Origin of the sequence: Myxococcus sp. CA056, from assembly GCF_013336715.1 — a bacterium.
GTDB lineage: Bacteria > Myxococcota > Myxococcia > Myxococcales > Myxococcaceae > Myxococcus > Myxococcus llanfairpwllgwyngyllgogerychwyrndrobwllllantysiliogogogochensis.
In genome coordinates, this window is the sequence record NZ_JABUMT010000004.1 from 230,175 (window position 1) to 287,845 (window position 57,671).

Annotated in this window: 41 protein-coding genes (1 of these 41 only partly in view); 14 read left to right on the plus strand and 27 right to left on the minus strand. The window is 69.3% G+C overall.

Features of this window, described 5'->3' with window-relative positions; all coding sequences use genetic code 11:
- The 5 genes from HUA76_RS19340 to HUA76_RS19360 all read right to left on the minus strand — a co-directional run.
- Positions 1–2,174, minus strand: partial view of an RCC1 repeat-containing protein gene (locus HUA76_RS19340; RefSeq protein WP_174461733.1) — the 5' portion only. It extends 64 nt beyond the left edge of the window; the window shows 2,174 of its 2,238 coding nt (coding positions 1–2,174); the start codon lies at positions 2,172–2,174; its stop codon lies off the left edge, out of view.
- Between the two features lie 23 nt (positions 2,175–2,197).
- Positions 2,198–3,346 carry a hypothetical protein gene (locus HUA76_RS19345; protein ID WP_141648791.1) on the minus strand — a complete coding sequence of 383 codons (1,149 nt, stop codon included), beginning with the start codon at positions 3,344–3,346 and terminating at the stop codon, positions 2,198–2,200.
- Positions 3,343–3,675, minus strand: a complete 333-nt coding sequence (locus HUA76_RS19350; RefSeq protein ID WP_141648792.1) for a hypothetical protein — start codon at positions 3,673–3,675, stop codon at positions 3,343–3,345. The genes HUA76_RS19345 and HUA76_RS19350 overlap by 4 nt, the downstream gene beginning before the upstream one ends.
- A gap of 96 nt (positions 3,676–3,771) precedes the next feature.
- Positions 3,772–4,467, minus strand: coding sequence for a hypothetical protein (locus HUA76_RS19355; protein WP_254614343.1), 696 nt, complete (start codon positions 4,465–4,467; stop codon positions 3,772–3,774).
- Between the two features lie 219 nt (positions 4,468–4,686).
- A complete protein-coding gene (locus HUA76_RS19360) occupies positions 4,687–5,946 on the minus strand; it encodes a hypothetical protein (protein ID WP_141648794.1) in 1,260 nt (419 codons plus the stop codon).
- Positions 5,947–6,802: 856 nt separating this feature from the next.
- Here HUA76_RS19360 and HUA76_RS19365 point away from each other — a divergent pair.
- From HUA76_RS19365 to purL, 5 genes are all read left to right on the plus strand, one after another.
- Complete coding sequence (locus HUA76_RS19365) at positions 6,803–8,314, plus strand: hypothetical protein (protein WP_254614344.1); 1,512 nt, start codon at positions 6,803–6,805, stop codon at positions 8,312–8,314.
- A gap of 37 nt (positions 8,315–8,351) precedes the next feature.
- On the plus strand, positions 8,352–9,194 hold the full coding sequence (locus HUA76_RS19370; RefSeq protein ID WP_174461734.1) for a metal-dependent hydrolase: 843 nt from the start codon (positions 8,352–8,354) through the stop codon (positions 9,192–9,194).
- A gap of 71 nt (positions 9,195–9,265) precedes the next feature.
- Complete coding sequence (locus tag HUA76_RS19375; protein WP_174457281.1) at positions 9,266–10,567, plus strand: hypothetical protein; 1,302 nt, start codon at positions 9,266–9,268, stop codon at positions 10,565–10,567.
- Between the two features lie 89 nt (positions 10,568–10,656).
- On the plus strand, positions 10,657–11,835 hold the full coding sequence (locus HUA76_RS19380; protein ID WP_174457280.1) for an NAD-dependent epimerase/dehydratase family protein: 1,179 nt from the start codon (positions 10,657–10,659) through the stop codon (positions 11,833–11,835).
- A gap of 282 nt (positions 11,836–12,117) precedes the next feature.
- Entirely contained in the window at positions 12,118–16,029 is a 3,912-nt protein-coding gene (gene purL, locus HUA76_RS19385; protein WP_174461735.1) for a phosphoribosylformylglycinamidine synthase, read from the plus strand.
- 60 nt (positions 16,030–16,089) lie between these two features.
- Here the strand turns inward: purL and msrB are convergent, their stop codons facing one another.
- Positions 16,090–16,515: a peptide-methionine (R)-S-oxide reductase MsrB gene (msrB, locus tag HUA76_RS19390; protein ID WP_141648294.1), complete on the minus strand. Its 426-nt coding sequence runs from the start codon at positions 16,513–16,515 to the stop codon at positions 16,090–16,092.
- Between the two features lie 212 nt (positions 16,516–16,727).
- On the opposite strand from msrB, the gene HUA76_RS19395 reads away from it, so the two are divergent.
- Positions 16,728–17,144 carry a CBS domain-containing protein gene (locus tag HUA76_RS19395; RefSeq protein WP_141648295.1) on the plus strand — a complete coding sequence of 139 codons (417 nt, stop codon included), beginning with the start codon at positions 16,728–16,730 and terminating at the stop codon, positions 17,142–17,144.
- A gap of 53 nt (positions 17,145–17,197) precedes the next feature.
- Here the strand turns inward: HUA76_RS19395 and thrS are convergent, their stop codons facing one another.
- From thrS to HUA76_RS19420, 5 genes are all read right to left on the minus strand, one after another.
- Positions 17,198–18,400 carry a threonine--tRNA ligase gene (thrS, locus tag HUA76_RS19400; protein ID WP_174461736.1) on the minus strand — a complete coding sequence of 401 codons (1,203 nt, stop codon included), beginning with the start codon at positions 18,398–18,400 and terminating at the stop codon, positions 17,198–17,200.
- A gap of 268 nt (positions 18,401–18,668) precedes the next feature.
- On the minus strand, positions 18,669–19,043 hold the full coding sequence (locus HUA76_RS19405; RefSeq protein WP_174461737.1) for a hypothetical protein: 375 nt from the start codon (positions 19,041–19,043) through the stop codon (positions 18,669–18,671).
- Between the two features lie 124 nt (positions 19,044–19,167).
- Positions 19,168–19,434 (minus strand): hypothetical protein, encoded by a 267-nt coding sequence (locus tag HUA76_RS19410; RefSeq protein ID WP_174461738.1) that lies wholly within the window; start codon positions 19,432–19,434, stop codon positions 19,168–19,170.
- A 116-nt stretch (positions 19,435–19,550) separates the two neighbouring features.
- Positions 19,551–21,413, minus strand: coding sequence for an OPT/YSL family transporter (locus tag HUA76_RS19415; RefSeq protein ID WP_174461739.1), 1,863 nt, complete (start codon positions 21,411–21,413; stop codon positions 19,551–19,553).
- A gap of 54 nt (positions 21,414–21,467) precedes the next feature.
- Positions 21,468–22,493: a hypothetical protein gene (locus tag HUA76_RS19420; protein ID WP_174461740.1), complete on the minus strand. Its 1,026-nt coding sequence runs from the start codon at positions 22,491–22,493 to the stop codon at positions 21,468–21,470.
- Between the two features lie 83 nt (positions 22,494–22,576).
- Here HUA76_RS19420 and HUA76_RS19425 point away from each other — a divergent pair, with 83 nt between their 5' ends.
- Together HUA76_RS19425 and HUA76_RS19430 are read left to right on the plus strand one after the other, a co-directional pair.
- On the plus strand, positions 22,577–23,395 hold the full coding sequence (locus HUA76_RS19425) for a methylase (RefSeq protein ID WP_174461741.1): 819 nt from the start codon (positions 22,577–22,579) through the stop codon (positions 23,393–23,395).
- Between the two features lie 202 nt (positions 23,396–23,597).
- On the plus strand, positions 23,598–25,082 hold the full coding sequence (locus HUA76_RS19430) for a carbamoyl-phosphate synthase (protein ID WP_246137714.1): 1,485 nt from the start codon (positions 23,598–23,600) through the stop codon (positions 25,080–25,082).
- A gap of 41 nt (positions 25,083–25,123) precedes the next feature.
- Here the strand turns inward: HUA76_RS19430 and HUA76_RS19435 are convergent, their stop codons facing one another.
- The 3 genes from HUA76_RS19435 to HUA76_RS19445 all read right to left on the minus strand — a co-directional run bounded on the left by HUA76_RS19435 (position 25,124) and on the right by HUA76_RS19445 (position 27,860).
- On the minus strand, positions 25,124–26,581 hold the full coding sequence (locus HUA76_RS19435; RefSeq protein WP_174461742.1) for a pyridoxal-dependent decarboxylase: 1,458 nt from the start codon (positions 26,579–26,581) through the stop codon (positions 25,124–25,126).
- Positions 26,578–27,429, minus strand: a complete 852-nt coding sequence (locus tag HUA76_RS19440) for a glycosyltransferase family 2 protein (protein WP_141647875.1) — start codon at positions 27,427–27,429, stop codon at positions 26,578–26,580. The genes HUA76_RS19435 and HUA76_RS19440 overlap by 4 nt, the downstream gene beginning before the upstream one ends.
- 182 nt (positions 27,430–27,611) lie before the next feature.
- A complete protein-coding gene (locus HUA76_RS19445; RefSeq protein WP_174461743.1) occupies positions 27,612–27,860 on the minus strand; it encodes a hypothetical protein in 249 nt (82 codons plus the stop codon).
- Between the two features lie 188 nt (positions 27,861–28,048).
- On the opposite strand from HUA76_RS19445, the gene HUA76_RS19450 reads away from it, so the two are divergent.
- Complete coding sequence (locus tag HUA76_RS19450) at positions 28,049–28,828, plus strand: arginyltransferase (protein ID WP_174461744.1); 780 nt, start codon at positions 28,049–28,051, stop codon at positions 28,826–28,828.
- An 8-nt stretch (positions 28,829–28,836) separates the two neighbouring features.
- On the opposite strand, the gene HUA76_RS19455 is transcribed toward HUA76_RS19450, so the two are convergent.
- Positions 28,837–29,736 (minus strand): alpha/beta hydrolase, encoded by a 900-nt coding sequence (locus HUA76_RS19455; protein ID WP_371745611.1) that lies wholly within the window; start codon positions 29,734–29,736, stop codon positions 28,837–28,839.
- A 165-nt stretch (positions 29,737–29,901) separates the two neighbouring features.
- Here HUA76_RS19455 and HUA76_RS19460 point away from each other — a divergent pair, with 165 nt between their 5' ends.
- Both HUA76_RS19460 and HUA76_RS19465 read left to right on the plus strand, forming a co-directional pair.
- Complete coding sequence (locus HUA76_RS19460) at positions 29,902–31,056, plus strand: glycosyltransferase (RefSeq protein ID WP_174461745.1); 1,155 nt, start codon at positions 29,902–29,904, stop codon at positions 31,054–31,056.
- Positions 31,057–31,212: 156 nt separating this feature from the next.
- Positions 31,213–32,901, plus strand: coding sequence for a glutamine--tRNA ligase/YqeY domain fusion protein (locus tag HUA76_RS19465; RefSeq protein ID WP_141647870.1), 1,689 nt, complete (start codon positions 31,213–31,215; stop codon positions 32,899–32,901).
- 12 nt (positions 32,902–32,913) lie between these two features.
- On the opposite strand, the gene HUA76_RS19470 is transcribed toward HUA76_RS19465, so the two are convergent.
- A complete protein-coding gene (locus tag HUA76_RS19470; RefSeq protein ID WP_174457270.1) occupies positions 32,914–33,066 on the minus strand; it encodes a hypothetical protein in 153 nt (50 codons plus the stop codon).
- Between the two features lie 24 nt (positions 33,067–33,090).
- The gene (locus HUA76_RS19475; RefSeq protein ID WP_141647878.1) at positions 33,091–33,309 is read right to left on the minus strand and encodes a hypothetical protein; all 219 of its coding nucleotides are present in this window, start codon (positions 33,307–33,309) and stop codon (positions 33,091–33,093) included.
- A 157-nt stretch (positions 33,310–33,466) separates the two neighbouring features.
- On the opposite strand from HUA76_RS19475, the gene HUA76_RS19480 reads away from it, so the two are divergent.
- Complete coding sequence (locus tag HUA76_RS19480; RefSeq protein ID WP_174461746.1) at positions 33,467–34,636, plus strand: hypothetical protein; 1,170 nt, start codon at positions 33,467–33,469, stop codon at positions 34,634–34,636.
- A gap of 9 nt (positions 34,637–34,645) precedes the next feature.
- Here HUA76_RS19480 and HUA76_RS19485 read toward each other — a convergent pair whose 3' ends face one another.
- From HUA76_RS19485 to HUA76_RS19500, 4 genes are all read right to left on the minus strand, one after another.
- Positions 34,646–40,633, minus strand: coding sequence for an ATP-binding protein (locus HUA76_RS19485; RefSeq protein ID WP_174461747.1), 5,988 nt, complete (start codon positions 40,631–40,633; stop codon positions 34,646–34,648).
- A 430-nt stretch (positions 40,634–41,063) separates the two neighbouring features.
- Positions 41,064–42,938, minus strand: coding sequence for a M4 family metallopeptidase (locus HUA76_RS19490; protein WP_174461748.1), 1,875 nt, complete (start codon positions 42,936–42,938; stop codon positions 41,064–41,066).
- Positions 42,939–43,077: 139 nt separating this feature from the next.
- Positions 43,078–45,294: a M4 family metallopeptidase gene (locus tag HUA76_RS19495; RefSeq protein ID WP_174461749.1), complete on the minus strand. Its 2,217-nt coding sequence runs from the start codon at positions 45,292–45,294 to the stop codon at positions 43,078–43,080.
- Between the two features lie 316 nt (positions 45,295–45,610).
- On the minus strand, positions 45,611–47,827 hold the full coding sequence (locus HUA76_RS19500; protein WP_174461750.1) for a M4 family metallopeptidase: 2,217 nt from the start codon (positions 47,825–47,827) through the stop codon (positions 45,611–45,613).
- A 262-nt stretch (positions 47,828–48,089) separates the two neighbouring features.
- Here HUA76_RS19500 and HUA76_RS19505 point away from each other — a divergent pair, with 262 nt between their 5' ends.
- Positions 48,090–48,680 carry a DUF4291 domain-containing protein gene (locus HUA76_RS19505; RefSeq protein WP_174461751.1) on the plus strand — a complete coding sequence of 197 codons (591 nt, stop codon included), beginning with the start codon at positions 48,090–48,092 and terminating at the stop codon, positions 48,678–48,680.
- A gap of 61 nt (positions 48,681–48,741) precedes the next feature.
- On the opposite strand, the gene HUA76_RS19510 is transcribed toward HUA76_RS19505, so the two are convergent.
- Positions 48,742–51,552: a hypothetical protein gene (locus HUA76_RS19510; protein WP_174461752.1), complete on the minus strand. Its 2,811-nt coding sequence runs from the start codon at positions 51,550–51,552 to the stop codon at positions 48,742–48,744.
- Between the two features lie 555 nt (positions 51,553–52,107).
- Between HUA76_RS19510 and HUA76_RS19515 the strand changes: the two genes are divergently transcribed.
- Complete coding sequence (locus tag HUA76_RS19515) at positions 52,108–52,851, plus strand: class I SAM-dependent methyltransferase (protein WP_254614346.1); 744 nt, start codon at positions 52,108–52,110, stop codon at positions 52,849–52,851.
- A gap of 59 nt (positions 52,852–52,910) precedes the next feature.
- On the opposite strand, the gene HUA76_RS19520 is transcribed toward HUA76_RS19515, so the two are convergent.
- The 5 genes from HUA76_RS19520 to HUA76_RS19540 form a co-directional block, all read right to left on the minus strand.
- Entirely contained in the window at positions 52,911–53,069 is a 159-nt protein-coding gene (locus HUA76_RS19520; RefSeq protein ID WP_141648147.1) for a XapX domain-containing protein, read from the minus strand.
- Positions 53,066–53,293 carry a DUF1427 family protein gene (locus tag HUA76_RS19525; RefSeq protein WP_141648148.1) on the minus strand — a complete coding sequence of 76 codons (228 nt, stop codon included), beginning with the start codon at positions 53,291–53,293 and terminating at the stop codon, positions 53,066–53,068. The genes HUA76_RS19520 and HUA76_RS19525 overlap by 4 nt, the downstream gene beginning before the upstream one ends.
- A complete protein-coding gene (locus HUA76_RS19530; RefSeq protein ID WP_174461753.1) occupies positions 53,290–54,945 on the minus strand; it encodes an MFS transporter in 1,656 nt (551 codons plus the stop codon). The genes HUA76_RS19525 and HUA76_RS19530 overlap by 4 nt, the downstream gene beginning before the upstream one ends.
- Positions 54,935–56,791, minus strand: a complete 1,857-nt coding sequence (locus tag HUA76_RS19535) for an amidohydrolase (protein ID WP_174461754.1) — start codon at positions 56,789–56,791, stop codon at positions 54,935–54,937. The genes HUA76_RS19530 and HUA76_RS19535 overlap by 11 nt, the downstream gene beginning before the upstream one ends.
- A gap of 109 nt (positions 56,792–56,900) precedes the next feature.
- Positions 56,901–57,560 (minus strand): hydrolase, encoded by a 660-nt coding sequence (locus HUA76_RS19540; protein ID WP_174461755.1) that lies wholly within the window; start codon positions 57,558–57,560, stop codon positions 56,901–56,903.
- Positions 57,561–57,671: the final 111 nt, after the last annotated feature.

The window sequence follows — 57,671 nt, forward strand, 5'->3', positions numbered from 1 at the left end:
TCCGCGTTGGCCCCCCAGGCCCACGTCGTGCCGTCCGAGCGCAAGGCCATGGAGTGGTGGTCTCCGGCGATGACGGCCACGACGCCCGTCATCCCCGCCACCATCACCGGGACATGGCGGTTCTCCAGGAAGCCGTCCCCAATCTGGCCGTCGAAGTTGAAGCCCCACGCGCGCACCGTGCCGTCCGAGCGCAGCGCCAGCGAGTGATAGTCCCCCGCGGTGATGGAGACGATGCCGCTCAGGTTCGCCACGGACACCGGCGCGTTCTGGCTCAGCGTGGAGTTGTTGCCCAGTTGTCCCGAGCCGTTGTAGCCCCAGGACCACACCGAGCCGTCCGAGCGCAGCGCCATGGAGTGGTAGCCCCCGGCGGTGATGGCCGTCATCGCCGACAGCCCCACCACCTGCACCGGCACGATGTGCCAGGCGTTGTTCCCGCTGCCAATCTGGCCATCGAAGTTGTAGCCCCACGCCCACACCGTGCCGTCGGAGCGCAGCGCCAGCGAGTGGCTGTGGCCGGCCGCGATGGCTGTCACACCCGCCAGGCCCGTCACCTGCACGGGCTGGTTGCGGTCCACCGTCGTCCCGTCTCCCAACTGTCCGTAGCGGTTGAAGCCCCAGCCCCACACCGTGCCGTCGTGGTGCAGCGCGAGCGAGTGGTACGCCCCCGCGGAGATGGCGGAGATGCCAGACAGGCCCGACACCGGCACGGGCTGGGAGCGGTTGGTGTTGGAGCCATCGCCCACCTCGCCCCGCGTGTTGACGCCCCAGGACCACACGGTGGTGTCGCCCTTGAGGACCACGGTGTGGCGGTGTCCGGCGGCCACGGCCACGCTGGCCGTCAGCCCCATGCGCGCGGGCAACAGCCGGTCCGCGCCCAGGCCGTTGCCCAACTGCCCCTCCTCGTTGTCGCCCCAGCTCCAGAGGTTGCCCGCCGCGTCCAGGTAGACGGAGTGCAGCTGGCCCGACGTCACCCCGGGGTTGCCCAGCGTGGTGTTGCCCACGCGCACCGGAGACATGCGGGGCAGGAAGGTGCCGTCACCCAGCTGGCCGAAGGCGTTGTCACCCCAGGACCACACGGTGCCATCCGCGCGCAGCGTCAGCGAGTGCTTGAAGCCCGCCACCAGCGTGACGCCGCCACTGAGGCCCGCTTGAATCGGCAGCGTGCTGCTCGTCAGCGTGCCGTTGCCCAACTGGCGATAGCGGTTGTCACCCCAGGCCCACACCGCGCCGTCCACGCGGACCGCCAGCGAGTGGTAGTTGCCGGCGACCGCCGCCAGCACGTCCGTCAGCACCACCTGCACGGGGTAGGAGCGGTTGATTTTCGTCCCGTCGCCGAGCTGGCCCGTCGAGTTGAGTCCCCACGTCCACGCCGTGCCATTCGAACGCAGCGCCACGCAGTGGGACGCACCCGCGGAGATGGTCACCACGCCGGCGAGCGACTGCACCTGCGCGGGCGTGCCCCGCGTCGTCACCGTGCCATCGCCCAGCTGGCCACTGCGGTTGTCGCCCCAGGCCCACACGGTGCCGTCCGAGCGCAGCGCCAGCGACGTGTTGCCACCGGCCGCCACCGCGATGACGCCGCTCAGGCCCGCCACCTGCACGGGCAGCGTGCTGCTGGTCGCCGCGAGTGCGCCGAGCTGCTTGTAGCGGTTGTCGCCCCAGGCCCACACGGTGCCGTCCGAGCGCAGCGCCACCGAGTGCGAGAAGCCCGAGCCCACCGAGAGCACGCCGAACAGGCCCTGGGCGCGCACGGGCTCGTTGCTGGCGAGGACGGTGCCGTTGCCCAGCTGCCCCGAATAGTTGTCACCCCAGGACCACACGGTGCCATCCGAGCGCAGCGCCGCAGAGTGGTAGTCCCCCGAGGCCACCGCCACCGCGTCCTCCAGGTTCTTCACCTTCACCGGCGTGGGGCTGTCGGTGAACAGGCCATTGCCCAGCTGTCCCTGCCGGTTGTAGCCCCAGGCCCACACCGAGCCGTCCGAGTGGACGCCCACCGAGTGGTACTGGCCCAGCGACAGCCGGGTGGCGGAGGCGCGGCCCGCGAGCGCCTGGCGCAGGGCCTGCTCGTGGGTGGAGGGGTCCTCGCCGCCGCATCCCGTCCAAAGCCAGAGGCCGACGAAGAGCGCCCACGTCCAGCCAATCCTCGACGACAGGTGCGACTCGTTCAGGCTCATGGCCATCCCTTCGGTGTGCGCCGTCAGCGACGGCACCAGGTCTTGCCTTCGGTATCCTTGCAGCCGTCCACCACCCACCGGGCGATGAGCCGTCGCAGCTCCACGGGCAGCTCCATGCCGGCCATGGGCATGCCGGGCTTCGCGGCGACCAGGCCGTGCTCGGCCTCCAGCGCGCGCGTCTCCAGCCTGCGCCAGTACTCCTCGCCCGACTTCTTCTTGAGGTACGTCTTCAGGCCCTCCGCGTCCGCCGTGAAGGCGCTGGCCGCGCGAGGGCTCGTCGCGTGGCAATGCACGCAGGTGGCGTCCCGGAAGAAGGGGCCCCAGAGATAGGCGAGCATCGTGGGAGGCACCGCCCCGGGCATGGCGGCGTCCTTCATCGCCAGCCGCGTCACGCGCGCGTCCAGCTCGCGCTCCTTCTCCACCCGCATCTCGTCGAACAGGCGGTGCAGGAGCCGGGCCTCGTCCAGCGAGAGCGGCACCTCCGGCATTTGCCGGTCCGCGCGCGCGTAGGGCGGCTGCTCGCGGCAGTACTCATACGTCCACTCGGGCGTGTAGAGCCCCAGCGACACCCCATCCCGTCCTGAGAGAGGCTTGTCTCCGGCGTGACAGCTGGCGCAGCGCGCCTTCCAGAGGGTGTCCGCGTCCTTGCGTTCGGAGGCCGTCAGCTTCGCGGCGGGGGCCTCCCTCGCCGGCAGCCGCACCGACAGGAGCGCTGCGACGTCCTTCACGTCACCCGACTGGAGGCTGGGGTAGGCCATCATCCGGGGCGCGCGGCTGCCCTCCTTCTGGGAGAGGGTGCTGGGGCGCTTGAGGAAGGCGGCGAGCCCTCGCGAGGAGATGCGGGGCACCTTCTGTCCCGGATGCTCGAGGAGCTCCGGGGCATTCATGTAGGCCAGCGGCGTCTTGGCCAGATGCGCCAGCTTGTCCTCGCGCACGGGGATGGCGAAGTAGCGCGGGTCCGGCTCGCGCTTCTGGCGCTTCACGGCGACGTCGTTGATTTCGGCGTGGCAGCCAAAGCACTGGCTGTCCGTCCACCGGCCCAGGCCGTTGGCGAAGCGCGTCTGGGGCTCGGTGCGCTTGGACGTGTGGCAGCCGGTGCACTCCTGGGCCACGACGCCCTTGGCGGAGGCCAGACTTCCCAGCACGAGGACGAGGAGGGCGAGCCGTCTCACGGCGCGCTCCCGGTGGGCTGGGTGAGCTTCACGCGCGAGGGGTCCTCCTCTGGCTCGGCGAGGCCCCGAAGCACGTCGCGGAAGTCCTCCGACGTCGCGTCCCCTGGTTTCGCCTGACAGCTCCGGTAGGCGCTCACCAGGGCATACCCGGACACCGACCACCGCGCTTCGGTGGAGCCGGCGGGTGGGGGCACCCGGGTGACGATGCACTGCTGGACCTGCTGCCTGCGCTGCTCCGGCGTCTGGCCGGGCTCGTCGGGGTCATCTCCCGAGCACGCGCACGCCGTCCATCCCATGAGTCCCGCCAGGACCCAGACCCATCGTGTCATCTCGAAAGCTCCCGAGCCGGGAGCGTCATGGCCGTCGCCATGGCCGCCCCCGGCTGCTGATGTGAGGGTTTGTCTTCGCGCGGGGCGCCTTGCCGGCTAGCCGAAGTTGATGACCAGCGGCGTGGGCGTGCAGATGGCGGCGGAGTTGCTCGCCGCGGCCGGGGACATCGTCGCGGTCTGCGCCGTCAGGTTGAGCGTGAAGGACTTGATGTACGTCTCCCAGCCGACCTGCGGGTCGGACGTGACGAACAGGGAGGGGCTGAGCTGGGCGAGCTTGGCGGACTCGAAGAGCACGTTCCAGCTGTTGCCGCCCACGCCCAGGTTGGGCGTCGTCTGGAGCACGCCGTCCGTCACCAGTCGCTGGTTGATGGCGGGGACGTTCAGCAGGGGGCTGTTCGTCGCGCACAGCGGCACCGAGGCGCGCAGGGTGATGACCGGGTTGGCGGCGATATGGGCGCGCACCATCGCCTCGTCGGCGGGGAAGAAGTGGACGCTGAGTCCGCAGACGAGCGGATAGTTGCCGCCGACCACCGCCGGCCGGTAGTTGGTCGGCATGCCCTTGAGCAGGTCCGCGATTCCCGCCGAGGGCTGGCACGAGCCGGCCGAGGGCAGCGGGAGCAGCCGCGCGTCGGTGATGCCATGGCGGGTGATGAAGCCGTTGTACAGGTCCTGCGTGTGGGCGGTGGGGTGGAGGTTGACGAAGAGCCGCCTCATGCCAGCCACGGTGGCGACGGAGTCGGTCGGAATCTGCACGTACTGTGTATAGAAGACAGGGCCGCGATCCATCCCCATGTAGGGAACGAATACCATCTCAGACTCGCGGATGGTGCGCGCATAGTCGAGTGGCGGCGTGTCTGTCTGGGCCTGGGCGGACGTGACGGAAAGACACAACACGGCTGCGAGAGAAAGCTGAAGCAAGCGCATGGAGAAAGGGCCTGGTTGAAGGAAGGAAAGGAGGGGCGGAAGCCACCCCGAAGATGGCCTCCGCCCCGAAGTCATGGCGGTGCGGAATTACTGACCGATCAGCGCCCTGCAGCCCGCGTCTTCCATGTTCCAGCGGACGCGGCCCAGCTCGAAGCCGTCCAGGAGGCAGGTGACGTTCATGTTGGTCTTGACGGTGAAGTCCGTGGGACCCGGGTTGTACTGGATGTAGGTGACCTCGTTGCGCTCCAGGATGAGCTTCTCGTAGTTGGCGCGCATGGTGAAGATGGAGTTGGTCTGGTTGGAGACCTGGCCGTTGACCGGCGTCGTGTAGCGGCGGACCTCGTTGAACAGCTCGTCCTGGAGGCGGGCCTGGACGGCGTTCACGACGTTGATGAAGTTGGAGTCATTGGGCGCGGTGGGGCCCCAGACGCCGTTGTTGAGGTACTCGATGCGGATGCCGCAGGCGTTCTCGGACGAACACGTGACCAGGCGCTCGAAGAAGGCGCGAACTTCGATGTCCACGCAGGAGCTCAGGTGGAACGCCGCGAAGGCGCTGGCCTGCTCGAACAGCGAGCGCCAGTTCACCGTGAAGCGCGCCTGACGGGTCACGTTGTGGGTCTTGATGTCCCAGTCAATCTGGGCCGTCATGATGTTGTCCCACTGGGCGCCCGTGGCCATCAGGGCGCGCAGCTGGTTGGTCCAACCCGGCAGGGTGGTGGCCTGGAAGGAGATGTCCTGCGCGACGACGCTGCCGCCGAGCGCGGGCAGGGTGTTGAACTTGTACATCACGTTGGTGTTGATGTCGTACGGCTGGGTCGGGTCCAGGTGGGTGAAGCAGTTGGGCACCGGGACGTCGCGGCCGTTGACGACGATGATCTCCATCTCGCAGTCGATCTCCACGCGGCCGTTGACCGGCGCGTACCCGGAGAGGACGAACTGGGTGGTGGAGCGGTTGGCCGGAGCCGGGGCAATCTGGAAGCCCTTCGCCGCGGCCTCCGTCGACAGGCGGTTGAGTGCGCCCAGGTCGCTGGTGGTCGAGAACGAGCCGCCCAGGTTCGCCAGCTCCATGCCCGCGAAGAAGCCGAACACGGGGATGAAGGAGGTGATCTGGAAGCGGGGGACGGGGTTGGTCGTCGTGGGCGACTGGACGGCGATGCCGCCGCGGCGCGGGACGTAATAGACGAGGTTGAGGTTGTCCGTGTCGCCCAGGAGCGTGAACGCGTCCTGCACAATCGGAGAGAAGTGCTGCGACATCGGCCTGGCGGCGGGGGACATCGGCGCGGCGAGGGCTTGCGTCGCAGAAAGCGACAGCGCGGCTACGGCGGTAGCGGAGAGGAACTTCTTCATGAGAGACATTCCTTTGCGTGGCGTGAGGACTGGAGGGCGCACCCTTCCCGTGCCTGCGAGCCCAGGGCTCGCAAACCGCGTGTTGGCGTCTTCGGTTCCCCGCCATGCGAGCGTGGGTACCGAGGCCGTTCCGAGTGCTGTGTTTGGACTCCCCCCCATTTGTCCAAGGGCGATGATTGGACTTGGACGATGGCATCCTACCGATTGCGGGCCAGACTGCCAGTGCGGGTTAGGCTAAATCGACTTTGTCTTGAAAGGTTATTTTGTCGGTGAAATCTGGTTTGCTTTTGTTTGTGGTTTCCCGAGGGGTCCGACGGATTCACCGCCCCTTCCATGGCGGATGCGTGTCAATGACGGGGCCTCACGGCAGGAGCACGAAAGGGTGTGTGGCTTCACTGGGAGGCGATCTGCGTGAAAACCGCACGTCCGCCCGCGTCGTGGCTTGAGCACGTGAGGCCAAGGCCGGTGGGGGCCGGGCGCGGAGATCGGAACCGTGAGGGCACGGTGCCTGCGCGCCAACGGCGGCCCGAGGTGTCCCGGTGGTGCACCGTGCCTTGTCGCCGGCCAGGCGAGCGCGTCGCACCAGGTAGGGCCGCTGGGAGCGGAAGTCTTCTGTCCCGCTGCTCGCGCCGAGCTGGAGTGCGCGGGTGACACTCGCTCCGCGTGCGTCATGCCGCGACTCGCGTGAGGAAGGTGGGTGTGAGTGAGCGCGTGAGTCGTTCACCACCCGTACGAGTGCGTGAGACATGGATGATGAAGGGGCACGACATCGTCACCGCGCGGAGGAAGTGTCCGCTACACTGCACGGCCAATGCTGTGGGTCACCTCACCGGTGGGCTTGCGCGGGACACGTGCCATGGACGGCTCTGGTTCCATCCCTTCCTTCGCCGTGCGCCGTGGCGAGGACGCGCTGGCTCGCGTGCGGGACTCGATGGCGCACAAGTTTCCCCACTTCCTCCCCGTGGCGCGTCGGTCGCTGTCCGCGCTGGTGGGCTTCTGTGATGGCTGGCAGCGGACGTTTCCGGCGCGCCAGGCCTCGGGCGTGGTGCCGGAGCTGACGAGCTGGGAGCGCTTCCTCTCCACGGAGCCTCGCACGCGGCGCATCATGTTGACGGTGCAGCCCCTGGGGGTGGACACCTCGACGGGCACCTGGGCCCCGGTGCTGCTCGCCCAGGTGGCGCGCTGGCATCGGGACACGCGAGGGCGCCGCTACAACCAGCCCACGGATGTGTGGCTCGCGGGGCTGGGGCGTGAGGGGCTGGACGCCCGGCAGCGTGTCTCCGACGACAGCGTGCTCACGGTGGCCGTCACCAGCGAGGGCGGAGGCTTTCGGATGGCCCGGCTGCCGTTGGATGACGCGCAGCTGACTCCGGAGGCGGTGGCCGGGCGGCTTGCGGACTGCGCGCCGTGTACGCTCGCCGAGGCGCGTCGGGCCGGGTGGCATCCCCAGGTGGTGGTGGACGTCGCGGGCCGGGGGCGCAGCGCGTGGACGTCGCATCTGCTGACGACGAGCACCTGGCTGGGCGCCCGGGTGGAGCCTGGAACCGGCTCGCTGGAGCTGGCGTTCGACCATCTGGTGATGGATGGCAGCGCGATGATGGAGGTGTCGCGGGCCATCGCCTCGGCGCTGCCCCGGAAGGGACGCGCGGCCGCTGATGAATGGCTCACGGGGGCCGAGGACCCCTCGCCGCTCTTGCGCGTGGAACTCCCGGAGCGGCTGGACTTCCGCAACCTCGCCTGTGCCTCGCTGGTGGCGCTGGGGCGCTCCAGCGGGGGACTGCTGCGCTCCGACAACCCCACCATGCTGGTGCCGGTGTTGCCGGATGCGCCGTCGTCCGTGGCGCGGCCCTGGCGGCGCATCCGCATCGCGGTGATTCCCACCAGGACGAGCCAGGGGCCGGTGACGCCCGAGCAGGTGTCCTTGCTGCTGGAGCGCACGCGCGGGGAGGGCGGGGTGTTGGAGGATATCTTCTCCACCTTGTATTCGCCGGCGCTGCCCTGGTGGATGCCGTCGCTGACCACGCATGGCTTCGCCTTCACGCCGGGACTGCGACAGGTGGCCACCGCGCTGTGTGGCAACGCCCTCTTGTCGAAAATCACCATCGAGGTGGAGGACGAGGCCGCCCTGGAGCGGCACCTCCCCATCTACTTCAACACCATGCGGCCGCTGCCCGCCGTGGGGGGCGGTGTGGCCCTCTGCGTGACGGAAGTGTTGTGCGCGACGCGCAAGGGCGTGCGCAAGCGCTTCTTCGGCGCTATCGCTGGCAGCGGCCCCTTCACCGCCCGAGAGCGGCTCACTGCTTTTCGGACGGAGCTCGAGCGCGAGGTGCTGCTTCGTGCCCGTCCCCCGATATCCCCTTCCCCCTGACCCGCCGTCCCCTCCGGCGCAGAGAGTCCCCCCACTCATGGTCAATCCCCCCGACCCTGGCCGCATCGTCCCGCGACTGAATCTGAAGTTTCACTTCGACGCCACGTTCCCCCGCATGTGGCATCACAACGGTCTGGGTTCCACGCAGCTGTGGAACGGGCTCAACATGCTCTTCCCCGAGGGAGAGCGGTTCATCGTGCGCAGCGTCAATCACTACCTTCATGCGCTGGATGACGCGCCGGAGCTGCGCGCGCAGGTGAAGGCGTTCTTCGCCCAGGAGGGCAAGCACGCGCGGGAGCACCAGGACTACATCGAGCTGCTGGAGTCCCAGGGCTACGTCATCTCCGGCTTCATGCGGGCGTATCACCGCATCGTCTGGAGCTTCATCTTCAAGTACTTCCCGCCGGTCCTGCGGCTGTCCATCGCCGCCGCGCTGGAGCACTACACGGCCATCATGGGCGAGAACACGCTGACGCTTGGCGTGTTCGCGGATGGCCACCCGGCCATGCGCGCGCTCATCGAGTGGCACGCCGCCGAGGAGATTGAACACAAGTCCGTGGCCTTCGACGTGCTGCGCAAGGTGGCGCCCGGCTATGCGCTGCGGGTGACGGGGATGTTCGCGGCCGTCATCGCGCTGTTTGGCCTGTGGTTCGCGGCCACCGTGACGCTGCTGCGGCAGGAGCCCGGGCTGGGGTGGACAGGAGTGTGGCGCGAGCTGCGGCGCGCCCACGAGAAGGACCCGGTCCTGGTGCGGGTGGTGTGGCGCGGCCTCAAGGAATACCTGCGGCCCTCCTTCCATCCGTTGGACAACGACAACCTGCACATCGCCCGGGCCCACCTGGCGACGCTTGAAGAGCCCTCCCGCGCGGAGGCCGCCTGAGCCGTTCCGCCGAGCCCACCACGAGGACTTCCGGAAGCACGAGGCGTCCTCGCGGGCGGAGGCTGCTCACGATGTTGACCTCGCCGCGCCTGGCCGTCGCCGCCCTCCTGTCCGTGGCCGTTCCGTCGGGCGCGGAGGCCTTCTGGGTAAAGGACCACCACGCGTTGACCGAGGCCGCCATTGAACGGGCCCTGGCGGCGGGGGGCCCCCGCTCCCTGGCCGCGCACCGGGACGCGGTGCTGCACGGCGCCACCGCCGAGGACCTCAACCTCCACGTGAAGTGGACGGGCTGGCACCACTTCTACCGGCCGGAGGGCGCGCTGGACTCCTCCTTGCGCGCGGGCTCCGACGCGCGCGTGCGGATGCTCTGGGAAGAGGCCCTGGATGCCGCGCGAGGGGGAGATTGGGCGCGGGCGTGGGACAGGGCCGGGCACCTGTCGCATCACATCCAGGACGTGGCCTCGCCGCCGCATGTGGTGCCGGTGAATCATGGCTTCGCGGATGGCTTCGAGGGCTGGGGGCTGCGCGACGTGCTGACGCGGCTGCCTTCCCGCGAAGTCGAGCCGCTGCCGGGGCCCGAGGCGCAGCACGCGCTCGCGAGCGAGACGCTGGAGGCGGTGCGCACCCAGTTCCTGCGCGCGGAGGACGGCGTCGAGCTTCCCTGGAGCACGTTCTGGGTGGAGCCGGATGCCCGGCGTCCGGGCTCCTTCGGTGTCTACGGGAGCGTGGGCAATGCCTTCGGTCAGGCCGAGCCTCGCTGGAAGGATGGCGCGCACCGCGTGGCGCCCGCGACGTACGACGCCTTCATGGCGGACCGGGCCGCCGCGGCGGTGGCGTATACCCAGGCATTCCTGACGTGGGCGGGTGCTCGCTTCGAGGAGGTCGCCGCACCGGACGCACCTGCCTTCACGGCGCGAGGCTTCATCCCGTCGCCGGAGCTGTCGCTGCAGGCGCTGGGCGGCATGACTCAAGATTCGCGAGGCGGCACACCCGTCGCGGGACTGCGCGCGGGGCTGCCGTTGCCGCATGCGCTGCGGCTGTCCGTGGAGTGGACGCGGGGCCTGGGGCTGGGGAGCCGTCCGCCGCCAGCGGGTGGGTGGAGTCTGTCGGTGTTGTCTCCGCCGCTGTGGGCCTGGCGACCGGCCTATTCCGTGGGCGTGGACGTGCGGGCTTCTCTGGGCGTGGGGTTGTTCTCCCAGGAAGGGGGGACTCGCTTCGGCGTGCCGGTGGGACTGCGCGCGAGTGCGCTGCTCGGCGGGCCGTTCCTCGCGAGCACGGAGCTGCGCTACCAGGGGCTGCGTCCGCTCTCCAGCGAGTGGACCCATGGGTTCGCGTGGACACTCGGCTTCGGTGTCGCACTGGGTGACCGCTGACGCGTGAGATGTCTCGGGAATGAAACGCGAATCGCCGCGTTGTCGCGCGCGTCCCCCCGAGTGCATCACGGCCCCTTGGAGCCGTTGTCATGAAGACTTCGCGAAGGAAGTTCCTGCAGTACTCCGCCGCGGGCGCGTCGCTGCTCGCGCTCGGACCCGAGGCGATGGCCGCGTCGAAGAAGGGCGCGAAGAAGCGCATCCTCATCCTGGGCGGCACGGGGTTTCTGGGCCCCGCCGTGGTGGAGGCCGCGAAAGCGCGGGGCCATTCGCTGACGCTCTTCAACCGCGGCAAGACGCGCCCCGAGCTCTTCCCCGACGTGGAGAAGCTGCGCGGCGACAGAGACCCGGACAAGGACGAGGGACTCAAGGCGCTGAAGGGGCGCAAGTGGGACGCGGTGGTGGACACGTCCGGTTACTACCCGCGCATGGTCCGCGCCTCGGCCGGGCTGCTGGCGCCGAACGTGAAACAGTATGTCTTCATCTCCAGCGTGTCCGCCTACGCCAGCGACAAGACGCCGCGCGAGGACGAGAGCGGTCCCACGGCGACGCTGGCGGACCCCACTGTCGAAAGCATGGGCAAGGACTACGAGTTCTACGGAGGACTCAAGCGCGCCTGCGAGGAGGCCGCCGAGGCCGCGTTCCCGGGACGCGTGGCCAACATCCGTCCCGGTTACATCGTCGGGCCGGATGACCGCTCGGACCGCTTCACGTACTGGCCGGTGCGTTTCGACAAGGGCGGGGAGATGCTCGCGCCCGGGACGCCGAAGGACCCGCTGCAAATCATCGACGTGCGAGACCTGGCCGAGTGGCTGGTGTTGCTCATCGAAGGCCAGGTCAATGGCGTCTTCAACGCGGTGGGCCCCGCGGAGCCGTGGTCCATGGGCGCGATGCTGGACACGTGCCGGCAGGTGACGGGGCGGGACACGAAGGTGACGTGGGTGCCCGCGGAGTTCCTGGAGAAGCAAGGCGAGACGGGCGATGTCCGCCTCCCCATCTACATGCCGCCCGCCGGCACCAGCCTGGGCACGCACCTTCGCAGCAACGCGAAGGCGGTGAAGGCGGGGCTGAAGTTCCGTCCGGTGGACGTCACCGTCCGCGACACGCTGGCGTACTTCAAGGGGCTGCCCGAGGAGCGCCGGAACAAGCCGCGCGCGGGGCTGCCCGCGGAGCGCGAGGCGGAACTGCTGGCGCTGTGGCGCAAGGCCCGGGCTCCAGAAGAAAAGCCGGCCGCGACTCCGGCCCCCGCGGCTTCTGGCAAGGGCGGGTAGCGCCCTTCGTCGAGTGTCCGCACGGGCACTGACTCCCGCACGCTGGACGCACCCCGGGCCGTCGCTCCCGGGGGCGCTAGCGCTTCGTGCGGCCCCTGCTTCATGGTTGCCGAGTTTCCCTACCTGTCACGAGCGCCGCGCAAGCTCCGACGTGTGAGGGGCTCCCACCGTGGCCCCTGTCCGCCTGGACAGCGAGCGGGCCGGGGCGAACTCTGTCCTCGCCCGCGCGACGCACGGTGATAAGGACGGCCCGGCTGTTACCCAGGGCCACACCCAATCCCCATGTCCAGCATGCACTCCCTGCGCGGCGCTCCCGTCCTCTCTGAATTCCGGCTCGCCAAGCTGCTCGCGCAGTGCCGCGAGCAGGTGCCCTCCGTGTCGTCCGTCTACGCGGAGCACGTGCACTTCCTCGACGCCCCGAAGGCCCTCTCCGAGGACGAGCAGGCGATGCTCGGCCGCCTCCTGGAGTACGGCCCGAAGGTGCCCTCGGGCGAGCGTGCGGGCAGCCTGTTGTTGGTGGTGCCCCGCCCGGGGACCATCTCTCCCTGGTCCTCGAAGGCGACGGACATCGTCCAGAACTGCGGGCTGGGCTCCAAGATTCGACGCCTGGAGCGCGGCCTCGCCTACTTCGTGGCCGGCCCCGAAGGCCGCGCGCTGGAGCCCGCGCAGGTGGAGCGCCTGAAGCCGGTGCTGCATGACCGGATGACGCAGGCGGTGCTGGAGCGCCTGGAGGACGCGGCGGTCCTCTTCTCCGAGCACGAGCCCCGGCCCCTGACCACGGTGGACATCCTGGGCGGAGGCCGCGCGGCGCTGGTGACGGCGAACCGCCAGCTGGGCCTGGCGCTAGCGGAGGACGAAATCGACTACCTGGTGGCGCGCTTCCAGGAGCTGAAGCGCAACCCCACCGACGTCGAGCTGATGATGTTCGCGCAGGCCAACAGCGAGCACTGCCGACACAAAATCTTCAACGCGAGCTGGACGCTGGACGGCAAGCCGCAGGAGCGCTCGCTCTTCCAGGCCATCAAGAACACCTACGCCCAGCACAAGGAGGGCGTGCTCTCCGCCTACAAGGACAACGCGGCCGTCATCGCGGGGTTCGAGGTGGACCGCTTCTTCCCGGACGCGGACACCGGCGAGTGGGGGACGGTGCGCGAGCCGGCCCACATCATGGTGAAGGTGGAGACGCACAATCACCCGACGGCGATTTCGCCGTACCCGGGCGCGGCCACGGGCGCGGGCGGAGAGATTCGCGACGAGGGCGCCACCGGACGCGGCGCGAAGCCCAAGGCGGGTCTGACGGGCTTCACCGTCAGCCACCTGCGCATCCCCGGCTACGAGCAGCCCTGGGAGCAGCCCTACGGCAAGCCCGACCGCATCGTCTCCGCGCTGGACATCATGATTGACGGTCCGCTGGGCGGGGCCGCCTTCAACAACGAGTTCGGCCGCCCCAACCTGTGCGGCTACTTCCGCAGCTACGAGGCGCAGGTCGCCACGCCCGAGGGCGTGGAGGTGCGCGGCTACCACAAGCCCATCATGATCGCCGGCGGGTTCGGCAACATCCGCGCGCCGCACGTGCAGAAGGGCAAGCTGCAGCCGGGCGACAAGCTCATCGTCCTGGGCGGCCCCTCCATGCTCATTGGCCTGGGCGGGGGCGCGGCGTCCTCCATGGCGCAGGGCGCGAGCGCGGCGGACCTCGACTTCGCCTCCGTGCAGCGCGACAACGCGGAGATGGAGCGACGCTGCCAGCAGGTCATCGACCAGTGCTGCGCGCTCGGCGAAAAGAACCCCATCCGCTCCATCCACGACGTGGGCGCGGGCGGCTTGTCCAACGCGCTGCCGGAGCTGGCGCACGACAACGAGTTGGGCGGCCGGCTGGAATTGCGCGCGGTGCCCAACGCGGAGCCGGGCATGTCCCCGGTGGAAATCTGGTGCAACGAGGCGCAGGAGCGCTACGTGCTGGGCGTGGCGCCCGAGGACCTGGCGCGCTTCACCGCCTTCTGCGAGCGCGAGCGCGCGCCCTTCTCCGTGCTGGGCGAGGCGACGGAGGCCCAGGTGCTCAAGCTGTCCGACTCGCGGCTGGGCACGCCGCCCATCGACCTGCCGATGGACGTGCTGTTCGGCAAGGCCCCGCGCATGCACCGCGACGCGACGTCGCGGCCCCTGGCGCACGCTCCGCTGGCGTTGCCGGGTGACCTCAAGGCGCTGGCCGAGCGCGTGCTGAGCCACCCCACGGTGGCGGACAAGTCCTTCCTCATCACCATTGGTGACCGCTCGGTGTCGGGCCTGGTGGCCAGGGACCAGATGGTGGGCCCGTGGCAGGTGGCGGTGGCCGACTGCGCGGTGACGCTGTCCACGGTGACGAGCACCACGGGCGAGGCCATGTCCATGGGCGAGCGCACGCCGCTGGCGGTGGTGGACGCGGCGGCCTCCGCGCGGATGGCGGTGGGCGAGGCGCTCACCAACATCGCCGCGGCGCGCATCGACAAGCTCTCCGACGTGAAGCTGTCCGCCAACTGGATGGCGGCGGCGGGCAGCCCCGGCGAGGACGCGCAGTTGTACGCCGCCGTGCACGCGGTGGGCATGGAGCTGTGCCCGGCGCTGGGCCTCACCATCCCCGTGGGCAAGGACTCCATGTCCATGCGCACCGTCTGGGAGGAGGCTGGCGCGCGCAAGGTCGTGACGTCGCCGGTGTCGCTCATCATCTCCGCCTTCGCGCCGGTGCTGGACGTGCGTCAGTCGCTCACGCCGCAGCTGGTGGAGCCAGGCGAGGACACGCGGCTGCTCTTCATCGACCTGGCCAAGGGGCGGCAGCGGCTGGGCGGCTCCATCGCCGCGCAGACGCACGCGCAGGTGGGCCCCGAGGTGCCCGACGTGGAGGACGCCGCGCTCTTGAGCGGCTTCTTCGCGGCGGTGCAGGCGCTCAACGCGGAGGGCCGGTTCCTGGCCTACCACGACCGCTCCGACGGCGGCCTGTGGGCCACGCTGTGCGAGATGGCCTTCGCGGGCCACTGCGGCGTGGACGTGGACGTGGCGGCGCTGGGCGCCGACGCGACGGCGGCCCTCTTCAACGAGGAGCTGGGCGCGGTGGTGCAGGTGCGCTCGGCCGACGTGGCCCGGGTGCGCGAGGTGCTGGGGCAGCACGGCCTCGCGGCGTCCTGCCATGAGCTGGGCCGGCCGACGTCCGCGCTGGAGGTCCGCGTGCGCCACGGCGCCCGGGTGCTGCTGTCCGAGGGCACCATGGACCTGCGCCGCGTGTGGTCTCGCGTCAGCCACGAGCTGCAGACGCGCCGCGACAACCCCGTGTGCGCGGAGCAGGAGTACGCGGCCAAGTGCGACGCGACGGACCCGGGCCTCACGCCGAAGCTGACGTTCGACGTGGGGTTGGATGTCGCCGCGCCGTTCGTGGCGAAGGGCGCCCGTCCCCGCGTGGCGGTGCTGCGTGAGCAGGGCGTCAACAGCCAGCAGGAGATGGCGGCGGCGTTCACCCGCGCGGGCTTCCTGGCGGTGGACGTGCACATGAGCGACATCCTCGCCGGGCGCGTGTCGCTGAAGGACTTCCACGGCGTGCTGGCCTGCGGCGGCTTCTCCTACGGAGACGTGCTGGGCGCGGGCGGTGGCTGGGCGAAGTCCATCCTCTTCAACCCGCGCGCGCGCGACGAGTTCGCGGGCTTCTTCGCGCGCTCCGACAGCTTCGGCCTGGGCATCTGCAACGGCTGCCAGATGATGTCCGGCTTGAAGGACATCATCCCGGGCGCCGAGCACTTCCCTCGCTTCGTGCGCAACGCCTCCGAGCAGTACGAGGCGCGCCTGGGGACGGTGGAAATCGCTCGCACGCCGTCACTCTTCTACCAGGGCATGGAGGGCAGCCGGATGCTCATCGCCGTGGCGCACGGCGAGGGGCGCGCGGAGTTCTCCGACGCCGCCGAGGCCGCGCGCATCAACGGGCTGGGCTACATCACCACGCGCTGGGTGGACAACCGGGGCCAGGTGGCGGCGACGTATCCCGCCAACCCCAACGGCTCGCCCCATGGCATCGCGGGCGTCACGACGCGGGATGGGCGCTTCACCGTGACGATGCCGCATCCCGAGCGCGTCCACCGCACGTTGCAGCACTCGTGGCGGCCCCGGGAGTGGACGGGCGACGACGGCCCGTGGATGCGGATGTTCCGCAACGCTCGCGCCTGGCTGGGCTGAGGCGAGCGGACAGCGCCCCGACCTCGAAGATGCTGTCGAGGCCGGGGCGACACGCGCCGCCTACGCGCGGACCAGCTCCAGCGGCTGGCCTTCTTCCACGTGCTTCATCGCCACGGAGTTCATGCAGTAGCGCTGCCCGGTGGGCGGCGGTCCATCCGGGAAGACGTGTCCCAGGTGGCCGTCACAGCGGGCGCAGCGCACCTCGGTGCGAACCATGCCGTGCGAGCGGTCGCTGATCTCCGTCACCGAGTCCGCGCCACTCAACGGCTGGGTGAACGAGGGCCACCCCGTGCCGGACTCGAACTTGGTCCCCGCCTTGAAGAGGGGATTGCCACAGCCGGCGCACACGTAGGTGCCCGGCGTCTTGGTCCCCAGGAAACACCCCGAGCCCGGGCGCTCCGTGCCATGCCTGCGCAGGACGTCGTACTCCTCGGGAGTCAGGCGCTCGCGCCACTGCGCATCGCTGAGGGTGAGCTTGTCGACCATGCCGTCACGCTCCTTTTCCCGGGTCCACGCCCGGGGTTTCTCTTGGATGCCCATCCTGCCCAATCGTCGCGCCCGCTGGCCAACCTGGAATGAGGCCCCCTGTCCGCCCGTCCGCCCTTCCTCCAGGCCCAGGGGCAGGGCGGGCACGACGCCTCCACTGACGCCACGTTAGGGCGTAGCCCATCGTTCACACCCCCATCAGCGGAGGCGCCATGCGGATTTTCGAGCTGATGACGAAGAATGTGGAGACCATCGAGGCCGACGAGTCGCTGCGCGTCGCGGCCCTGCGGATGCGCACGTGCAACATCGGCTCGCTCCCTGTCACCGACGGCGGGCAGTTGGTGGGCATGTTGACGGACCGGGACATCACCGTCCGTTCGACGGCCCTGGGACAGGACCCCAACGAGACGCGGGTGCGCGAGGTCATGACGACCGCGCTCATCACCTGCGAACCGGACGCCACGCTGAGCACCGCCGAGCAGCTCATGGAGGACAAGATGGTGCGGCGGCTCGTCGTCGTGGATGAGGCCCGCCGGCCCCTGGGCATCCTCAGCCTGGATGACCTGGCCACCGTGCCCGCGGAGTTGATGCGCGCGGGCGCGGTGCTGGAGCACCTGCGTCACGCGTAGGAACCCCGAGGGGCGGAAAGCCGGGAGCTCCGGCCCCGCCCCTCGGTTCTTCATCAGGCCTCCGCCGCCGGCCCACACTCGGCCGCGAGCTCCGCCAGCCCCGCGTCCCAGGACACGTCCCGCTGCGAGCCGTCCCGCTTTCGCAGCCTGACGCCGTTCGCCTGCACTTCGCGCCCGCCCACCACCACGAGCCACGGGACGCCCGCCTGGTGCGAGTCCAACACCTTGCGCGACAGCGACTCGCCGCGCGCGTCCACTCGTGCGCGGCAGCCCGCGCGTCGCAGGCTGGCGGCGAAGCGCTCCGCGTAGTCCACCGCCGCCTCACCCACGGGCGCCACCACCACCTGCTCCGGAGCGAGCCACGCGGGCAGCGCGCCCCCGTGGTGCTCCAGCAACACGCCGATGAAGCGCTCCAGGCTGCCCAGCAGCGCGCGGTGAAGCATCACCGGACGGACCTTCGCGCCCGAGGACTCCTGGTAGCGCAGGTCGAAGCGCTCGGGCAGCACGAGGTCGAGTTGAATCGTCCCGCACTGCCACTCGCGTCCCAGCCTGTCCTTCAGCACGAACTCCAGCTTGGGCCCGTAGAAGGCGCCCTGACCCGGCTGGAGCTTGCAGTCCAGTCCGGCCTGCTTCGCGGCGGCGGCCAGCCACTCCTCGGCCTGGTCCCATACCTCGTCGCTTCCTACGCGGGACGCGGGCCGGCCGGAGAAGGCGACCTGTACCTCGTCGAAGCCGAAGCTCGCGTAGAACTCCTTCAGGGAGCGCGCGAAGGCCACGACTTCATCCACCACCTGCTCCGGGGCACAGAAGATGTGCCCGTCGTCCTGCGTGAACTGGCGCAGCCGGAACAGGCCATGCAACGCGCCTCCCGGCTCGCTGCGGTGCACCAGCCCGAACTCGCACAGCCGCAGGGGCAAATCCCTGTAGCTGGGCGCCATGCGCTGCACGAGCTCGATGTGGCCCGGGCAGCTCACCGGCTTCAAGGCGAGGTGGCGGTCCCCGTCCTGGAGCAGGAACATGTTCTCGCGGAAGTTCTCCCAGTGGCCGCTGCGCTCCCACAGGGGCTGCGCGTAGACTTGCGGCGTACGGACCTCGAGGTAGCCCTCGCGTTTCATTCGCTGGCGGACGCGCTCCTCCAGCAGTTGGTATAGCTTCCAGCCGCGCGGGTGCCAGAAGACCATTCCCGGTGCCTCTTCCTGCAGGTGGAAGAGGTCCAGGCGATGGCCCAGGGAGCGGTGGTCTTGTTCGTCGAGCATTGCTTCGTCTCCGGATACGGAAGGGTTGAATGCCTTGCCGGACGGAGCACTGAGCGAGTGCACGGCTGCCCCGGCCGAAAAGGCGGGGCGGAAAGCCGTGCGGTCGTCAGCTCACTTCGCGACGCGCACCGCTCCACACCCGCCGTAGCGAGTCGTGGTGCGGGTGGTCGTGGTGACGATGACGAAGCTCACGAAGAGTAAAATGCAGGCGGGCCCGGGAATTGTCAACCGGACCCGCCGGACAACCCCTTGCAAGGGTGTACGCGGCTCAGCAGCTCAGCTTGCCGTTGTAGCAGGCGCAGTACGACTCGACGTCCCCCCGACAGCAGGGTTCGTGCTGCGAGCAGCGCCGGCCCGAGAGCGAGAAGCAGGGCCGGTACGTGCCAGGACAGATGGTGGGGGGGCAGTAGTGGACGACGCCATCACACGTCACGCTCTGGTTGTTCACGTAGCTGCACGTCGTTCCCGTGCAAGAGACCGACGTCCCGCCGTAGCAGGTGGCCGTGCAGGTGACGAGCTCCTGGGAAACGTCCTGGACCTCTTCCGACACGGCTTCACCGTTCGGTGTCGCGAGGTCCGCGCCGCCACAACCCATCAACGAGACACCAAGGACCGCTGCCATCATCACGATTGCGCGCTTCATGGGAATCCTTCCGGGGAGGACTTGCGTCAGACGCCCAGGGTGAGCGTCTTGTGCTTGTTTTCCCATGAATGCCGGGATGGGTGTCGAGCCTCCCCTCGCGCGGAAGTGTCCAGGCGTGGACGCCCTAGAGGCAGTGGAAGCGCTTCATGGTGGGGTCGCAGGCGCACCACAACAGGAAGTCGCCATCGCAGCAGTCCACCCGCCTGATGCAGCGTTTCCCCTCGTAGGTGGAGCACTGGGGCAGGTCACCCGGACAGGTGACGAGCTCCTGGGAGGACTCCTGCGTGGGCTCCTGGGAGAGCGGCTCGCCGCCCTCTTCCGCCAGAGACCCGCCGCATCCCAGCCACGAGACACTGAACAGCGCCACGCACAGCACGAAGACACGCTTCATGGGCTTCCCTCGGTTCGCTTCGGATGGAGCGCCGGGAATCGGTCGCTCCCCGAGAGGGACTGTGGCATGTGCACTGTGAGTGCGTCAGGAATTGGCCCGCACCGGCAACTGTCAAGTCATGCCAGCAGCGAGGCCAGTCCAATCATGCCGGCGATGAGGAAGAAGAGGGACTCGCCAGCGATGAGACCGCCGCCCACCAGGGACATGGTGCTCATGTCCTCGGGGAGCGCTTCGCCCTGGCCAGGGCTGCCCGCTGCGACGGGGCCGCGCTTCTTCGTCACCGTGTTCCACACGGACGCGATGATGCCGCCCGCGCCGAACCACAGTGCCGCCGGGAAGGACACGAAGGCGCCGAAGGACGACGCGTAGGGGCTGGCCAGCACCAACGAGTCCATGGTCCAGCCCACCGCGAAGCCCGCGCGCGAGCTCTTGATGTAGCTCTGATAGCCCTGGTGACCCTGGAGCAGCTTGCGCAGCACCTGGATGCCGAAGCCGAGCCCCAGGCCGAAGAACATCGCCTGAATCTTGGCGTCCGACAGCGAGCCCAGGTCCCGGATGGCGCCCACCAGCTTGTAGGTCATGGCGGAGCCCCACTGGCCCACCGGGGCATTGGGGTTGTCGAGCTGGTTGATGGTCAGCGCGGGGTAGGCCGTCATGAAGACCTTCGCCAGACCCACGCACAAGAGCGCGCCCATGATGACGCCCATCACCTGGTAGCGGAACTGGATGACGCGGTTGGTGCCCAGGCGCCAGCCGGTGGAGCGGTCCTGCTGCATGTCGCAGCCCACGGACGTGGAGATGAGCAGGATGGTCGCCGCCATCAACCCCACCAGCGGGTTCTTCAGGCCCATCAACGACATCAACATGATGGAGATGACGAACGCGCTGGAGATGGGGTTCTGGTCGGTGATGCCGTAGGAGATGCCGTTGATGAGCACGAACAGGAGCGCCAGGGCCAGGCCGAAGGCGAGCCAGCCCAGGGGCTGCCCCAGCACGAGGGTTCCCACCAGCAGCGTCGCCGCGCCCCAGCCCACCACCCAGGCCAGCAGTCGGGGCATGTTGACCTTCTTCCACGCCGGCTCATCGCCCTCCGCGACAGTGGCCCGGGCGCGCACGCGCGCGACGGCCTGGACCGCGAGCAGCGAGAGGTCCACCGCCGCCGCGCCGCAAATCATCGCCAGACCGATGAGGAAGCCCACCTTGCGGAACGGGTCTGTCGCGCCCAGCCAGCCCAGCTCGCGCAGATAGGGCAGTTGCCACGCGCCAATGACGGCCATCAGCACCGCGGGCACGGTGATGCGACTGCCGACAATCATGCCCGCGCCCAGCGTGGCGGCGCTCGTTCCGATGGCGGCGACGACGGCGATTTTCTCCGTCATCCACGCGGCGATGGCCCCCATCAGCGTGCCACCGCCCAGCTTGGAGATGGACGCCTTGAGCAGCCGCTTGTCCGTCAGCGCGCGCAGGATGTTGGCCACCGCGAAGCCCGACGGATAGTCGAGCTGGAGCCGGTCCACGAGCAGCGGCGTGTAGAGCATGCCCACGCCCACCGCGAACATGCCCACGCAGCCCACGAAGAGCATCAGGTGCCAGGCGGGGGGCATCTCCATGCCCAGCCACACCATGGCCTGGATGAGCACGGACATGGCGCACAGCGAGGCCACCGACGCGGCCATCGTCTGCATGTAGTTGGCGCCGTGCTTGCCCTCCGAGCCGTAGCCGTACGTGACGGCGCTGCCGAGGATGCCCGCCAGCACCTGCCCGCCGACGAAGAAGCCCACGCTGAAGTTCATGTACGACGCGGCGATGCCACCCAGGGGCCCGAGGATGAAGAGGGCCACGGCGCTCAACAGCAGGTGGTATTTCCAGGACCCCACCGGCGGCAGCCAGCCCAGGCGCGGCTGGACCTGCTCGGGGGCGTCGGACAGCGAGGACGGGGAGGGCTCCGGGGAGGGGAGCGGGGGGGCGGAGTGTGCCATGTGCCGCGAAGGGTACCGGCGTTCCCCACCGCTGTCACAACCCGAGACGTCTCGTCACTCCTCCTGGTGGCGCAGCGCTCGCACGGCGGCGCGCAGGCGGCTCCGCCCGCGGTAGAGGTGCAGGATGTGGAACACCGCCAGGGCCACGAGGCAGAGCACGCCCAGCGTCACATAGCGGCGGATGAGGTCGCCCTCCTGCCAGCCGTGCTCATCCACCAGTCGGCTGGGGTCGCTCAGGCCCTGGCCCTCCATGCGGCCGAACGGAATCTCCTCCGCGTTCGTCCTCGCCCTCCACCAGGTGAGGAAGCCGTCCCAGAAGGACAGCGCGCCAATGGGCACCAGGCCCCAGCGCAGCGCGCGCACGTGCAGGTAGCTGCCGGGCCGCACGTAGAAGCACCCCATCAGCACCGTGCCCAGCACCAGCATCCCCCCGTCACCGCCGAAGATGACGAGCGGCAGCGTGCTCGACATGGGCAGGCCCACGGTGCAGACGAGCTGGCAGGTGAGCAGCACCACGCCCCAGGTCACCCACGCCCAGCGGCGCAGCTTCCAGCCAATCCAGGTGAGCGCTCCGAGCGCGCCCGCGAGCGCCAACGCCAGCGAGTACCATCGCTCCGAGCCCATGGAGGTCACCCAGAGCGACGGCACGGCGGGGATGCCGCACAGCCACGCGGTGACGGCGTGCCCCAGCTCGTGCACCAGCATGGTGAACAGCCGGACGACGAAGCGCAGTGAGCCGGTGGCCCCCAGATAACCCACGAGCAACGCCACGGGGACGACGATGAGCCGCAGCCGCAGCTCGTGTACGGCCTGTTCGTCGGCGGCGTCGAACGCGGCGGTCTCCAGCGGATGCGCGTCCGAGCGCAGGTCTGGTGGCGGCGCGAGCCAGGCGGGGTCCACCTCGAAGGGCGCGGGTTCCGGGGCCTGCGGGGCCGCTGCCGCCGCGGCGCGCTCCTGCTCGGCCCTGCGCGCCGCACGGGCCTCCGCGCGGGCGTAGATGATGCCGCAGCGAGGACACTCCGCCCCCTCCACGCGGGGCGCCTGACAGCCGGGGCAGGTGAGGGCGGAGGCGGGGCGCACGCGGAGGAGCCTACCGGCCCGCGCGGTCCGGAGGGAACGGGGGAGGCTTGACGCGCAGGGCGCGCCTCGACGAAGTGGGAGGCATGTCCACGCTGGATGCGAAGACCCGGGGTCGCACCGCGCCGGGGCGCCTGCGCGCGCTCGATGCATACCTGTGCCGCTTCGAGCCCCGGTTGCTGTCGCGTGTCGATGGGGCCTGGGCCCGGGCCGTCTTCGTGGACGTGGGCTTTGGCGAGCATCCGTGGACGACGCTGGAGAGCGCGGAGGCGTTTCGCGTGCTCCAGCCGGAGCTCACCGTCATCGGCGTGGAGCTGGAGGAGGCGCGCGCCCTGGCCGCCCAGGTCCATGCGGGCTCGCGCACGCACTTCCGGCAGGGGGGCTTCGAGTTGCCGCTCTCGGCGGACGAGCCGGCGCGCCTCGTGCGGGCCATGAACCTGCTGCGTCAGGGACCGGTCGAGCGCGTCTCCGACGTGCACCATGCCCTGGGTCGATTCCTGCTCCCGTCGGGGCTGCTCGTGGAGGGGAGCTCGGATCCGGAGGGTTCGGTGCTCACCGCGCACCTGCTGCGTCGAGCGTCGGCGGACGGGGACGCGCCCCCCATGCGTGAGGCGCTGCTGTTCCACACCGACTTTCGCAACGGCTTCGCGCCCCTGCTGTTCCGCGACTGGCTGCCCAGGGACTTGCGCCGTCGCGTGCGTCCTGGCGAGCCCATGCACACCTTCTTCCAGGCGTGGATGGAGGCCTGGAGACAGGCGCGCGAGGCGGGACACACCTCGCCCCCCGACGCCTTCCGCGAGTCCGTCACGCGCCTGGGGACGCGACTGGGCGGGGTGGCCACGGACGCGTGGCTGCTCGACTCGGGCTATCTCGTGTGGCGGCCGGAGGGCGGCGTGAGCCCCTGACGCGCGGGGCCAGCCGCTCGCGCCACGGCCCCGCGTGGCGCGACCTCACCCCATGGGTCGTCGCGCGTCGGTGGGTCGTCGCGGCGGACCCGGTCGGATGTTCCGGGGCCGAAGGGCCTGGGGGAATGGGCCCGCGGAGCAATGGACGCGAAGTGGACAGGGGCAAATGGTGGGGGGGGCGGCTATGTTGCGTGCCCAAGGTATGAAACGGCACATCCTCTCACTCCTCACCGCCGGGCTCGCCGCGGCTACCGCGACGCCTGTGTCGACCCAGGCTTCGGGTGTCGGCGCGCATGCCCAGGCCACGGCCCGCAGGGCGCCCCCGCGCCCGCGCAGGCTGGAGGACGTGGAGAGACTGGAGACGGCTCAGGTGGAGGCAGAAGACGTGAAGGTGGAACAGGCGGCGCGCCCGCGCGTGGAGGGGCGGCCGTCCGCGTTGCTCTTCTCCGCGAGCTTCTACGGCACGCTCGCCGCCGCGCGCTGCTTCGGGCGCAATGGCATTGACGTCACGGTGGCCGACCCCGGCCGTCTGGGCCCCGCGAGCTGGTCCCGCTTCGTCGGGCGGCGCGTGCAGTGTCCTCCCGAATCCCAGCCCGAGGCGTTCATGGAGTGGCTGCTGGACTTCGGCCGGAGGGAGCCGCATCGGCACGTGCTGTACCCGACGAGCGACGAGCTGGCGTGGCTGGTGTCTGTCCATGCCCGGGAGCTGTCCCAGTACTTCCACCTCTATGACCCGGGCGTGGAGGCGGTGTACGGGCTGCTCAACAAGCGCAAGCTCTTCGAGGCGGGCCAGGCGGTGGGGCTGACGCTGCCGCGCACCTGGTTCCCCGAGTCCGAGGCGGACCTGGAGGCCATCGCCCGCGAGGCGCGCTTCCCGGTCCTCATCAAGCCGACGACGCAGATTCTCTACTCCACGCACGTCAAGGGCCTGCCGGTGGCGGAGCCGTCGCAGCTGGTGGAGGAGTACCGGGCCTTCGCGCGCGACGGGTATGCGCCCATGCTGGTGAACTTCGACCCGGCGGTGGCGCGGCCGATGGTGCAGGAGTTCCATCCGGAAGCGGCGCAGGGCATCTACAGCCTGTCGGGCTTCGTGGACGAATCCGGTGAGCTGTTCGAGGTGCGGGGCGCCATGAAGGTGCTCCAGCGTCCGCGCCGGCTGGGCGTGGGCGTGTGCTTCGAGTCCGCGCCGGTGCGCCAGGACCTGTCGGACGGCCTCAAGCGGCTGTGCCAGAAACTGGGCTACCACGGTGTCTTCGAGGTGGAGTTCATCCAGACGAAGGACGACTTCCTCCTCATCGACTTCAACCCGCGCTACTACGGGCAGATGGGCTTCGACATCGCGCGAGGACTGCCGCTGCCGCTGATGGCCTACCACGCGGCGCTGGGTGACAAGCCCGCGCTCCAGGGCGTGGTGAAGGCGGCGCGCGAGTGGACGGGGAAGGGCGAGGTGTTCTGCAACCGGATTGCGTTGGAGATGTTGCTCAACCTCCAGCGGCTCTCAGGCGCGCTCCCCGTCGACGAGGCACGTCAGTGGCGGCGTTGGCTGGGTGAGCACCGGGACGTGGCGGTGGATCCGCTCATCGACTCGGATGACATGATGCCCACGGCGGTGGAGGTCGCGCAGATTCTCTACGGCTCCGCGCGCCACCCCCGCGCCTTCCTCCGGATGATGGTGCTCAACCGGTAGTCCTCCGGGCCGCCCGCTTCAGACGCGGGCGGCCGTGAGGCTCAGGCGGCTTCCGTCTTGCTGGGAGTCGCCGCCGCGCCCGTCACGGTGTCGAGGGCAATCTGGTCCTCGAACGTCTCCGCCCGGCGCAGTAGCAGTTCCTTCCCGTCGTCCAACGCGATGATGGCGGGCTGGGGATAGGAGAAGGACGTGGCGAACGGCACGAAGTAGGCGCCCGCATCCATGATGGCCAGCGTGTCGCCCTCGGTCAGCTCCGGCAACCGCTTCGCGTGGTAAAGCGTGTCGCCCGGCGTGCAGATGGGCCCCACCACCGTGTACACGCGCGACGCGGGCGCATCCGGCCGGTCGACATGGAAGAGCTGGTGGTACTCGTTGCGCACGCACTCGGCATGGTTCACGCCCGCATCGAGCACCGCCCAGGTCCGGTCGTCACCCTGCTTGAGCGTGTGCACGCGGCCCAGGAGCAACTGCGTGTCGCCCGTCATGGCGCGCCCCGGCTCCAGGAAGATGCGCGGACGCTGGCGGCCCCGCCGCGCGTAGTGCGACTCCACCAGCTCCACCGCGAGCGCCACATAGCGGGAGATGCCGAGCGCCCCTTCCGGGTCCGGCGCGGGCACGTCGCGGAAGAAGGTGAGGTTGAGCCGCCAGTCGCGCTCGGCGATGTGCTCCACCGACGGCGTGCAGAGGCTGCCGCCCAAATCCAGCACCTCCAGATCCAACCCCAGCTCCTGGTGCAGCGTGTCCGTGAAGGCGAGCACCGCCTCCACGAAGCCGGTGAACTCGCCCTCCGTCCGGATGGTGGCGCCCCGGTGCGCGTGGAGGCCCACGACGTCCAGGTGTGACGACGCACGCGCCTGCGCATACGCCCGCAGCGCCGCGCCCCCGGCGATGGGCGTGCCGAACTGCGCCGCCCAGCCACTGTCCGTGCTCACCCGCAGCGCCACGCGCGGGCGCTTGCCCAGCTCGGCCGCGATGCGCGCGAACGTGCCCAGCTCCTCCGCGTGATTGGCGGCCAGCAACTGGATGCCCCGGGAGATGGCCTCTCGCACCGAGGCCTCCGACTTCACCGGGCCGTTGTAGACGATGCGCTCGGGCGCCACGCCCAGCTTCAGCGCGAGCCACAGCTCGTAGGCGGAGATGATTTCGGCGCCCACGCCCATGCCGTGCAGCACCGACAGCACACCCGGAATCGGGTTCGTCTTGTACGAGTAGAACACCTCGCAGCCGCCCGCACGTCCCTGAGGCACCGCCAGGAAGCGCTCCACGTTGCGCCGCAGCGCCGCCATGTGCACCACATGCAGCGGCGAGCCCCAGCGCTCCACCAGCGCCTTGAGCGGCACACCCTCCAGGCACAGGCCCTGGCCGGGGCGGTGCTCCAGCCCCCAGTACGACGCGGGAATCTCCGTGCGCTTGGGCGCCATGGCCCGCTGGAGCACCGGCCGCAGCGTCTGCTTCATCTGCCGCTTGGCCGTTCCGACGAGGCGATTCTTCAAGCTCATGAGACCCGGCCCTGCTTCGGCAACCGCAGCGGCAGCCGCTTGGCGACGTCGAAGGGCAGCGCGCGCATCAACAACTGCAGCGCGCGGTACTCCAACACGCCGTTCGTCTTGCGGTACTTGCCGTGAATCATCTCGTTGGACTGCATCACCAGCGTGCCGTCCTTGCCCAGGTTGTGCATCAACGAGGGCCGGCCCGTGCGGTAGTGCAGGATGGGCCGGTTGACGTAGACGTGGCCGAAGGCGCGGATGCCGCGCAGGTAGAAGTCCACGTCCTCGTAGACGGGGATGGACGCGTCGAAGCCGCCCAGCGCGGAGAAGTGCTCGCGGCGCACCATGCAGGCCGAGTTCACGTACAGCGTTCCGCGAAAGAGGATGTGCGCCACCGTCCACGCGCTGTTGGGCGTCGTGGAGCCCACCTTGGCGGCCCACTCGAAGTACTCGCTCTTGTCCTTGAGCCAGTCCGCGTCGTCGCCGAAGGGCACCACCCAGCCCACCGCCACGCCCGCGTCGGGACGCGCGTCCAGCGCGCTCACCATGGCGTGCAGCGCGCCGTCCGCCAGCATGTCGTCGTCATCCAGGAAGTGCAGGTAGCGCCCGCGCGCCAGCGTCACGCCGTGGTTGCGCACCACCGCCGGACGGCCCTTGGAGGGCGGGTCGTTCACCACGTAGCGCACGCGCTCATCGCCCAGCCCCTCCACCGACGCCCGAGCGGTGCCCTCGGGCGTGTCATCCAACACGATGACCTCGACCTGGACTCCCTCCTGGCGAAGCACCGAACGGATGGCCTCCACCACTTCCTTCTCTCGTCGGTGGGTGGGCATCACCACCGAGACATCGATTGCGGACATGTCAGACTTATACGCGCTGGCGCCGGGGGCCGGGAAGACGCCTTGGTGTTCCACCGCGCGCGCGGCTTGCGCGGCTGCCTGCCCGCCGCGCAAGGTGTGCGGGCCCGCGCGTTCTCAAACTGGATGAGGTTGAGAAGCGGCGTCCAGGAGGGACGCCCACTCGTCAGGGGGTGACGCGGTCTTCAGTAGCTCGCCACCGCGAACTCGAAGTCGTCCGTCTCCCACCCGGGGTCTTCACCGACCTGCCGGGAAAGCCTCGCTGACAGGACAGGCCTGTCCGGGTTGGCGGCGCGCGCGCTCAAGGTCCGAGTCCCCAGCCGCTGGTCGTCCCACGCACCCCCCACGAAGGCGGAGAAAGGCGCGACGTCCTCGGTCTCCAGTTCGGCGTGGGCGAGCCGGTCCATCCAGGGCTGCAGGCAGTCTCGGGCCATGTGCTTCCGCCTTCACGTGGGAGTCACCCGAGAATGTTTGCAGTCGCCATGCCATGCCCTCCCGTCGGGGATGCGTCCGGGGCGCGACATGACAGACTGTCAGGGCGTGGCTCCCTGGCCGCGGGGCATCCTGACACCCGCGTCCGACTTGACGCCGGGCGGTCCGCCGGAGAGGAACTTGGACGGACATGGCCCTCCTGCTGGCACACGAAGTCGAAGCCCCTCGCCCGTGCAGCTACCTGCCCGAGCAGCAGGCGTCGTTGGAGAACCTGGTGATGCAGGACGTGTCACCGGAGGAGTACGAGCACCTGCTGGTGCGCGGCTGGCGTCGGTTCGGCCCGCTGTACTTCCGGCCCGCCTGCGCCACCTGTGGCGAATGTGTCTCGCTGCGCCTGCCGGTGGAGGGCTTTCGTCCCAATCGCAGCCAGCGACGCGCCCGTGCGGCGTGCGCGCACCTGCGCGTGGAGGTGGACGTGCCGCGTGTGGACGACGAGCGGCTGGCGCTCTACCGGGCGTGGCACGCGGAGCGCGAGTCCTCGCGGGAGTGGGAGCCCTCGCCGCTCACCTTGCGCGAGTACTCGCTCCAGTTCTCGTTCCCCCATCCCTCCGCGCGCGAGGTGGCCTTCTACGACGATGGCGCGGAGGGCGGCCCGAAGCTGGTGGCGCTGGGCATCTGCGACGAGACGCCGCGCGCGTGGAGCGCGGTGTATTTCTTCTACGACCCGGCCTGCGCCGCCCTGTCGCTCGGCACCGCGAACGTGGTGTTCCAGGTGGAGCTGGCGCGCGCTCGCGGCATCCCCCACGTGTACCTGGGCTACCGCGTCCAGGCGTGCGCGTCGCTGCGCTACAAGGGCGGCTTCCGGCCGCATGAGCTGCTCGTGGGGCGGCCCGCGCTGGACTCGGCCCCCACGTGGGAACCTCCGGCGGTGGCGCCCGAGCCGACCTCCGAGCCGGACGGCACCCCGTAGCGCTCGCGTCAGCCCGCGTTCAAGAGGGCCCGGTCGAAGTGCTCGCGCAGCCGGCGGGCGTACTCCTCCGGTGCGACGCGCGAGTACTCGCCATGGCCCGCGCCCTCGACGACCCACAGGGACTTGGGCTCACAGGCCGCGCGGAAGAGGCTGGCCTGGAGCTTGGCGGGGGCGTCCGGGTCCACGTCACCGTTGACGAGCAGGAGCGGCCGGCCCTGGAGCTGGCACATGCCGTCGATGGGGCGCACCGCGTCCACGTCCACGCCCGCGTGCCGCAGCGTCCACAGCACCGGCTCCGCGCTGAAGGCGCCCCACCGGCCATAGCCCGAGTACACGTCCGCCTCCAGCGCGGGATACGCGCCCGCCGCGACGACCGCCTTCACGCGGGCGTCCGTCTCCGCCACCAGCAGCGCGGTGGTGCCACCCATGGAGAACCCGAAGAGGCCCAGCCGCGCCGGGTCCACGTCCTGGCGCTTGGAGACGAAGTCCAGCGCGGCCGTCACGTCGCGCCGCTCGCCGTCGCCCCACGTCACGCGGTCTCCGCCGCTCTCTCCATGCGCGCGCAGGTCGAACAGCAGCACGCCATAACCCGCTCGGGCGAGCGCGCGAGCCTCGAAGAGCAGCTGCGCGCGGTTGTCCGCGAAGCCATGCACCAGCACCACCGCCGCCCGGTTTCGCGACGGCACGTACCAGCCGCGCAGCGTCAGCCCGTCGACGCTGGAGAAGCTCACGTCCTCAAGGCCAGAGAGCTCCGCCGAGGCGACGGGCCGCTCCACCGGCACATGGGGCGGATGCAGCAGGCCCTGCCCGATGCGATGGCCGCGCACCGCGAGGAATCCGCCGGCGGCGAACACGCAGAGCAGGGACGCCACGAAGACGAGGACGCGCGAGCGGAGTGGGTTTTTCACGAGAGGAGTGGAAGGCGTGGGCGCGCGCGAGCCTAGCCGAGTGGCCCGGCTGTGTGCGTCAGTCCGGTGGCTCGCGTCCCGTGAGGGCGAGCGGCCCGTTCGTCTTGTTGGCGGGTATGCCTCCTTGGGTTACGGTGCACCCGCCTTCTGGGGAGTGGGGGCTGGATGCTGCAACCGGTGCCACGAGAAGCCTCGAAAGACCCCCGCCGGAAGCGCGTGCTCTTCACGCTCGTGTTCATGGGCGCTGGCGGTATCGAGCGCTCGGTCTGCAACATCCTGGCGGGCCTGGACTCCGAGCGCTTCGCCACCCGGCTGTTCTTCCACCACCGCCCTCCGCCGGACCGCGAGGACCGACTGCCCCGGAACACCGAGGTCGTCTGGGCCACCGACTCCTACGACTACCATCGGCAGAGCCTGCCGGTGTACCTCTGGCACCTGCTGCGCCATGCGCGCGAGGCCGACGTCATCGTCGCGGGCCAGGAGGGCCGTGCCGCGCTGCTGGCCTGTCTGGCGGGCAGGCTGCTCAACAAGCCCGTCGTCGGGATGATCCACTTCGACTGGGGCGCCTTCCATCGCGAGCAGCCGCGCCGACAGCTCTGGGGCCTGCGCCTGCTGTATCCGCGCATGAACCGCATCGTCGCCTGCGGCCATGACACCGCCCGGTCCTTCCAGTCGCTGGTGCCCGTGCCCGAGGAGCGACTCCAGGTCATCCCCAACTTCGTGGATGGCGACGTCGTGCGCGCCGCCGGGGAAGGGCCGCTGCCCGACTGGGCCCCGGCCGTCTTCGACAAGCCCGTGGTCATCGCCGTGGGACGGCTGGAGCCCCAGAAGGGCTTCGACGTGCTCATCCGCGCCCATGCTCTCGCGCGAAAGCGGGGCGTGGACCAGCACCTGCTCATCCTCGGGGTGGGCTCGCTGGAGGCCGACTTGAAGGCCCTGGCCCGCTCGCTGGGCGTGGAGTCCACCGTCTTCATGCCCGGGTTCGCCGCCAATCCGCACGCGCTGATGCGAAAGGCCGCGGTGTTCGCCCTGTCCTCGCGCTTCGAGGGCCTGCCCATGGTGCTGCTGGAGGCGCTCGCCCTGGGGTGCCCCGTGGTCAGCACGGACTGTCCCTCCGGGCCGGCGGAGGTCCTGGAGCATGGCCGCCACGGGGTCCTGGTGCCCCTGGAGGACCCCCAGGCGCTGTCGGAGGCGCTGGGACGCGTCGTCACCGACGAGGTGCACCGCAAGGATTTGTCCCGCCGGGCCCGGGCACGCGCGGAGGAGCTGTCGGCGACGCGGGCCCTGGGGGCCTGGGAAGCGCTGCTGGCGTCCCTCTGAGGCCCCCTGGGGGCTTTTCCGTCCGGAGGCCCCGCCGCCCCGCGTTGGAAGGGGGCGCCCGGCCCGGGTGTTCTCCTCCGAGGCCCGCTGGGAACGGCGAGGGTGCAAGGAATCGCTTGCCGGCCCCGGGCGGCTTCACGAGGATTCGCCCCCATCATGACGACGACGAACGAAACGCAGGGCCTGAACTTCCTCCAGGAAATCATCGAGGAAGACCGGCGCGCGGGAAAGCACGGTGGTCGCGTGCTCACCCGCTTCCCGCCCGAGCCCAATGGCTACCTCCACATCGGCCACGCCAAGGCCATCTGCCTGAACTTCGGGCTGGCGAAGCAATACGGTGGCCTGTGCAACCTGCGCTTCGACGACACCAACCCCGTCACCGAGGACACCGACTACGTCGAGTCCATCCAGCGGGACGTGAAGTGGCTGGGCTTCGACTGGGATGACCGGAAGTTCTTCGCCTCCGACTACTTCCCCAAGCTCTACGACTTCGCCGTGCAGCTCATCAAGCAGGGCAAGGCGTACGTGTGCAGCCTGTCGGCGGACGAGATTCGCGAGTACCGCGGCGACTTCACCACGCCGGGCCGGGACAGCCCGTACCGCACCCGCTCCGTGGAGGAGAACCTGGACCTCTTCGAGCGCATGCGCGGCGGAGAGTTCCCGGACGGCAAGCACACGCTGCGCGCCAAGATCGACATGACGTCCCCCAACCCCGTGTTGAGGGACCCGCCCATCTACCGCATCCGCCACGCGCACCATCACCGCACCGGCGAGGCGTGGCCCATCTACCCGCTCTACGACTTCGCGCACTGCCTGTCGGATGCGATTGAGGGCATCACCCACTCCATCTGTACGCTGGAGTTCGAGAACCGCCGCGTGCTGTACGACTGGATTGTGGACAGCCTCATCCAGGGAGAGCGGCCGCATCAGTACGAGTTCAACCGGCTGAACCTCAACTACACGGTGATGAGCAAGCGCAAGCTGCTCAAGCTCGTCATGGAGAAGTACGTCTCCGGTTGGGATGACCCCCGGATGATGACCATCAGCGGCCTGCGCCGCCGGGGCTTCACGCCGGCCTCCATCCGCGACTTCGCCACGCGCGCGGGCGTCAGCAAGACGCAGCAGCTCATCGACATGGGCGTGCTGGAGCTGTGCATCCGCGAGGACCTGAACGAGACGGCCCCTCGCGCCATGGCGGTGCTGCGCCCGCTGAAGGTGGTGGTGGAGAACTACCCGGAAGGCCAGGAGGAGCTCCTGGAGGTGCAGAACCACCCGCAGAAGCCGGAGATGGGCACGCGCAAGGTGCCGTTCATGCGCGAGCTGTTCATCGAGGCGGAGGACTTCATGGAGGTCCCCGCCAAGGGCTTCTTCCGCCTGGCGCCGGGCAAGGAGGTGCGCCTGCGCTCGGCGTACTTCATCACCTGCAAGGAGGTCATCAAGGACGCGGCCGGCAACATCACGGAGCTGCGCTGCACCTATGACCCGGCCACGCGCGGCGGTGACTCGCCGGATGGCCGCAAGGTGAAGGGCACGCTGCACTGGGTGCCGGGCAACGCGCCCACCGCCGAGGTGCGGCTGTACGACAGGCTCTTTTCCGTGGAGAGCCCGGACTCGGATGACGCGAAGGACTTCACCACCTTCCTCAATCCGGCGAGCCTGGAGGTCCTCAGGAACGCGCGCGTGGAGCCGGGCCTTGCCCAGGCGACGCCGGAGTCCCGCTTCCAGTTCGAGCGGCTGGGGTACTTCTTCGCGGACCCGAAGGACTCGCAGCCGGGCAAGCCCGTCTTCAACCGCACCGTCACCCTGAAGGACTCGTGGGTGAAGGAGCAGGGCAAGGGGAAGTAGTCCCCTCGCCGCTCAGGGTGTCGCCCCGTCCTTCGCGGGCGGCACCCTGCACGCGGCGTGGCCCAGGATGACGTCGCCGTCGACGGTGCTCGTGGGCGTGGGCGTCCAGCCCGCCGCGAGCCGGGCGTCGAGGAGTTCATCAGCGCTGGGTCGACGGTCCCACACGGAGACCGCGTTGATTCCGCCGAGTCAGGTGGTGTCGAAGACGAGGTAGCCGCCGTCCTTCCAGGGCAGCACCACGTCGTGGGTGAACTCGTCCTGCACCACCACTTCCGTCACGTCGCGCGGAGGCGTGCTGGCGAAGCCCCAGCGCACCACGTCCTGGAGCAGGGTGAGGGGCGCGAGCTCTCGCTCCAGCGCTGCTCGTTGCTCCAGGGGCAGGGCGGCCCGGTCTGTCAGCGGCACCATGCCTGGCAGCCTGTCAGGGGTGACCAGGACTCGCAAGCCGGAGTCTCGCCCCCGCGGCCGGGCGAGGGCCCGGTGGCCCGTTGACTCCGGGCGTCCGCGTCCCGACTTCTTGGCTGGGGGCATTTCCGTCCCCGGCTTCTCGGGAGGCGCCTCCACCATGGTCTGCTGCACGCTGCCGCGCTGGTGGCCCGTTCCCACACAGGCGGAGGTGGAGGCCATCATCCAGATGGAGGACCCCGTCCTGCGCAACCTCCACATCACCCAGACGTACCACGTGCTCGAGGTGGCCCTCACCGACGTGTTCGGCGAGGAGGACCTGAGCTGGTGTGGCTTCTCGACGTGGGCCTCGAAGACGGCGGGGGCCTTCATCCGCAAGGACGTGCTGCCAGGGGTGATGGCGCAGCTGCTGGAGCGGGCGGATGCGGTGACGCGCGGCTTCTCGGAGCTGCAGGACCGGCTCCTGGGCGCGTGGGGCGCGTCCGTGGGCATCCAGTACGTGCTGGCGCGCACGGTGGAGGACGTGCTCGACGAGGTGGCCCGTCACACCGCGCGCGGCAACCTGGTGGTCTTCCAGGAGCTGGGGCCGCTGTACACGGACCTCCTGGCGAACTTCACTGGCATGGACTCGCCCGAGCCGTCGCGGGTGGAGGCGGTGGTGTCGCGGCTGGCTCCGGGGCCGGTGGGTGAAGGCGGGCAGGACCTGCTCATCCGCGCGGTGCGGCACTACCACGAGGCGTGTTTCACCGAGGACCCGAAGGCCCACGCGGAGCTGATGTTCCTGGCCAACGCGCTGGTGGGCTACCACGAGCAGGCGCGGCTGCAGGGGCCGGTGGTCGCCGCGCTCAACGCGCCGGTGAAGGAGCTGTTCCTGGAGCACCTCGTCGCCTTCGTCCGGGCGGACCCGAATCCCCGGGCGCGCAGCCTGTCCGAGTGGGGCCTGCGTGAAGGCTTCGCGCCGCTGGCCCAGCGCCTGGAGCGGCTGTGGCGCGAGCTGGCGACGCGGATGCTGATGAAGATGGAGCTGCCGGACGTGACGCTGCGGCTGGGGGAGGACCTGCCCGCGCTGACGGCGGAGCGGGACTTCCCACCGGCCCTGGAGCGGCTGTCGCATCCGGAGCTGGTGGCGTTGATGGCGGCGCTGGACAGGTCCCCGGACGACACGGCGGGCAGCGCGGCGCGGGACTGGGGGAGCCTGTCGGACCGGATGAACCTCATCGTGGACCTGTTCCGCACGCGGCAGCAGGACCGGCTCCTGTATGACCAGCCCTTCACGTTCCTCCAGGTGGATGCGTTCCAGCAGGGCCGGGTGCCGCACGGACGGCTGTGAAGCGCGCCCTCACCCCGGCGCTTCCATCACCGGGAGCACGACGGTGAAGGTGGCGCCGCCGCCTTCCGTGCGCGTCACGTGGATGCGCCCCTCATGTCCCTCCACGATGTGGCGTGCCATCCACAGGCCCAGTCCGAAGCCTCCATGGTTGCGCGCGGAGACAGCTCGCTCGAAGCGTCCGAAGATGCGCTCGTGGTCCTCGGGGGCGACCCCGGGGCCATGGTCCACGACCGAGATGCGGACGCCGTCCTCCGTCGGAGCCACCGTCACCTCGACGGGCTTGCCCGCGCCGAACTTGAGGGCGTTGTCGAGCAGGCCCTCGACCAGCTGATGCAGTCGCTCCGGGTCGAACCGACCCACGATGGAAGACGGGGCATTCAACGTCACGGTGCTCTCCGCGCGCGCGGCCTTCTCCCGAGCCTCGTCCACGACCGCCTTCACGGTGGCGGTCAGGTCCACGTCCTGACGCACCAGCTCCAGGCGGCCGGTGACGAACTCCGACACATCCAGCAGGTGCTCCACCAGCCGCGTCAGGCGCTGGAGCTGCTTCTCCGTCGTCAGCGCCCGCGCCCGCAGCAGCTCCTCCGGAGAGCGCTGACCGCCCTGGCGGTCCAGGCTTCGGAGCAGCGACTGGATGTTGAGGGCCAGGACACTCACCGGGGTGCGCAGCTCATGGCTGACGAGGCTGAGGAACTCGTCGCGCAGGTGCACGGACTCGAGCAGCTCCTCCTTCTCCAGCTCCTTGCGCGTCACCTCCCGGCGCACGCTGACCATCTCGAGCTGGGTGCGCACCCGGGCGATGAGCTCGCGCGCGGAGAAGGGCTTCACCAGATAGTCATCCGCTCCGCTCGACAGGCCCTCCACCGTGGACTCGTCGCCCGCGCGCGCGGAGAGCAGGATGATGGGGATGGCCCGCGTGCGTGGGTCCGCGCGGAGTTCTCGCACGAGGCCGAAGCCGTCCAGCACCGGCATCATCACGTCGGAGAGGATGAGGTCGGGCGGCTGGACGCGGGCCCGCGCGAGGGCCTCCTCTCCGTTCGTGGCTGTCTCGACATGGGGGAAGCGGCGCCCCAGCAGCCCCGAGACATAGCTGCGCAGGTCGGCGTTGTCGTCCACGAGGAGAATCCGGGAGGAGGCCAGCGCCAGGGGAACATCCAGCTGGGCGTCGTCAGCGGTCCGCGTCGCGTCCGGCGCCTGGGGCTGGAGCAGCGGAGCGTCGGAGGCGGACCAGCGCTGGGCCTCGTCGACGAAAGGGGCGGCCCACGCCGCCGACGAGCGGGAGCGGGGCTTGTGGTCGATTCGCTCCGGAGGCAGGTGGGCCGAGCCGCCCGGCAGCCGCACGGTGAAGGTGGTGCCCACGCCCAGCCGGCTCGTCACGGAGACGTCGCCCCCATGCAGCTTGACCAGGTCCTCCACCATGGCGAGGCCGATGCCCGTCCCCTCGTGGCTCCGACCCTGGGTGGCGCGCACGCGGTAGAACCGCTCGAAGATGCGCGGCAGGTCCTCCTCGGGAATCCCCACGCCGGTGTCCTGCACCGTGAGGACCGCGCGCCCGTCCCTCCAGTGCATGCCCACGCGGATCTCCCCCTGGTGGGTGTACTTCACCGCGTTGGACAGCAGGTTCAGGACAACCTTCTCCCACATCTCCGGGTCGACATAGATGGACTCGGGAAGCGGGGGACAGTCCACCCTCAGCCGCAGCCCCGCGCTGCCCACGGCGGACTCGAAGGCGCTCGCCAGGTTGCGAGTGAAGGCCGACAGGTCCGTGGGGACGTACGTGGCCTGCGTTCGCCCCGCCTCCATGCGCGAGAAGTCGAGCAGGGTGTTGACCATCTTGTAGAGCCGGAGCGCGTTGCGGCGCACCAGGTCGAGCTGCTCTTCGCCCAGGGCCCTGGGCGTCCTGGCCATGGCGTCCTCGATGGGCCCGAGGATGAGCGTGAGGGGCGTGCGGAACTCGTGGCTCACGTTGCTGAAGAAGGCCGTCTTGGCCTGGTCGAGCAGGGCGAGCTGCTCGGCGCGCTGGCGCTCCTGCTCGTAGGCGCGGGCGCTGGCGAGGCTGGCGGCGAGCTGCCGCGCCAGCAGTTGCAAGAAGCTCTGGTACTCGTCATCCAGCGCACGCAGCGGACTGATGCCGGCGACGAGCACGCCGGTCAGCTCCGCGTCCGCGCCCATGGGCACCGGGAGCAGCAGGGCGCGCGTCGTGGGCTCCGGCCAGGGGCCGCCGGGGAGGGGACCGAACCTCGACGACAGGTCCTCCACCAGCGCCTCCTGCCCCGTGCGTACGACTTTGGAGAGCGGCCACGAGGTCTCTTCATCGAGCAGCAGCTCGGTGGGGGCCGCGGCCGCGCCTCGGGGCAGGTTGGCGCAGGAGACCAGCTGGGCCTTGTCGTTTCGGACGACGTAGAGCAGCGCGAAGGGCAGGTCGTGGCCCGCGGGCGTGAGGACCTCTTCCAGCGCGACGAAGAGCGCGTCGACCTTCTCGCTGAGCGCCGCGCGGATGGACAGCTCGCGGAGGATGGCCAGTCGTCGGTCTCCGACGACCTGACGCGTGGTCTCGCTCGCGATGGCGAAGAGGCCGGCGATCTCCCCTGTCTCGCCAATGGTGGGGTTGTAGGACCAGGTGAAGTAGGCCTCTTCGCGCAGGCCACCGGGCCGCCGCGCGAAGTTGACGTTCCCGTTCTCGATGAAGAGCGGCTCTCCTGTCTCATGCACGCGCTGCATGAGGGGCCCCAGCAGCCGCCACTCCTCCGCCAGGGCCTCGGCCCCGCGCGCGCCCAGCGTCAGCGGATGCTTCGCCCCCAGGATGGGACGGAACGGGTCGTTGTAGAGCATGTTCAGCTCCGGACCCCAGAAGAGGATGATGGGGTACGGAGAGCGCAGCATCGTGCTGACGGACGTCCGCAGCGACTGGGGCCAGCGCTCGAGCGGACCCAGCGCCGTCGTCCGCCAGTCGAAGGCGCGCATCAACGCGCCCATGTCGCCGCCGCCTTGAACGAAGTGCTCCTCGCTGCCCAGCCACTGGGGCGGCGGACGCGGTGTCATGGCGGGCTCCGCGACGCCCTGCTCGGCGGGGAGCCAGAAGCAGAAGGTGCTGCCCGCGTCGGAGGTGCGCTCCAACCGCATCCGCCCACCGTGGCTCTCCACGATGCCCTTCGCGATGGAGAGGCCCAGCCCATGGCCCCCGCGCCGCTTCTGCGCCGCGTGCCAGTAACGGTCGAAGATGTGCTGCTGCGCTTCGAGCGGAACCCCCGGCCCGCTGTCCGTCACGCTGAAGCGGATGTCCCGTGTCCCGGCATCGAGCCCGGCCCGCAGGTGGATTGCGCCCCCCGTGCCAGAGGGCGAGAACTTGATGGCGTTGGAGAGCAGGTTCCCGATGGCCTGGAGGATGCGTTCCCGGTCGCACTTCACGACGAGGCCGGGCTCCACGTCGATGTCCAGGCGCAGGCCCTTCTCGGCCGCCTGGGGCCCGAACTGCTCGCGGGCATCGCGGATGAGCTCCTCGACGGTCTGCGGGCGCGCCTCGATGGAGAGGGTTCCGGTCTCGATGCTCTCCAGGTCGAGCAGGTCGTCGATGAGCCGGTTCATCCGGCTGGCCGAGCGTCGGATCGACTCCGCCTGCTTGCGCACGCGCTCGCCCGGTCCGCTCTCCAGGGGGATTCGACGCAGCAGCTCGGCGGAGGTGCTGATGGCGGTGAGCGGCGAGCGCAGGTCGTGGCTGACCACCGCGAGGGTCTCCTCTCGCGAGCGGGTGGCGCGGCGGGCCTCGTCGAGCAGGCGCTGGGCCTCCTCCGCATGGGCACGCTCGGCGTGGACCGACGCCTGGCGAAGCCTGGAGACGGTGAGCAGGGCGTTGACGCGCGCTCGGAGTTCGTTCGCGGAGAAGGGCTTGACCAGGTACTCGTCCGCGCCGCTGCGCAGGCCCTCGATGGTGGCCTCTTCACCCGCGCGCGCGGACAGCAGCAGGATGGGAATGGTGCGGGTGTGCTCGTCGGCGCGCAGGGCCTGGACGAGCTCCAGACCGCCGATGCCCGGCATCATCACATCGGAGATGATGAGGTCGGGAGGCGTCCGCCGCGCGGCGATGAGCGCCTGGGTGCCATCGCTCACCGACTCCACGCGCCAGTGGGGCGACAGGAGCCGCAGCAGGTAGCCGCGCATGTCGGCGTTGTCGTCCGCCAGGAGGATGCGCGCTTCGGAGGAGGAGAGGGCGGGCTCGACGAGGGGCGCCTCGGGGGGGCTCCACTGGGAGAGCTCCGCGAGGAACGCGCTGGCGCCAATCCCCGTGGACGTCAGGGCCCGGGCGGCCCCGACATGCTCCTGGGGCAGGTGCGCGGAGCCTGTCGGGAGGCTCACCGTGAAGGTGGTTCCCTGGTCGAGCGCGCTCGTCACCGTCACGGCGCCGCCGTGCAGCTTGACCAGCTCCCGCACCAGCGCGAGTCCAATGCCCGTGCCTTCATGGCTGCGTCCGCGTGAGCCTTCGACCCGGTGGAAGCGCTCGAAGATGCGGGGCAGCTCCTCTGCTGGCATCCCGATGCCCGTGTCCTGGACGGTCAGCTCCACGGTGTCGTCCCGCCACTTCAGCGCGATGCGAACCTGGCCCTCGAAGGTGAACTTGAAGGCGTTGGAGAGGAGGTTCAAGACAACCTTCTCCCACATCTCCGGGTCCACATAGACGGAGTCGGGCAGCGGGGGGCAGGTGACCACCAGCTCGAGCCCCGCGGTGGTCATCGCCGAATCGAAGCTGCTGACCAGGTCCCGGGTGAGGGCGGAGAGGTCTGTCGGGATGAAGGAGGCCTGCGCGCGTCCGGCCTCGAGCCGGGCGAAGTCGAGCAGCGTGTTGACCAGCTTCTGCAGCCGCAGGCCATTGCGTCGCACCAGCTCCTGCCGCTCGCGTTGGGCGGGGGGGAGCGGCTCCAGGACATCCGCCAGGGAGTCCTCGACGGGACCGAGCATCAAGGTGAGCGGCGTGCGGAACTCGTGACTGACATTGCTGAAGAAGGCGGTCTTCGAGCGATCAATCTCCGCCAGGGCCTCCGCCCGCCGCTTCTCGTCTTCATAGGCGCGAGCGTTGCTGACGGCCGTGGCGATGTGGTCCGCCACCAGCCCCAGGAACCCCCGGTAGTCGTCGTCCAGGGCGCGCCGCGCGCTCAGCCCCGCGACGAGGAAGCCGTGGGGGCGCTCGGCGCCAGGCCGGGTGATGGGCAACACCATGACCGAGTGAGGGGCCTCGGGCCACGGACCGCCCGGGAGGTCGCCGAAGTGGGCGCGCACGTCGGAGATGAGGAGGCCCCCCGGGGCCGCCAGGGCCTCGGGGAAGGACCAGCGGGAACTGGCGGGGAGGTCGCCGAACCGCGAGGCGGCCTGGGCCTGCGTGTCCCAGCCCGTCACTTCCATCAGGTCCGACTGCTCGCCGGTGGAGCCCAGGCGATAGAGCAAGGCGAAGGGGACGTCGAAGGCGTTGCCCGCCAGGGCCCGCGCGGCTTCGCGCCAGACGTCGCCTTCATGCTTCACGGTTCCCGCACGCGCGGCGAGGTCCCTCAGGGTCCGTAGCCGCCGCTCGCCCAGCACCCGACCCGTGGTCTCGGTCAGGGTGGCGAGGATGCCTCCGACGCCCCCGCTTTCGTCACGTATCGGGCTGTAGGAGTACGTGAAGTAGCACTCCTCCAGGTAGCCGTGCCGATCCAACGGCAGCATCCAGTCTTCGGAGCCAACCGCCGTTCCCCGCCACACCCCGTCGAACTGCGGGCCGATGATGTGCCAGCTCTCCGCGAACGTCGCCTGGGCGCTGTGGCCCATGGCCGCCGGGTGCTTCGTCGAGCCGAGCACCGGTCGGTAGCCGTCATTGTAGAACTGGACGAGCTGGGGGCCCCACGCGATGTACATCGGGAAGCGCGACTCCAGCAGGATGCTGACCGCGGTGCGCAGTGACTGAGGCCAGGTCTCCGGCGCGCCCACGGGCGTTTTCACCCAATCGATGGCGCGCATGAGCGCACCCATCTCGCCTCCCCCGGCAAGCACCGCCGCGGCCATGGGATGAAGGTCGGAGCGCGGCGCTCCGGAGCTTTGGGTCGAGTGGCTCATCAAATCTCATCGCCCCTCACCCCGTGGGTTGCAGGACGTAGCAGGGGGTTGCAGGGTGAGACCTCAACGCAAGGACCTGAAGGCCTGCGCCGGCGACAATATTCTGTCGCATCCTCGGAATTGCACGGGCCTTGCGTGCTTCCATGAGCGCTGAGACATGTGTTGTCTACGCCACAGTCCGCACGCTCGCCTCATCCCATCCGAGGTGCCGCGAGGGGAGCAGGGGGGCGAGCGCGGGCATGGGGAAGAGGACCAGGGTCCGTGCCTGCTCGCGCGAGGGGCAGCGAGGCATCCCAGGGGCCGGCTCCGCGCGCCCACCCTGTTGGAGTGGACGCGCGGTGAAGCCTCACTGGTGGGTCATCTTCAGGGTAGCGCCGTCATAAGTGGAGGCGGCGTGGACCAGGACATGCCAGGCGCCGGCCGCGGGCGCGGGGAAGACGCACTGCTCGTTGTTGCCCAGCCGGAAGGGGCGGCACTGATAGAGGGTCGTCGTGGGCCGCTCGTCGAAGCGGACATACAGGTCCGCGTCCCCGGTCCCTCCCGACAGGGTGAACTTCAAGTCCAGGGCTCCGGTGGGAACCATCCCCCTGCCGAGCCAGGACTTCCCCACGGCCGCCCGGAGCGGGAAGGGAACGTCCTTCGCCATGTCGATAATCACTGGCGCTCTGACGTTCACGGCCTCCCAGGCGGCGGTGACCGACGCCACGTTGCCCGCGTCATAGCCAAGCTGAATCGCGGCCTGCTCCGTCGTAATCCTCGCGGCCAGGAAACCGGAGGAGGGAGTCAGCATGTCCATGTTCGCCTTGTAGAAGATGCGCGCGGCCTTCTCGATGCCAATGCCTTCCACGAAGGGCCAGTCCGGATGGCTCGGGTGACGGCCCCCCTGGGAGAGCAGATAGAAGGCCAGATTGGAGATGCCGGAGCTGTAGTGGACATCGACGCCGGAGGTGTAGTTGCTGTAGTCGTCCAGCGAGGCCCCATCCAGCGTGGGGTCGTTCATGTAGCGAAGCGCGTCTCCCGAACTGGAGGGAGTCCAGATGTCCTCGCCCAGGAGGAACGTGCCCGCGTTGATGGTGCGGTTCTCCGCGTGCCATTCACATACGGCGCCGAAGATGTCGGACATGGATTCATTCATGCCACCCGACTCGCCGGCGTAGATGAGGCCCGATTCGTGCTCCGTCACCCCGTGCGTCAGTTCGTGGGCCGTCACGTCCACGGCCAGGGCCAGGTTGTGGGCATTCACTCCGTCGCCATCACCGAAGACCAACTGCGTCCCGGTCCAGAAGGCATTCACATAGTTCACCCGGTGGTGGACGGTGGCGATGAGTGGCGCTCCCGCGTTGTCGAAAGAGTCGCGACCGAAGAGTTCCCAGTAGCAGGCATAGACAGCGCCGAGGTTGTCATGGGTCACATTGACGATGGGGTCCAGGGAGGGCGGAGTCTCCGCGCGAGCCATCGTGCCGGGCAATGTGCTCGTGTTCCGACCGTCATACACCCTGCGAGACCGCAAGGAGTGCAGGTTCGAGTACCTCAGGAGCACCTCGCCCGAGCGTGCGTTGACGAGCACGGTGTCGTTCACCGGGCCCCCGTCCTCCGCCGCTCCCGTGACGCGCAGCCGGTAGGCCAGCAGGAGCCGAGCCCCGTCGCGCCAGTAGACGAGCGCCGGTGCGCCCGCGATGACGGCATCACGAACGGAGTCGCCATGGTTGCGAGCCAGCTCTTGCGCCAGGGCCGGCGAGAGGGTGGCGCCGAGGGGGGCGGGCAGGTCGCTTCGCACATCCCCGTTGGCGGCGAAGACCTGGCCGTCGCGGGCGTGGAGTCGCAGCTCCGCGCCCATGACCTCCACGCCATTCACCCGCACGCCGAAGCGGAAGTGCGCATCCCCGTCGAAGCCGACGTAGGCCTTCTTCAGGAAGAGCTGCTCGGGCTTCACCCTGAACAGCGGTGCCACGCGTGCGATGACAGGGGAGAGCGCCTCCGCCTCAATGCCTCTCACCGCGTCGGGATTGGAGGGCACCTGGCCAAACGCCCCGTTGACGAACGTGGGAACGGAGTCCGCGTCGACGGCGATGACCTGGATTTCCTCCGCGCGTGGAAGAGGTGCCCGGCTCTCGGCCACCCCGTCGGGGCCGTCCTCGGGCGTACGTGTGTCGGCGCATGCGCCCAGCGACAAGCCCAGCACGACGACTCCCAGGACCCTGCATCCTCGATTCCAGCCCATGTGCTTCCCCCTGGCGAATGATGAAGTCGCCATGGTGAAGCCAGGACTTGCTCGATGACAAGTGGACCAGGACCGCCGTTGCCCACCCGCCCGTGGAGACACGCCCCACGGACGGGGAGCCGTCCTTCAACCTCTCGCGTTAGCGATAGGTGACGACGACCGACGTGTTGGCGTAGCCGCCCTTCGCGCCGTAGAGCCACACGTAGTATTTGCCGCCCTCGACATACTTGAGGTCGCAGCGCTCCGTGTTGCCTTCCTTCATGCCGCGGCAATCGTACTCGCTGTGGGTAGGCATGGCGCCGCGACGGACATAGAGGTCCGCGTTGCCCGTTCCGCCCTCGACGCGCACGGTGACGTTGCGATAGCCGCCCTCCGGGGCCTCCGGAATGTGGGCGAAGAAGCCTTGTGTGGAGTTCGTGGCGCCGGACAGGCCGCCCACCACCACGTTGGGCTCGAGCGCGAGGTAGCCGCCCTGGTATGTCATCACCAGCGACGCATTGGCGTAGGCGGTGAAGCCGTTGACCATCACGTACCACTTGCCGAACGCGGGAGTCGCGAAGGAGCACGCCTCGTTGTTGCCGGTGATGTACGGCCGGCAGTCATAGGAGGAGGTCGTCGGGGCGTTGCCGAAGCGGACATAGAGGTCCGCGTCGCCCGTTCCACCCGACAGGGCGAAGCGCAGGTTCGTCGCGCCCTCGGGCACCTCGCCCTCGGCATACTCCTTGGCGCCACGGGCGGCGGAGAGGACCACGGGGATGTCGCGCTCCAAGAGGGTGCGGTGCGGGGGCAGGATGATGACGCCCACCTGCACGGCCTTCCACGCGGCGGTGACGGAGGCGATGGTCGCTTCGTCGTAGCCCAACTGGGCGGCGGCCTGCTCCGTGGCGACCTTCGCCGTCTCGAAGTTGGAGGACGGAGTCAGGAGGTCCACGTTCGCCTTGTAGACGATGCGGGCGGCCTTCTCGATGCCGATGCCCGTCACCGCGGGGCGCGTGGGGAAGCGCGGATGCGTGCCACCCTGCGAGAGCAGATAGAACGCCAGGTTGGCGATGCCCGAGCTGTAGTGGACGTCGACGCCCGAGCTGTAGTCGACGTAGTCATCCAGCGACTCCCCATCCAGCTTGGGGTTGAACAGGTAGCGAAGCGCGTCCCCGGGAGTCTCCGGCGTCCAGACGTCCTCGCCAATCATGAACGTCCCCTCGTCGATGACCTTGCCCTCCGAGTGCCACTCGCACACGGCGCCGAAGATGTCGGAGATGGCCTCGTTCAGGCCGCCGGACTCGCCGGAGTAGATGAGGTCCGACTCGTGCTCCGTCACCGCGTGCGTCAGCTCATGGGCCGTGATGTCGACGGCATAGGGCAGGATGGAGGCGGTGGTCCCGTCGCCGTCGCCGAACACCATCTGCACGCCATCCCAGTACGCGTTCACATAGTTCACCCGGTGGTGAACGGTGGTGATGAGCGCGGCGCCCGCGTTGTCGTAGGAGTCGCGGTTGAACAGCTCCTTGTAGCAACGCCAGACGGCGCCCGTGTTGTCATAGGCCGCGTTGACGACGGGGTCGAGGACCGGCGGTTGTCCCTCCATGCGGCTCGGGGTGCCGGGAAGGCCGGGTCCGTTTTTGCCGTCGTAGACCCGGCGGTTCAGCGCGCCGTGGAGGTTGGTGATGCGCTCGAACACGTCGCCCGAGCGTGCGTTGACGAGCACCGTGTCATCCACGCGCTCACCCCCGCGTGTCTCGCCCGTCATGCGCAGCCGGTAGGCGAGCAGGAGCTGTCCGCCGTCGCGCCAGTAGACGAGCTCGGGCCTGCCCACGAGGGTGGCGTCGGGCGGCGAGGCGCGGTCCTTCCGGGCCTCCTCCACCGCGAGCTCCGTGGAGACGCTGGCGCCCTCGGGGGCGGGCAGGTCCGTGCGCGCGTCACCGTTCGCGGCGAAGACCTGGCCATCGCGAGCGTGCAGCCTCAGCTCCGCGCCCATGACCTCCACGCCGTTGACTCGCACCCCGTAGCGAAAGTGCGCATCCCCGTCGAAGCCGACGTAGGCCTTCTTCAGGAAGAGCTGCTCGGGCTTCACCTTGAACAGCGGCGCCACCCGCGCGAGGACCGGCGCCAGCGTCGCGGGCTGGAGCCCCCGGAGGGCGTCGGCGCTCGTCGGCGCGGCGCCGAATGGCCCGTTGACGAAGGTGGGAACCCGGTCCTGGTCCACGGCGATGACCTGGTGCGCGCCGGTGAGCGCCTCCGAGGACTTCTTGCTCACCGCGTCCTTGCCTTCCTTCGGCGTGGTGGCCTCGGTGCAGGCTCCCAATGTCAGGCATAGCAGCGTGGCACCTATGACTCCGCGACCTCTCTTCAAGAGCATGCGCTTCCCCCAGCTGGATGATGAGGTCGTCATGGTGACGCCAAAGGCAGCTCAGTGACAAGGCGCACCCCGACTTCATCGCGATTCACGCAACAGGCAGGTCTGGACCCACCCCGCGGAACTCCCCACCGATGTCAGTCTTTGCTGGCGGAGTGGGAGGCGATGGCGCGACGCGTGTGACAGTTCACGTCACTCCATGCCAGGACTTGAGGACCACCCGCCAGGTCTCATGGTGCGGCCGGAAATGCGACGGCCCACCCGCCGAGGCTTCACGCCTCCGGACCGGGTGGGCCGTCTTGCATCAGCTCGGTTCAGCTCAGCGGTAGGTGACGACGACGGACGCGTTGGCGTAGCCGCCCTTCGCGCCGTAGAGCAACACGTAGTACTTGCCACCCTCGACGTACTTGAGGTCGCAGCGCTCCGCGTTGGTTTCCTTCATGCTTCGGCAGTCGTAGTCGCTGTGGGTGGGGATGGCGCCGCGACGGACGTAGAGGTCGGCGTTGCCCGTACCGCCCTCGACGCGCACGGTGACGTTGCGATAGCCGCCCTCGGGGGCCTCGGGAATCTGGACGAAGAAGCCGTGGGTGTCATTGGTGGCGCCGGACAGGCCACCCACCACCACGTTGGGCTCGAGCGGGAAGAAGCCGCCCTGGTACGTCATCACCAGCGACGCATTGGCGTAGTCAGTGAAGCCGTTGACCATGAAGTAATACTTGCCGGGCGTCGGATTGGCGAAGATGCACGCCTCGTTGTTGGTGGAGAGGTAGGGCCGGCAATCGTAGGAGCCCGTCGTCGGGTAGTTGCCGACGCGGACATAGAGGTCCGCGTCGCCCGTTCCACCCGACTGGGTGAAGCGCAGGTTCGTCGCGCCCTCGGGCACCTCACCCCAGCCATACTCCTTGGTGGTGCGGGCTCCGGAGAGGACCACGGGGATGTTGCGCACCAGCTCGCGCGGATTCGGGGGCTCGAAGATGACGCCCACCTGCACGGCCTTCCACGCCGCGTTGACGGAGGCGATGGTCGCCGCGTCGTAGCCCAGCTGCGCGGCGGCCTGCTCCGTCCCGGCCTTCGCCGCGTCGAAGTTGGTGCCGGGGAGGAAGAAGTCCAGGTTCGCCTTGTAGAAGATGCGGGCGGCCTTCTCGATACCGATGCCCGCCACCGCCGGGCGCGTGGGGAAGCGCGGATGCGTGCCACCCTGCGCGAGGAGGTAGAACGCCAGGTTGGCGATGCCCGAGCTGTAGTGGACATCGACGCCGGAGGTGTAGTCGCCGTAGTCATCCAGCGAGTCCCCATCCTGCGTGGGGTTGTTCATGTAGCGAAGGGCATCCCCCTCGACGTCGGGCGTCCAGACGTCCTCGCCCACGAGGTACGTTCCGGCATTGATGGTCCGCGCCTCCGCGTGCCATTCACACACGGCGCCGAAGATGTCGGACATGGCCTCGTTCAGGCCGCCGGACTCGCCGGAGTAGATGAGGTCCGAGTCGAACTCCGTCACGGCGTGCGTCAGCTCGTGGGCCGTCACGTCCAGGCTGAGGGCCAGGTTGAGGGAGGTGGTGCCGTCACCGTCCCCAAACACCATCTGCGTCCCATTCCAGAACGCATTCACATAATTCACGCGGTGGTGAACGGTGGCGATGAGCGTGGCGCCCGCCCTGTCGTAGGAGTCGCGGCCGAACAGGTCGTTGTAGCAATTGTAGACGGCGCCCAGGTTGTCGTAGGCGGCGTTGACGATGGGGTCCGCGACGGGCGGGTCTCCTTCGTTGCGGCCCACGGTGCCGGGAAGGGTCGTGGTGTTGCCACCGTCGTAGACCCGGCGGACCAGCGCCGAGTGGATATTGGTGTAGCGCTCGAACAGGTCCCCCGAGCGCGCGTTGACGAGCAGGGTGTCGTCCACCGGGGTGCCGTCCTTCTGCTCACCCGTCATGCGCATGCGGTACGCCAGGAGGTACTGGCCGCTGTCGAGCCAGTAGACCAGCTCCGGCTTGCCCGCGATGACGGCCTTCGGCGGGGAGGCACGGTCCTTCTGGGCCGTCTCCACCGCCAGCTCCGCGGAGACATTGGCACCCACGGGCGCGCGAAGGTCGGTGCGCGCGTTTCCGTTGGCGGCGAACACCTGGCCGTTGCGCGCGTGCAGCCGCAGCTCCGCGCCCATGATCTCCACGCCGTTGAGGCGCACGCCATAGCGGAAGTGCGCGTCCCCGTCGAAGCCGACGTAGGCCCGCTTCAGGAAGAGCTGGTCGGGCTTCACCTTGAACAGAGGGGCGACGCGCGCGATGACGGGCGCCAGCGTCTCCGCCTGGACACCCCGGACGGCGGCGACACTGGTCGGCGCCGCGCCAAACAGACCACTGACGAAGGTGGGGGTGGAGTCCTTGTCGACGGCGAGGACCTGGTGCTCACCCGAGAGCGCCGCCGAGGCCTTCTCGGTCACCGCATCCTTCGCATCCTTGGATGTGTTGGCCTCCGTGCAAGCCCCCAATGTCAGGCTCAGCAGCGTGGCGCCTACAACTCCGCGACCTCTCTTCACGAGCATGCGATTCCCCCAAACGAATGATGAGGTCGTCATGGTGAAGCCAAAGGCATCTCAAGAACAAGTCGACAGCAGCAACTTCATTGCATTTCCCGCAATAAAAGCGAAGTGTGACATTTTCTGTCACGGTCTTCCAGGTGTTGAGAGTCTGGGTGATGCCCGTCGGTGAGGGTCTATCGACGCGGGTTCGTAGGGACCCCTGTGTTAATGTGCGAGGTATGACGACGGTTGGCAACAGCCTTCTTGCCCTGGCGGGCACCTGGCGGTGAGTTCCGTCCGGGAGATTCGCGCCGATTTCGACCGGGCGTCCATGGTGGTCTACCAGGCCTATCCGGACGCCATCGCGGACGTGGCGGTGAGACAGCAGAAGTTCGGCCCGCCGTTCTCCGTGGGTCGGATGACGTGGATCAAACCCAGCTTCCTGTGGCTGATGCACCGCTCGAATTGGGGCCGCAAGAGCGGCCAGGAGCGCACGCTCGCGGTGCGCATCCGACGCAGTGGGTGGGAGGCGGCGCTCGGTGAGGCGGTACTCACGGGGTATGAGCCCAAGGCCCATGGCACTCCGGAGGCCTGGCGACAGGCCTTCGAGTGCGCGTCAGTCCATGTTCAGTGGGACCCGGAGCGCACGGTGCGGGGGGCGGGGCTCCCTCACGACAGCATCCAGGTGGGCCTGGGGCGCGGCATCATCCAGCGCTTCGTGGAGGACTGGGTGGTTTCCATCACAGACCTGACGCCGCTGGTACAGAAGCTGCGCAAGCACCTGGACGAGGGGCGCGCGGACCAGGCCACGCGCCTGCTGCCCAGGGAGGCCGTCTATCCGGTGCCCGTGGAGCTGGTGCGCCGGCTGGGCATGTGACGCGGGGGGCACGACGCCTGGACTGGCTGGCGTCCTGCCCTCCCTCGACATGGGCTCCGCGCTACCGGCCGAGCGTGTCCTTCATCACCGTGAAGTAGTCAGCGGGATAGACAATCTCATAGCCATAGAAGCCATAGGATTGGGTGCTCGCGCCGACGGTCAGGTTCTGGAGTTCGTCGTAGCGACGCGTGGCGAGCGCGCCCCACGTGGCCTGGGTGTCGAACCATGCGGGGTTGCTGATGCGACCCGCGGCGAGCTCCTGCTTGTACAGGCGGTCCAGATAGGCCAGCGGATAGAGGATGTGGTGGTCGCCGCCGTCGTAGCCGCGCTGCGCTTCTGAGTACACGAAGAACTTGCGGGTGCTGTCGTAGCCATACTTGACGACGTAGTTCATGCCCTGGAGCAACATGTCCACCATCTGGGCGTGACTCACGCCGGAGGGCTTGCCCGCGGCGGAGAACAACACGTCTGCCTGATGAAACCTGATGAGGTTGCCCATGAAGGCCCCCGCCATCCAGGGGTTCGTCCCAGTGGCGTTGAACCCGGCGTTGTTGTCCATCTTGGTCATCGTCCAGTAGCCCGTTCCCTGGGTGGCATCATTCACGCCCAGGACGGTGTTGGTGACGGTGTTCGTGGCCGGGTTGTAGCCCACGTGATTGCTCGGGGTCCTGAACCACTCGACGATGTAGGCGGCCAGGTGGCCCGCCACGTCCTTGTGGTACGTCGCATCTCCCGTCACTCGCACGTACTCATTCATCACATAGAGGGGCCACCCATAGTCGCGCTCGGCCTCGCGGTACCGGTCCGCGAACTTGAACGGGCGCTTGAAGAAGTGCGGGGTGACGAACTTCCACCAGTTGGCGATCTCCGTGAGCACGTCGAGCGAGCGCTTGTCGCCCGTGAGCAGGTAGAGATTGCTCATGCCGCTGACGTGCGCATGGCCCCAGTGCAGGTTGCGGACCTGGTGGTCGATGTTTTCATGGTTGATGGCATGCACCTCGCCGGCGGGCTGCGGCGCGCCGCCCGTGGCCCAGTAGCCCGCGCGGGGCCCATGCGACACGTCGATGTCCATGAAGTGACGGGTGCTGATCTCCCCGAGCTGGAACCAGCGAGCGTCTCCGCTGCGCAGGTACTGCGTGAGGAAGTTGTTCGCGCCGACGTGGGTGTCATTGTAGAAGCTGGGCACGTAGACGCCATTGACCTCGAGCGCCCAGCCCGCGCGCAGCCGGTCGCCGTAGTCACGCCAGCCAAACATCGTGGCGTTGCCGTCGGACTGCTCGATGCTCCGCTCGTAGATGTCACGCATCAGCATGTTGTCGTAGCCCTTGTTGGTGCTGAGCTGGGGCGTGGGCGTCAGGTCGCCGAAGACACCTGACGTCGAGTACCAGGCCGGGGTGGCCGTCAGCTCCAGGCGGTGGCGCTGATAGCTGTCGTTGGCCGTGTGCAGCGCGCTGGTGGTGGGCAGGCCGGTGCTCGAGGCGAGCCGAAGCTGGTACGTCTTCGCGCCACCTGGGCGGGCGAAGTACATGCTCTGCGCCCGGATATAGCGAGTGCCGGACAGCGCGGGCTGCGTGGTCTCCGCGGTGCCGCCGCGTGCGGGGAAGAGGGAGGCGGTCAGGGTGTTGCCGTTGATGCTCAGCTCGCCCGGGAACTGCTGCCAGAAGTCCCGGACCATCAAGGCCAGGTGACGGCTGCCGGAATCCAGGGCGACCCAACCGGCGGCCTTGGCGCCCGTGCCCACGCCGCTGTAGTTGAACGTGTGGCCCAGGTCGACGCCGTTGTTGAAGGTGAACTCTCCCTTCTGGAGCAGGAAGTGCTCTCCGGAGACCTTCGCGGCATACGCGGCGCCGCTCTCACCGCCGAAGCGGTAGTCGGCCGCGCTGTCGGAGAGGTAGGTCCAGCGCAGGCCCAGCGCCTTGCCGGCGATGGCGAACGACGTGGGGTTGGTCTGGACGTTCGGCTCCAGGCGGTCGTCGATGACGGAGACCTCGATGTCGACCTTGTCGGAGCCCTGGAGGGCGTAGTAGCGGACCAGGTACTTGATGAGCTTCGCGCCGCTGCCGTTGGTGAGGGAGCCCTGGGCCTTGATGACCGCGCGCATCGGCCCGTTCTCTTCCACTGTCACGACCGCGTCGGTGGCCGCCCCAGCGGTGTACTCCAGGTTGTCGTAGGCGTTGACCATGAACAGGTCTCCGCCGTTGAGGAGCTGCTCGCCCGCTTCGAACGTGCCGTTGGTGTTGGTGTCGCGCCAGAGCTTGTTGATGACACCCTTGTTGTTGACGGCGAACTTCACCAGCCCCGTGTCGACGGTGAGCTCGGTGGTCGGCGTGCCGCTGATGGCCACGTTACGGGGCAGGGCGGCGCGCACGACGCCAGGGCCATAGGCGACGCGGTAGGAGCGAGCTTCGCCGAGGTCGGCGACGAGGTGGACGAGGGCTACCTTGATGGAGCCATCCGGCCAGCGCGAGATGGCGTCGAACTGGGCGGGAACTTCCTGGCTTCCGTCACCGGTCTCCAGCCGCAGCTCGGCGATGTTCGACAGGGCTCCCTTGGGGAGGGGGACGCCTGTGCGCACGGGCGTCTTGTCGGCGATGGGGCCGGAGGCAAGGCTCAAGGGAATGTATTGGGTGCCCGCGACAGTGACCGGGGTAAAGCTCCCCTGCACGGTGGTGTCGGCGTCGAGGGTGATGGCGCAAGTCTCGGTGCCCGTGCAGCCGCCGCCGCTCCACCCACCGAAGGCGTACCCCGTGTCAGGCGTGGCGGTCAGCGTGACGGCGGTGCCCTTGGTGAACGAGGCCAGACAGGTGCCGCCGCACGAAATGGCGGCGGGGCTGGAGGTGAGGGTGCCCGCGCCCAGGCGCGTGAGCGTCAACTGGACGGTCGTGTCGTCCCCCCCAGGAGGTCCTTCGGGAGGTGTAGGTGTGTCACTGGTGCAACCGAGGAGTAACGAGGCCGTGAGGGCCAGGGCCCGCCAGTTTTCTCTGTGGATGAGAGTTGTCATTGCGTCCAACAGAGCAAGCGTCAGACCAATGGCGCGACATGCGGGACTTCCCTGCGGGGATACATGTTGCCCCTCGCGAGGAGTCAGGCCCCTGTGGTGGACAGCACCCACTGATCTGTGGGGCCGTGCCCCCGGCAAGGCAGAGGGGCGGAGGCGCGGTTTCGCAGGGCGAACGGCATGACCCCCGGTGTGCCCTCGGCAATGTCGCCACGGAGTCACGGTCACCAACATGCGGCGTTCGAGGTCACGGGGCGGAATCCAGCGGGTTGTCCTCGTGTCCTCCTCGATGCCCGTTCACGGGTGCCTGTCCTCCGCGCCCAGCCAGGTGCTCCCCGCGCGTGGGGGCGATACGCTGGCGCTCATCCCAGTGAGGGGCACCGGGACTGGCATCTCAACAGGAGCAGGGGGACTGATATGGGAATCACGATGTCGCCGCAGGAATACGCCACGGCTTTTCGCCTGCTGGCCGCCACCGCGCGCCACCCCGAGAACATCGCGCGTGTCGTCGAGGAGCGGATGCTCCCAGGTCTTCCACTCCCGCGCACGCTGCTGGACGTGGGCGCCGGGTCGGGCAAGGTGGCCGAGCGGCTCGCGCCACACTTCGGCTCACTCACGCTGCTCGAACCCAATCGCGAGCAGATTTCAGGACTGAAGCTCGACAAGGCGAAGGTCCTCGTCGAGCCCCTGGAGCGCTATGCCTCCACCGAGCAGTACGAGCTCGTCCTGTGCTCACACGTCCTGTACCACGTGCCCCTCGCGGACTGGGGCGCCTTCATGGACAGACTGCTTTCGTTCGTCCGTCCCGGCGGCTACTGCCTGCTCATCATGGCCGCCGCCCGTGGGCCCACGTACGAGCTGTGCCGTGACTTCGCGGAGACGCTGAACTTTGGCGAGCTGATGCTGGACACCGTGCGGGGCAAACACCTGCCCCACGAGGTGCTCCCGACGATGAGCGGCTTCGTCGCGCAGACCTTCGAGGAGATGTACACGCTCTGCCGCTTCTTCGTGCTCGAGGGCTGCTTCACCGCGGAGCAGCTCGCGGCCATGAGCCCGGACCAGGCCCGCGAACTCGACCGGAAGCTCCGCCTGCATGCCGAGCGCTGCCGGGGCGCGGACGGCGTGTACCGCCTGGAGCAGGACGAGGACCTCGTCCTCATCCCCAAGTCCTGACGCATGCGCGACGCGCGGAGGCCGCCTGGCACGGCGTCCTCCTCGCGCGCGAGCGTGCTTCAGCCCAGGAGCCGCTCCCCCATGAGGAAGCCCACCGTCATGGCCACCACCAGCAGCGCGCCCTGGAGCTTCGGCGGAGCGGGCAGGGGAATGTCGAGCAGCCGGCACCCCGCGCCAATGATGAGCGCCAGGGCGAATCCCAACAGGGCCAGCATCATGAGCGCGTCCCCTGCGTCTCGCCGGTGGGACCGCCACAGTTGACGTGATTGCGCGCGGGACGGGACGCCAGCAGCTTGTCCGTCAAGGTGTAGCCGCTCGTCATCGCGACGACGAGCAGCGCCCCCACCAGCACCGGCGGCGCGGGCGCGGGCACGCCCAACCAGCGGCAACCAAAGCCAATACCCAGGCCCAGGAGCAGGCCCACACACAGTTTCCAGTTCACGAGTCGTTCTCCAAGGGGGTGAGACGGGGGCTCGTCGGCGCGGCGCCGACGAAGTGACGAACGGACGGCGGCTGGCTGTCCTGATGGAGCGCGCTCAGCGTGTCCTGCAGCGCCTTCTCCTCATGCGTGACGCGCTCGTGTTGACGCAGGTGTTCCATCCACGAGCCGACGACGAAGTACTCGAGGAAGCGCCCAGGCTCCGCCGTGTCCTCCATGACGTCCCACTGCACGGCACCGTCGCGGCGCCGCGTGCCGCCGAGCTGGTGGATGAGCGAAAGGAACGTCGCGCGGTCCCTGGGGGCGATGCGGTACTCCACGGTGATGAGCACCGGGCCCCGGTCCTGCTCGATGGCCTCGGTCAGCTCCGGCGAAGGCCAGTGCGAAGAGGGCGCGGTGTTGCGCGTCATGGCCGCGCTCAGCCGGAAGCGCAGCGAGAAGGCGCCCGCGAGCACCGCCGCCAGGGACGCCGCCGTCAGCGAGACGGGGACACCGAAGCGCTGGGCCACGGAGCCCCACAGGAGGCCCCCTCCGGCCATGCCCGCGGAGAAGACCACGATGTAGAGCGACAGCGCCCGGGCCCGAACCCACGTGGGAACGGAGACATGGGTGGCCGTCTGGAGCGAGGACAACACGCTGATCCACGCCAGGCCGTTGAACACCATGGCCACGCCCAGCACCTGGAGCACTCGCACGTGGGCCACGACGAGCATGGTGAGCGCGTAGAGCACCGTGGCGCCGAACACCAGCCGGTCGACCCCCAGTCGCGCACGGAGTCGAGGCAGCAGCACGGCGCCCGCGACGGCGCCCGCTCCGATACACGTCAGCAGCAACCCGTACGTGCCCGCTCCCGCGCCCAGTTCCTTGCGTACGACGATGGCGAGCTGCGCGGGCAGCGCGCTGGCGAAGACGTAGAAACAGGCCGACTTGAGCAGAACGGAGCGCAAGTCACCCGACTTCGACGCGTAGCGAAGCCCCGCGCGCAAGGCGATGCCAAAGGGCTCCGAGGGCAGCGTCGAGACAGTCTCCTCCCTCCGCCAGAGGAGCAGGGCCAGCAGCACGCCCAGGTAGGAGACCGCGTCCAGCGACAAGGCCCAGCCGACGCCGAAGCGCGCGACAATCAGCCCGCCCAGGGCTGGCCCCACCGAGCGCGCGATGTTCATCCCGATGGAGCTGAGCGCCACGGCGGGCGCCAGCAGGGGCCGTGGCACGAGCTCCGCGGTCGTCGCCGCCTGCGCCGGCATCGCCATGGCCGCGCCCGTCCCGAGCGCGAACGTCAGCCCCAGCAGCACCCACTCATTCATCCTGCCGGAGAGCGCGAACCAGGCGAGCGTCGTCGCCATGACCAGCATCCACACCTGCACGGCGATGAGGTAGCGCCGTCGGTCGACGATATCCGCCAGCGTGCCCGCGGCGAGCGCGAACACCACGACGGGCATCGTCGTCGCGGACTGCACCGCGGCGACCATCAACGGGGAGCCCGTCCGCTCGGACATGAACCACGCGGCGGCGACGTCATGGACCCACGTTCCGATGTGGCTGGCCAGGACGGCGAACCACATCGTCCGGAACGAGGAGTGGCGCAGCGGCGCCCACGGGCCGACCTCCGGCGCGGTCACCGCCGGGGCTGCCGCGACGTTCGCCTCAGAAGGCATAGCAGAGGCACCCGAGCGCTCCCCAGAACCCGGTGTCGTCGCTCGTGGGGACCTTGTGGCGCGAAGCGTGGGTCCTGCCATGGCCGTGCATGGCGCAGGAGTCTCCATGCGCGTGCGAGGCCCCCTGGAAGGCGGCCCGGGCCTGGGCGACGGTGCCGCCCTGGTAGCCGCCGAAGCGATTCACCGGAGACCAGTCCGGCATCGGCCGGGGCAGTTGGGGCGCGAGCGGACCGAAGTCGCCATCGCCATGCACCACCTTGCCGCCTACCACCGTGAGCACGCTGGTGATGTCCAGGATGGACGCCTCCGGCACCTGGAAGAAGTCCGACGACAACACGGTGAAGTCCGCGAAGTAGCCGGGCTTGAGCAGTCCCTTGTGCTCCTGTTCGTGGGAGAACCACGCGCTGCCGTGCGTCCACAAGCGCAGGGCCTCCTCGCGCTCCAGGACGTTGTCCTCGCCGTACATCGCCAGCCCGCCCAGCGTGCGGCCGGTGACGAGCCAATACATCGCCACCCAGGGGTTGTAGCTGGCCACGCGCGTGGCATCCGTGCCGGCACCCACGGGCACGCCCAGCTCCAGCATCTTGCGCACCGGGGGCGTGCGGCGGACGGCGTCACGGCCGTAGCGCTCCGCGAAGTACTCGCCCTGGTAGGCCATGCGGTGCTGGATGGCGATGCCACCGCTGAGCGCGCGCACGCGCTCGATGTTGCGCTCGGAGATGGTCTCCGCGTGGTCGATGAGCCAGTGCAGACCGTCCAGCGGCACGTCCCGGTTCACCTTCTCGTACACGTCCAGCACCCGGCTGATGCTCTCGTCGTACGTGGCGTGGATGCGGAACGGCCAGCGCTTCTGGGCCAGGAGGCGCACCACCGACTCCAGCTCGCCTTCCATGCCCGCGGGCAGCTCCGGCCGGGGCATGCGGAAGTCCTCGAAGTCCGCGGCGGAGAACACGAGCATCTCGCCCGCGCCGTTGTGGCGCATCATGTCGTCGCCCTGGCGGGGGGTGAGCATGCCCGTCCAGCGCTCGAAGTCCGCCACCTCCGCGCCCTTCTTCTGGGTGAAGAGGTTGTAGGCGATGCGCACCGTCAGCTCGCCGTCGGCGTGCAGCTTCTGGATGATGTCGTAGTCCTCCGGGTAGTTCTGGAAGCCGCCGCCCGCGTCGATGACGGACGTGACACCCAGCCGGTTCAGCTCGCGCATGAAGTGGCGCGTGGAGTTGAGCTGGTACTCCGGGGGCAGCCGGGGCCCCATGGCGAGCGTCGCGTACAGGATGAGCGCGTTGGGGCTGGCCAGCAGCAGGCCCGTGGGATTGCCGCGCGCGTCGCGCTCGATGCGTCCGCCCGGCGGGTCCGGCGTCTCCTTGCCGTAGCCCACCGCGCGCAGGGCGGCGCGATTGAGCAGCGCCCTGTCGTACAGGTGGAGGATGAAGACGGGCGTCTCCGGCGCGGCCTCGTTGAGCTCCTCCAGCGTGGGCAGGCGCTTCTCGACGAACTGGTGCTCGCTGAAGCCTCCCACCACGCGGACCCACTGCGGCGCCGGAGTGCGAGCCACCTGCTCGCGCAAGAGCGCCATCGCGTCCGCCAGCGAGCGCACGCCGTCCCAGCGCAGCTCCAGGTTGTAGTTGAGCCCTCCGCGAATCAGGTGGATGTGGCTGTCATTGAGGCCGGGAACCAGCCGCCGCCCGCCCGCGTCGATGACCCGCGTCCCCGGTGTGGCGAGCGCCATGAGCGTGGCCTCGTCTCCCACGGCCTCCACGAGGCCTCCGGAGATGGCCAGGGCCTGGGCCTCCGGATGGTCCCGGTCCAGGGTGGTGATGCGGGCGTTGCGGACAATCAGGTCGGCCATGGGGGCTCGTGCGCGGAGGAGGGGGCGGACAACGACACGACGACGGACGCGGCCCGGGGGGCTGGAGGCGCGTGTCCATCGCCGGGGTGTGACGGAAAGCGGGACGGCGTCAGTGCTGGCCGCCCTCGGAGGCGTTGAACATGGACTTGGCGTACTGGACGCCCAGGCCGTAGCCCCCGCCGTTGCTGGTGGCGATGCCCGTGGTCAACGCGTAGGTGGCGCCGCGCGCCCAGTCCCGCTGGAGCTCCAGCAGGTACTGGAGGCTGGTCATCGGCATGGCGCCGGCCTGAACCATGCGCTGCACCGCGCGCTCGTGGGCCTCCTCGGAGATGTCACCGCTGGCGTCGGTGATGACGTAGACCTTGAAGCCCTGGTCGATGGCGGACAGCACCGGCCCGACGATGCAGACGCCCGTCCACAGGCCGGCAATCACCAGCCGCTCCTTGTCGAAGCGGTTGACCTGCTCGGTGACCTGCGGGTCCTCCCAGGCGTTCATCGTGGTGCGGTCCACGACCCTGGCCTCGGGGAAGACCTCCTTGATTTCAGGGAACAGGGGCCCCGAGAAGCTCTTCTCCGCGACGGTGGTCAGGAGCGTGGGAACGCGAAAGCCCGCGGCTGCCTTGGCGATGAGCGCGGTGTTGTTGCGCAGCAGCGAGATGTCGATGGAACGCGTCGCGAAGGCCATCTGCGACTGATGGTCCACGAGGATGAGCGCGTGGTTGTCGGGGGTGAGCAGGTTCTTGCCGGGGGTGGGACTGGCGTTGGGCATGGGGCTCCTCGGGGGTGTTTGCACTTCATGGGGACGTGACTGCCGTCGACCTGGGTTTTACATAAAACACCCGGAAGTCCCGCGAGAGCATCCCCCGTTCGGGTGACGGCT

Coding starts and splice junctions, on each gene's coding strand:
- HUA76_RS19350 (WP_141648792.1), bottom strand. CDS start 3,675: ATGACACGATGGGTCTGGGTCCTGGCGGGACTCATGGGATGGACGGCG.
- HUA76_RS19355 (WP_254614343.1), bottom strand. CDS start 4,467: ATGGGGATGGATCGCGGCCCTGTCTTCTATACACAGTACGTGCAGATT.
- HUA76_RS19360 (WP_141648794.1), bottom strand. CDS start 5,946: ATGAAGAAGTTCCTCTCCGCTACCGCCGTAGCCGCGCTGTCGCTTTCT.
- HUA76_RS19365 (WP_254614344.1), top strand. CDS start 6,803: ATGGACGGCTCTGGTTCCATCCCTTCCTTCGCCGTGCGCCGTGGCGAG.
- HUA76_RS19370 (WP_174461734.1), top strand. CDS start 8,352: ATGGTCAATCCCCCCGACCCTGGCCGCATCGTCCCGCGACTGAATCTG.
- HUA76_RS19375 (WP_174457281.1), top strand. CDS start 9,266: ATGTTGACCTCGCCGCGCCTGGCCGTCGCCGCCCTCCTGTCCGTGGCC.
- HUA76_RS19380 (WP_174457280.1), top strand. CDS start 10,657: ATGAAGACTTCGCGAAGGAAGTTCCTGCAGTACTCCGCCGCGGGCGCG.
- purL (WP_174461735.1), top strand. CDS start 12,118: ATGTCCAGCATGCACTCCCTGCGCGGCGCTCCCGTCCTCTCTGAATTC.
- msrB (WP_141648294.1), bottom strand. CDS start 16,515: ATGGTCGACAAGCTCACCCTCAGCGATGCGCAGTGGCGCGAGCGCCTG.
- HUA76_RS19395 (WP_141648295.1), top strand. CDS start 16,728: ATGCGGATTTTCGAGCTGATGACGAAGAATGTGGAGACCATCGAGGCC.
- thrS (WP_174461736.1), bottom strand. CDS start 18,400: ATGCTCGACGAACAAGACCACCGCTCCCTGGGCCATCGCCTGGACCTC.
- HUA76_RS19405 (WP_174461737.1), bottom strand. CDS start 19,043: ATGAAGCGCGCAATCGTGATGATGGCAGCGGTCCTTGGTGTCTCGTTG.
- HUA76_RS19410 (WP_174461738.1), bottom strand. CDS start 19,434: ATGAAGCGTGTCTTCGTGCTGTGCGTGGCGCTGTTCAGTGTCTCGTGG.
- HUA76_RS19415 (WP_174461739.1), bottom strand. CDS start 21,413: ATGGCACACTCCGCCCCCCCGCTCCCCTCCCCGGAGCCCTCCCCGTCC.
- HUA76_RS19425 (WP_174461741.1), top strand. CDS start 22,577: ATGTCCACGCTGGATGCGAAGACCCGGGGTCGCACCGCGCCGGGGCGC.
- HUA76_RS19430 (WP_246137714.1), top strand. CDS start 23,598: ATGAAACGGCACATCCTCTCACTCCTCACCGCCGGGCTCGCCGCGGCT.
- HUA76_RS19435 (WP_174461742.1), bottom strand. CDS start 26,581: ATGAGCTTGAAGAATCGCCTCGTCGGAACGGCCAAGCGGCAGATGAAG.
- HUA76_RS19440 (WP_141647875.1), bottom strand. CDS start 27,429: ATGTCCGCAATCGATGTCTCGGTGGTGATGCCCACCCACCGACGAGAG.
- HUA76_RS19445 (WP_174461743.1), bottom strand. CDS start 27,860: ATGGCCCGAGACTGCCTGCAGCCCTGGATGGACCGGCTCGCCCACGCC.
- HUA76_RS19450 (WP_174461744.1), top strand. CDS start 28,049: ATGGCCCTCCTGCTGGCACACGAAGTCGAAGCCCCTCGCCCGTGCAGC.
- HUA76_RS19460 (WP_174461745.1), top strand. CDS start 29,902: ATGCTGCAACCGGTGCCACGAGAAGCCTCGAAAGACCCCCGCCGGAAG.
- HUA76_RS19465 (WP_141647870.1), top strand. CDS start 31,213: ATGACGACGACGAACGAAACGCAGGGCCTGAACTTCCTCCAGGAAATC.
- HUA76_RS19475 (WP_141647878.1), bottom strand. CDS start 33,309: ATGGTGCCGCTGACAGACCGGGCCGCCCTGCCCCTGGAGCAACGAGCA.
- HUA76_RS19480 (WP_174461746.1), top strand. CDS start 33,467: ATGGTCTGCTGCACGCTGCCGCGCTGGTGGCCCGTTCCCACACAGGCG.
- HUA76_RS19485 (WP_174461747.1), bottom strand. CDS start 40,633: ATGGGTGCGCTCATGCGCGCCATCGATTGGGTGAAAACGCCCGTGGGC.
- HUA76_RS19490 (WP_174461748.1), bottom strand. CDS start 42,938: ATGGGCTGGAATCGAGGATGCAGGGTCCTGGGAGTCGTCGTGCTGGGC.
- HUA76_RS19495 (WP_174461749.1), bottom strand. CDS start 45,294: ATGCTCTTGAAGAGAGGTCGCGGAGTCATAGGTGCCACGCTGCTATGC.
- HUA76_RS19500 (WP_174461750.1), bottom strand. CDS start 47,827: ATGCTCGTGAAGAGAGGTCGCGGAGTTGTAGGCGCCACGCTGCTGAGC.
- HUA76_RS19515 (WP_254614346.1), top strand. CDS start 52,108: ATGTCGCCGCAGGAATACGCCACGGCTTTTCGCCTGCTGGCCGCCACC.
- HUA76_RS19520 (WP_141648147.1), bottom strand. CDS start 53,069: ATGATGCTGGCCCTGTTGGGATTCGCCCTGGCGCTCATCATTGGCGCG.
- HUA76_RS19530 (WP_174461753.1), bottom strand. CDS start 54,945: ATGCCTTCTGAGGCGAACGTCGCGGCAGCCCCGGCGGTGACCGCGCCG.
- HUA76_RS19535 (WP_174461754.1), bottom strand. CDS start 56,791: ATGGCCGACCTGATTGTCCGCAACGCCCGCATCACCACCCTGGACCGG.
- HUA76_RS19540 (WP_174461755.1), bottom strand. CDS start 57,560: ATGCCCAACGCCAGTCCCACCCCCGGCAAGAACCTGCTCACCCCCGAC.